The sequence below is a fragment of the Prescottella equi genome (assembly GCF_020171745.1).
In the GTDB taxonomy this organism is placed as follows: domain Bacteria; phylum Actinomycetota; class Actinomycetes; order Mycobacteriales; family Mycobacteriaceae; genus Prescottella; species Prescottella equi_A.
In genome coordinates this window covers 1-55,647 of the sequence record NZ_JAIVAH010000015.1, presented here as the reverse complement: position 1 = coordinate 55,647, position 55,647 = coordinate 1, and the positions used below count along the sequence as shown (strand labels likewise).

Genomic DNA, 55,647 nt, shown 5'->3' with positions numbered 1-55,647 from the left:
GACGCGCGCGACCGAAGAGGGACGCACGGCAGGCTCGGGGAAATCGAGCCGATCCGGGACTCGAGGGGTCGACCGGATGTCAGTGGCGACAGACCGCGCTCGCCTGCAGACAGTTGTCGACATAACGGCGACAGGTCAGCATGGCGTTCACAGCGGACGAGGTTACGCCTGCCGTCCATCCGTAATCCAATCGGATGCCCACCGGGTGGGAGTACAGGGAGAATGGGTAGCCGGGAGTCGAGCAACCATGTGGCCACCGGAGGTGGAATCGATGGACGAGCCCGAAGGCCTCGCCCGGACGACGACCCAACTCGCCACGACCGTCGTCGCGGCCGGCCTGATCGCGATCGGACTGCTCGGTTTCGTTCCGGGTGTCACGTCCGGCGTCGACGACATCGCGTGGGCCGGCCCCGGAACGGGCGCCCGCATGCTGGGTCTGATGGAGGTGTCGGTCCTGCACAACGTCGCGCACATCACCAGTGGGGTCATCGGGCTGGCGATGTCGCGCAAGCTGGCCACCGCGGAGATGTTCCTCATCGCCAGCGGCCTGGTCTCGGTCATGTTGGCCGTGTACGGACTGGTGATCCAGCCCGAGACGGCGTCGAACTTCATGTCGATCAACTACGCCTCGAGCTGGCTCCACCTCGTCGCCGGCGTCGTGCTGGTGTTCCTCGGTGTCGTGCTGCCGCGGCACGACGACGGTCCTACAAGTGCGACGTATCGTTGACCAGCCGGACCGACGAGCCGCCGTCCGGGTAGAACTCGGCGATGCTCAGCGACGCCAGATCCAGGTGCAACCGGAACAGCAGTGACGGCCCGACGTCGAGCGCCAGCTGTAGCAGCGTCTTGATCGGCGTCACGTGGGTCACGACCAGGATGTTGGCGCCCGCGTACGACGCCGTCAGGTCGTCCCGGGCCGCCTCGATCCGCGCCCGGACCTCGTCGAAGCTCTCGCCCTCCGGCGGGCGCACCGAGGTGTCCGAAAGCCAGCGGGTGTGCAGCTCGGGGTCGCGCTGCTGGGCTTCGGTGAACGTCAGCCCCTCCCACTTACCGAAGTCGGTCTCGGTCAGGCCGTCGTGGACGGTGACCGGCAGACCGAGCGCGTCGGCCGCGGCGGCGGCGGTCTCGCGGGCCCGGCCGAGCGGCGACGACACCACCGCGGCGATCGCACCCTTGTCGGCGAGACGCTGCGCCGCCGACTGCGCCTGAGCGCGCCCGAACGCGGTGAGCGGCGGGTTGCCTCGGCCCGAGTAGCGACGTTCGACGGACAGTTCGGTCTGGCCGTGCCGCAGCAGCAGCATGCGCGTGGGCGCGCCCATGGCGCCGGTCCAGCCGGGCGACGCCGTGGCGGCCGTCTCGGTGGCCGGTTCGGGCGCAGTCTCGGGTTCGGGTGCCGCGTCGGCCCCAGCGAACCCGGACGTCATGGCGTCCTCGCCGTCCATCGCCTCGTTGGCGAGGCGGTCGGCGTGCGAGTTCTCGGCCCGCGGGATCCACGTGTAGCTCACGTGCGCGAACCCGTCGGCCACGTCCCGCGCGCGCTGCGCGAGCGGAATCATGTCCGGGTGCTTGATCTTCCAGCGCCCCGACATCTGCTCGACCACGAGCTTGGAGTCCATCCGAACGTCCACCTCGTGCGCGCCGAGGTCCCGGGCGGCGGTCAGCCCCGCGATCAGTCCGCGGTACTCGGCGACATTGTTGGTGGCCACGCCGAGGAACTCGCGCCGTTCGGCGAGCACCCGGCCGCGGGCGGCGTCGAACACCACGGCGCCGTAGCCCGCCGGGCCGGGATTGCCGCGCGATCCGCCGTCGGCCTCGACGACGACCCGGTCAGAAGTCACAGACCGGATTCCTTGGTGCGCACCATGATTGCGCTGCACTCGGGGCACCGGACGACGACATCGGCGGGGGTCGCGGCGATGCGGGCCAGCTCGCCGCGGTCGATCTCGATGCGGCACGCGCCGCAGCGGCGGGCCTGCAGCAGCGCCGCACCGACACCGCGCTCGCTGCGCTGCTTCTCGTAGATCGCGAGGAGGTCGTCGGGGAACAGCCCGACCAGACCGGAGCGGTCGGTGTCGCAGCGTTCCTGGGCCTTGTCGAGATCGGCGACGGCGTCGTCGCGGCGGCGCTCGGCGTCGATCAGTTCGTCCTCGACCTGGGTCAGGCGCGCGCCCGCGTGGTCGTGGTCGGCCTGCGATGCCTCGCGGCGCTCCATCACCTCGAGCAGCTCGTCCTCGAGGACGCTCTGCCGACGCTCCAGGCTGCCGAGCTCGTGCTGCAGCTCGGACAGCTGCTTCGGGGCCAGCGTGCCACCCTCGAGCAGCTTGCGGTCCCGCGTCTCGCGCTGACGGACCGCGTCGACCTCACCCTCGAGCTTCTTGATGTCGCGGTCCAGATCGTCGAGCACGATCTCCACGGACACGGCAGCGTCCTTGCGAGAGAGTCGCTCGGCCTCGAGCCGCTCAACTTCCTGCTGCTCGGGCAGCGAGGAGCGACGGTGCGCGAGCCGTGCCAGCTCGGTGTCGACACCGGCGAGCTGGAGAAGCTTGGACTGCACTGAGGGATCGACGTTCACGCGTGGAAGCTCCTGCTGTGTTCTTGTTGGTCACGGTTCTCGATCGGGCCGAGATCAGGTGTCAACCGTACCCCCGACGGCGCGGTGCACCGACCACATCGGGCACCCCGCCGCGGCACGCGTCAGTGGCAGGCGACGGTCCACGGGTCGGTGCGCAGTTCGGTCACCCGCGTGTCCCATCCGTCGACGCTCCCGAACCGGGCGTCGAGCACGCTCTTGGCCTGGGCGCACCACGGCTGTTCGCTGGCCCAGTGCGCCACGTCGACGAGGGCCGGACCGCCCCGGCGCAGGTGCTCGTCGGCCGGGTGGTGCCGCAGGTCCGCGGTGACGTAGACGTCGGCGCCGAGGCCGGACACCGTGTCGAGCAGCGAGTCGCCCGACCCGCCGCACACCGCGACGGTGCGGACGACGCGATCGGGGTCGCCGGCTGCCCGCACGCCCCACTCGGTCCGGGGCAGCGCCGCGGCGACCCGCGCGGTGAACTCCCGCAGTGTCTGCGGCTCGGGCAGCTCGCCGATGCGGCCCAGCCCGCGGCTGCCCGGGAAGTCCGCGGTCTCGAACACGTCGAAGGCCGGTTCCTCGTACGGATGCGCGGCCCGCAGCGCCGCCAGGATCCGGGCCCGCGACCTGCGCGGCGCGATCACCTCGACGCGGTCCTCGCGCACCGCCTCCACCTCGCCGACCTCGCCGAGCGTGGGCGTCGCGCCCGGAAGCGGCCGAAACTGGCCGTCCCCGGTCACCGTCCAGCTGCATTCCCGGTAGTCGCCGAGCTCGCCGGCGCCGGCCGCGAACAGCGCGTCACGTACCCGAGCGGTGTCGGTGGTCGGCACCATCACCACCCACTTGTCGGTGACGGTGTCGGGGATCGGGATCAGCGGGCGGGTCGCGACCAGGCCCAGCGCACCGGCGAGCGCGTCGGAGACGCCGGGGTCGGCGCGATCGGCATTGGTGTGGGCGCTGTAGAGCGCGCAGCCACCGCGGATCAGCCGGTGCAGCAGCGCGCCCTTCGGGGTATGCGCGCCGACGGTGTCCACGCCGCGCAGCAGCAACGGGTGGTGCACCAGCAGCAGCTGGGCGCCGGTCGCGAGCGCCTCGTCCACGACCGCGGCGGTCGCGTCGACGGCGACAACCACCTTGCGCACCTCGTCGGCGGGATCGCCGGCCACCAGCCCCACCGAGTCCCACGACTCGGCCAGCGCCGGCGGGTAGGCCGCCTCGAGGGCGCCGATCACGTCGGCCAGGGTCGGGGCGGGCGGGGTTGCGGTCACAGGATCTCCCTCATCGTCACGATCAACTGTTCGGTCATCGCTCGCGGCCGGACCGCGATGCGCAGGAAGTCGGGGCCGAGCCCCGGGAAGGTGTCGCAGCGGCGCACCGCGACGCCCCGCTCCCGCAGGTGGGTGCGCATGCGGTCGCCGTCGGGCAGGTGCAGCAGCAGGAACGGTGCTGCGGCCGGGGTGTGCACCGCGATGCCGGCGTCCCGCAGCAGCGCGACTGCAATTTCGCGGTCGGCCGCGATCCGCAGCGACTTCTCCCCCGCCTCGGCGACGGCGGCGGGTTCGCTGCATGCGGTGATCGCCTCGAGTGGCAGGCTGCCGACCGGCCAGTGCGGGCGGCCGACGGTCAGCCGGTCCAGGACCTCGGGGTGGCCGAGGGCGTACCCGCAGCGCAGCCCGGCCAGCGCCCACGTCTTCGTCAGGCTGCGCAGCACCAGGACGTCGGGCAGGGAGTGTCCGGCGACCGATTCCGTCTCCCCCGGCACCGCGTCCATGAAGGCCTCGTCGACGACGAGGATCCGGCCCGGGCGGCGCAACGCCAGGACGTCGGCGGCGGGGTGCAGCACCGACGTCGGGTTGGTGGGGTTGCCGATCACGACCAGGTCGGCCGACTCGGGCACCGCCGACGGATCCAGCCGGTAGGGGGCGTCGAGGGTGACGTGCGTGACCGGGACACCCGCCTCACGGAGCGCGAGTTCGGGTTCGGTGAACGACGGGTGGATCAACGCGGCCTCGCGCGGCTCCAGCCGCGGCAGCATCGCGAACCCCTCCGCGCCGCCGGCGAGCGGCAGCACCTCCTCGGGTGCGCGTGCGTGCCGGGCCGCGACCTGTTCCCGTGCGCGTCGGTCGGCTGCCGCGGCCGGATACCGGCCCAGCCCGGTGAGCGCGTCGGCGAGTCGGCTCCGCAGCCACTCGGGCGGGCCGTCACCCTGCACGTTCACCGCGAAGTCGAGCAGTCCGGGATCGGCCTCGGCGTCGCCGTGGTGCCGCAAGCGCGCGAGCGCGTCGAGCGCCGTTCCCGAACCGAATTCCATAGCCGTCGAGCCTACGGCGCGAGCCGGTGCGCGCCGCCGCGGGCGTCTGAGCACAATGAACGGGTGACAACGTCCGCTTCGCCCCTCGCCCCCGTCCTGCTGTTCGACCTCGACGGCACCCTCACCGACTCCGCCCTCGGCATCCACAACGGCTTCCGGCACGCGCTGGCCGCGGTCGGCGCGCCGGCCCCCACCGCGGAGATGCTCGGGACGGTCATCGGACCGCCGCTGATGGATTCGATGCGCGGCATGGGCCTGGACGAGACCGCCACCGCGGCGGCGCTGGCCGCGTACTTCGAGCGCTACGACGCCGTCGGGTGGTCGGAGAACGAGGTGTACGACGGCGTCGAGGCGATGCTGACGATTGCGCGGGACAGCGGCGCGCGTCTCGCGGTCGCGACGTCCAAGACCGAGAAGTTCGCGATCCGGATCCTCGAGCACTTCGGTCTCGCCGGCTACTTCGAGGTGATCGGCGGGGCCAGCAGCGACGGGTCCCGCCGCGCCAAGGCGGACGTCATCGAGCACGTCCTCGGCGGGTTGGGTCTACCGGCGACGGTGGGCGGCACCACCGACGTCGTCATGATCGGCGACCGCGAGCACGACGTCCACGGCGCCGGGCACTGGGGCATCCCGACGGTGTTCGTCGAGTGGGGGTACGGCACCACCTCCGAAGCCGAAGGCGCCCGATGGACGGCACCGACGGTCGCCGATCTCACCCGGATCCTGACGCGGGCGGCGTCAGGATCTCACCCGGATCCTGACGCGGGCGGCGTGACATGAGCATGATTCACGTCACCTTCGTGTGCACCGGAAACATCTGCCGCTCACCGATGGCCGAACGCATCTTCGCCGAACACGTGCGCCGCGCAGGCCTGGACGACCGGGTCCGCGTCACCAGTGCGGGCACCCACGGGTACCACGTCGGCGACGGCGCGGACCCGCGCACCGACAAGGTTCTCGAGGCCGCCGGATACCCGACCGGGCACCGCGCCGCGCAGGTCGACGACGACCATCTGTCCGCCGACCTGGTGGTTCCGCTCGACAGCGGACACGACCGGATCCTCGCCCGCCTCGGGGTGCCCGACGAGAACCGCCGCCTGCTGCGCAGCTTCGATCCCGGCGCCGACGGCGATTCGGTGCCGGACCCGTACTACGGCGACCTCACCGATTTCGAACTCGTCCGCGACCAGATCGAGGCGGCCGTGCCGGGCCTGCTGGACTGGGTGCGCGAGAACTGACCTGCGCGCGAGCCAGTACCGTGGTACCCGTGCGTAGGCTGAGTTTTCTGCTGCGACCCGGCTGGCTGGCATTGGCTGCCGTCGTCGCCGGTTTCGCCTTCATGTGCTTCACCGTGCTCGCCCCGTGGCAGCTCGGCAAGAACACCCGGACCGAGGAGCGCAACGGGCTGCTCGAGCAGTCCCTCGACGCGGAGGCGGTGTCGATCGACACGCTGCTGGACGCGGGCGGCCCGGCCCAGAACGACGAGTGGCGCAAGGTCCTCGCGACCGGCACCTACGTCCCGGACAGCGACCTGTTGGTGCGGCTGCGCTCGGTCGAGGAGAAGCCCGCGTACGAGGTGCTGACGCCGCTGAAGATGTCCGACGGCGACACCCTGCTCGTCAACCGCGGCTACGTCCGCCCGGAACAGGGCACCCAGGCGCCGCCCATCCCGGCTCCCCCCACCGGCGAGGTGACGGTCGAGGGCCGGATCCGGATGTCGGAGGGCACCGTCCCCGGCAAGGAGCCGATCAACGAGGCCGGCACCCGCCAGGTGTACTACATCGACTCCGGCCAGATCGGACAGTTCATCGGTACCGATCTGGTCAACGGCTACCTCCAGTTGAACGACGCCCAGCCCGGCGGACTGGGCACGATCCCGCTGCCGCAGATCGACGCGGGGCCGTATCTCTCGTACGGCCTGCAGTGGCTGGCGTTCGGCATCATGGCGCCGCTGGGTCTCGCGTACTTCGTCCGCGCCGAACTGCGTGAGCGGCGCAAGGCGAAGCAGCGGGCGGCGGAGACTCCGGTCCCCGACGCCCCCGCGGTGCCCGACGTTTCCCGGGCCGCCCCGGAAGCAACTGAACCGGCACCCGCCGCGACGACGCCGGCCACCGACGACTTCCAGTTGCCGACCCGCCGCGGACTGCGCCGCAAGAACAAGACCGAGGACGCCCCGGTCACGGCCTCGGAGGCGAAGCTCGCCGACCGCTACGGCAAGCACCGCTGATCCGCGAGCTCGCGCGGCTGCACACGACCGAGCGGTAGCCGGTCACGGGCGTTCGCACTCGAACTCGCGGACGTCGATAGCCAGGATCCGCGTCACCATGTCGTCGCCCGGTCCGTCGCCACGGAAGGCGTCGAGCGCGGATCGCGTCGCCCACATTTCGAGAACGTTGATCCGGTCGAGCGCCAGTAAGTCGGCGCCGAGCGCGTACTCGATGCACCCGGGCGCCGATCGGGCCTGCGCCACGACATCCCGGCACGAGTCCAGGTAGGCCGACCGGTCCTCCGCCGCGACCGTCAGATGTCCCGCCACGATGATCATTGCTGCCTCCTCGCTGCAATCCTGCAGGGAAGGACCTCGACCGCGCCGAGGAATCATCGCAGCGGTGTCAGGCGCCCCGGGAGCGGCGTCGGCCCAGCGCCAGGGCGGCTGCAGCGGCCACCACCGCGGCCCCGGCCTGGACCGCCGACGACAGGCGCGCGGCCCGCTCGAGGTCCGCGACGACCGGCGCCGGACCCGAGCCGAGGGTGGGCCGCATCTCGACGCCGTGGGCGTACTCGGTCCGGCCGCCCAGTTGCACGCCCAGGGCGCCGGCCGCCGACGCCTCGGCCACGCCGGCGTTGGGACTCGGATGCGCGGACGCGTCCCGCCGCCACGCCTCCAACGCCGCGCGCGGCGAACCGCCGACGACGGGGGCCGCGGCGACGGTCAGCGCCCCGGCGAGGCGGGCCGGGGCCAGGTTGACGACGTCGTCCCAGCGCGCCGCCGCCCACCCGAACCGGTTGTACTTGTCGTTGCGGTAGCCGATCATCGCGTCCAGCGTGTTCGACGCCCGGTACGCGAGCAGGCCGGGCACCCCGGCGACCGAACCCCAGAACAGCGCACCGACGGTGGCGTCGGAGGTGTTCTCCGCGACGGATTCGAGGCTGGCGCGGGCCAGTCCGTCGGCGTCGAGGACGCTCGGATCCCGGCCGCACAGCGAAGGCAGCAGGGCGCGCGCGGATTCCAGATCACCGGCCTCGAGGTGCCGGGCCATCGTGCGACCGGTGTCCGCGAGTGAGGTTCCGCCCAGGACCGTCCACGTCGCCGCGGCGGTCACCGCGGTCTCCCCTACCCAACCGGCGCGCCTGCCGAGGCGCTCGGCGAGGACTCCGGCGGCGCCGGTCGCGCCCACCAGGATTGCGGTGTGCACGGCGCCCGAGAGCCTGCTGTCGGCGTAGGTGCGCTTCTCCAATGCCATTGCCGTGAGCCCGAATCCGGCAACCGGATGCAGACGCCGGGGATCGCCGAAGGCCCGATCGGCGACATACCCGAGGACGAGTCCGGCTGCGCGGGCAGTGGGCCGGGGACCTCGCCGAATTGAAGAAGACACGACGGTATTTCTATCAATCCGGTTTCCCGCCGCGGTCGCCGGTGTTCGGCTCGCGGACTCGCTACCGCTCGAACCCGCGCCGCATGTCGTCGACGATCCGCGGCCGGTCGAGGGTCGACGGTTCGAGATCGCGGCGGGGCCGGTCGAGGGGGAAGACCGCCGCCGCGGCGAGGGTCGCGTCGTCGAGGAACTTGCGGGGCGGCGCGGACGGCGAGAGCGCCAGGGCGGGAGCCGGTCCCGCCTGCGCGAGGACGTAGCCCCAGTCACCGAAGCTGGGCACGTAGGCGTGGTACGGCGTCACCCCGAGGCCCACCGATGCGACGGTCGACACGGTCCGCCAGTAGGCGTCGGGCGTCGAGTAGGGGCTGCCCGACTGCACCACCATCAGCCCACCGGGATTGAGTGCGGCCCCGACCAGTCCGTAGAACTCGGTGGAGTACAGCCGGCCCAGCGTCGGGGTGTCGGGGTCGGGCAGGTCGACGATCACCGCGTCGAACCCGTTTCCGTCCCGTTCGCGGAGCCACCGGAACGCGTCGGCGGTCACGACCTGCACCCGCTCGTCCTCGAGCGCGCCGCCGTTGAGGTCGCGCAGCTTGGTGTTCGCCAGGTCGAGTACAGCGGGATCGAGCTCCACCTGCACGATCTCGCGAACCCCGTCCTGCCGCAGCACCTCACGCGCCGCCAGACCGTCGCCGCCGCCGAGGATCAGCACGCGCTGCGGATCCCGTGCGAGCACCGGGTATACGAGCGCCTCGGTGTAGCGGTGCTCGTCGCGGCTCGAGAACTGCAGGTCGCCGTCCAGGTACAGCCGGACGTCGCCGGAGCGTTCGGTGACCACGATCTCCTGGTACTGCGAGCGCTGCGCGTACACGACCGGGTCCGGGTAGAGCCGCTGGCGCGACGTCGTCTCGATGTCCGACGCGCGCACCAGCAGCGTGCCGAGCAGCGCGGCGGCGATCAGCAGCGCCAGCATGGCCGCCGCCCGGGCCACCGGCTTCAGGTGTCCGCGCAGCAGGAACAGCGCCGCGACGGCCGCGGCCACCAGGTTCACCATGCCGGTGAGCGCGGTGCCGCGGATCAGCCCCGCCGCCGGCAGCAGCAGGAACGGCCACGCCAGTCCGCCGATGAGGGCGCCCGCGTAGTCGGCGGCGTTGAGGTTGGCGAGGACCTTGCCGGTGTCGGCAGCGTCGGTGTCCCGACCGGTCTGCAGCAGCGTCATGAGCAGCGGCACCTCGGCACCGACCAACATGCCGATCGCGGCGGTCGCCAGCACCAGCACCCACGTCGACGAGCCCAGGAACGTGAACGCGACGTACAGCGCCGCGGCGCTCACGCCGCCGACGAGGCCCAGCACCACCTCGACGGCGACGAACGACGGCGCCGCGCGCGTGAGCAGCGGCTTGGCCGCCAGCGCACCGAGACCGAGCGCCGCGACGAATCCGGCCACGATGAGCGACGTCTCGGTGATACCGCCGCCGGTCAGGCTCGCCGACAGCGTCAGCAGCGCCAGCTCGTACACGAGCCCACAGGCCGCGCACGCGGCGACGGCCGCGAGCAGCAGCACCCGCGACCGCCGCCCCAGCGCAGGAGCCGCCGACGGGGCCTCCGCCGACGCGGTGACCGTCACGACAGGGCGGCGGCGTTGACCAGGCCCACCGAGAACAGGGTCACCGCGACGGCCCACGCCGCCCCGCACATGCGGGGTTCGGCCACCAGCGCGACGAGCCGTCCCGGCAGCACCACGTTCATGATCGCCAGAGCGGCCGCCTGCAGCACCACACCGACGACGCCGTAGACCAGCGAATCGGCCAGCCCCTGTGCGAAGCCGTCGGAGCTGGTGAGGATCGCGGTGATCACGATGATGGCCAGCGCCAGGTGGTTGGCGCCGAGCAGCAGCGCCGCGTTGGGGTTCTTCTCCACGTACACCTGGTGACGGAGGTTGCCCGGGGTCAGGGCGTCGAGCATCGCGAATCCGGCCGTGAGCACGGCGATCCCGACGGCGAAGAACGCGAGGGTGGCGAGCACGCCCCCGACCATCGGCAGGAACTCGACGGTTCCGATCTCGGTGGCGGCGGCCAGGTTCGTCACGGTCATGTTCGCGCTCCCCGATAGGTCTGTGATGGAGGTCATTTCGCATCTCCGGATCCGCCGGAGGTGTTGCCCGCGGCCGGCGATCCGGGCGTGAATCCGGGCCCGAGATAGACGAAGTGCCCACCGCGGTAGCGGCCGTCGAGATCCTCGACGGAGATGTCACTGCCGCCGCCCGCGGCCGGGCCGACCGTGACGATGTCGTCGTTGTAACGCAGATATTCGTTGTTGCCGTCGGCCTTCCTCGCCGCCGGTTCGTCCTCGTCGACGATCCGGGTCACGGTCGTGCCCACCGGGTCCGGCGACCAGTAGTTGGTGATGTCGCCCTGCGCGCCACGGTGTTCGAAGTTCTCGGCGAGGTGGTCCCGCACGCTGCTGCTACCACAGCCCGCGGTGAGCAGGACGACGGCGCCGAGGATCGCGCCGGCCACGGCCCGCCTCACGGCCGCCACCGGCTCTCGGTCGCGACGACGGTGCCGCCCCCGACGCCGGGATACAGGTGCCAGGTCCGCCAATGCCACTGCCCCGCCTGCGCGGTCGCGGTCAGCGCGGTGAGCGCATCGCGATCGCCCGGGAACGCCCCGCACACCCAGCCCTCCCCCGACGACTGTTCCCGCAGCGCGGCCGCGCGGCGCCGGAACTCGTCCTCGGGCACCTGCTCGGTGCGCGAGACGAACCGATAGCCGTGCCGCTCTTCGACTTCCGGCAGTCGCCGGCCGCCGGAGCGCACGGCGTCGCAGGACACCTGCTCGGTGAGCACCCGCCCGTCCGCCTCGGCGACCACCACGTGCGACGCCCCCAGCACGCCCAGGGTCAGCGACCCTGCGAGGGCGTCGTGCAGGCGCAGTTCCGCGAGCGTGTCGGGCGCTGGGGCGTCGAGCACGAGGCCCAACGCATCCGCGGCGACGTCCGTCGGTTCGACCTCGAGGAGATGGACGCTCACTGCGGCGGACCGGCGTGGATCACGGTCAGCTCGCCGCGGGTGACGGCGCGTCCGGTCGAGACCTCCCACGACGACGTCCTCGCCCAGCGCTCGAACGCCAGCAGGCCGGTCTTGTCGGCGGTCTCGTAGTCGGCGTAGTCCATCGACCCGGTCGGGGCGGTGCCGGTGGTGCCCTCGGCGGTGAAACGGGCGGACCCGGACTCGATCTTCCGGTACACGCGATCGTCGAGGATCACGTCGCCGCCCGGTTCCAGGCCGGTCCCCTCACGACGCATCCACAGCGTCATCTCGAGGTCGCCCTCGTCGTCCTCGACGGTGAGCCAGCGGCGCCCGGTTGAGCCGTCCAGCAGGTGTTCGCGCCACTGGTAGCCCTCCTCGTCGAGCGTGATGGTCCCGCGGACGACGTGGTCGATGCCGGCGTACGTGATGATGTCGCCGACGCCGATCTTGTGCGGGTCGTAGACCTCCGGATAGTCGGCCAGCGGATCGACCCGCCGCGGCGTGGCCGCGGGCTTGGTGCGCAGGACGAACACGACGATCCCGGCGATGAGCACCAGGATCAGTAGTACGACAAGAAGAATCATCACACCCATTCGGACATTTCCCCCCATATTCGACGAGTTTCGGGGCCGACCCTACCTGCGCGCCGCGAACCCTTTCCAACCGTGAACTTCGGACAGCCTTGCATTGCTGGTCGCGCACGCACGACCGCAATACTCTTCGAGACGTGACCTCGCACAAGGAGTCGCCCGATCAAGCCGGTCCGGCCGGAATGCACGACGCGGAACCGCACCTCGGCTCGCTGTCGTCGCGGCTGAACTGGTTGCGGGCCGGTGTGCTGGGCGCCAACGACGGCATCGTCTCGGTCGCCGGCCTGGTCGTCGGTGTCGCGGCGGCCACCACCGACCGCGGGCCGATCCTCACCGCGGGCCTGGCCGGTCTCGCGGCCGGTGCGGTGTCGATGGCGCTCGGCGAGTACGTCTCGGTGAGCACCCAGCGCGACACCGAACGGGCGCTGCTGGCCAAGGAGAAGCTCGAGCTGTCGACCATCCCCGACGCCGAACTCGAGGAACTCGCGTCGCTGTACGAGGCGAAGGGGCTCTCCCCCGAGACGGCCCGGAAGGTGGCCGAGGAACTGACCGAGCACGACGCGTTCGCCGCGCACGCCGAGGCCGAACTGGGCATCGACCCGGACGAACTCACCAACCCGTGGCAGGCCGCCGGCGCCTCGGCGATCTCGTTCACCGTCGGGGCGATCCTGCCGATGCTCGCGATTCTGTTGCCCCCGGCCACCGCTCGTATCCCGGTCACGTTCGCGGCGGTGCTCATCGCGCTCGCGATCACGGGCAGCCTCAGCGCCCGGCTGGGCGGGGCGCGCCGGTCCCGCGCCGTGCTGCGGGTGGTGGCGGGCGGCGCGCTCGCGATGGTCGTGACCTACGGGATCGGGCAGCTACTCGGGGTCGCGGGCGTCTGACGCGGGTTCGCTCAGCAGCCATTCCTCGAACGCGTCGTTGCACAGGCATGCCGGCGACCGCCGCTCCCGCAGCACCGCGATCGCCCCCGCCGGATCCGCCTCGTCGGACAGCACCATCGCCCGCGCCGCCACGAGACTCGACCGGTTGAGCCCCACCTGGCAGTGGACCAGCACCGGCCCGGTCTCCCGGCACACGTTCACCCACGCCGCGAGCGCGTCCACCTGCTCGAACCCCTGCTCGGCGCTGTCGTACATCCGCACGTACATCTCGGAGTCGATGGTGTGCCGGATGTCGTACTGCTCCCACGGATACAGCGAGACGACATGCTTGACGAAGTTCGGCAGCACCAGCCCCTCCCGGCACCCGCCCTGCCACAGATTCGGCGCGACCTCACTGATGACCGGGACGTCGAACGGTAGGTGCTTGTGCGCGGTGATCCCGACCAGGTGCTGCCGCATCGGGTCCAGCTTGATGTCGATCGCTGTCGGATCGACGGTGGGGTCCGTCGCCATCTTCCGTCCGTTCGGTCGTGGTCCTTCCAGTATCGACTCGGCCGGGGCGGATTCGGAGCGAACACATGTGAAAAACCCCGCATCGCGCATTCGCGAGTGCGGGGTTTCGACGGTGGGCGCGGAGGGTTTCGAACCCCCGACCGCTGGTGTGTAAAACCAGAGCTCTACCACTGAGCTACACGCCCGAAATCCGGCGACATCACGTCGCCGGATTTGCATTCAGGACTTTAGCGCGGTGAGCGCTTTCTCCCAAGCTGCCTGGTCACGGGGTTCGCCGGGGCCGTTCATCTCGGCGAACCGGATGACGCCTTCCTTGTCGATCGCGAACGTGCCGCGGTTGGCGAATCCGAGTTTGTCGTTGAAGACGCCGTACGCCTCCGCGACGGCACCGTGGGGCCAGAAATCCGACAGCAGCGGGAACGTGTATCCCTGCTCGGCCGCCCAGATCTTGTGGGTCGGCGACGGGCCGACGGAGATCGCGAGGATCTCGGCGTCGTCGTTCTGGAACTTCGGGAGCTCGTCACGCACGCGGCACAACTCGCCCTGGCAGACACCGGTGAACGCCAGCGGGTAGAAGACCAGAAGAACGTTCTTCTTACCCCGGAAGTCCGACAGCGTGACTTCCTGGTTGTTCTGGTCCTTGAGCGTGAAATCGGGCGCGACGGCGCCCACCTCGAGAGGCATGCCTGATCCTAACGTCGGGTACGGCAGCACTTCCGCCACGACCAACGTACGCCGTGCGGAAGTGCCCGGAAGGGGTGCGGAAGGTCAGCGCTTGGGTGCGCGCGCCTTCGGCTGCACCAGCCGGCTACCGCTCCACATGCCGAGGTTCGCGGCCGAGGTCTGCGTCAGACCCGCGGTGGGCGCGGATTCGGCGATCTCGCTGGGCTCGACGTGCCCGGGCTGCCCGGTCTTGGGGGTGAGAACCCACACGAAGCCATCGTCCGAGAGCGGCCCGATGGCGTCCATCAGCGCGTCGACCAGATCACCGTCCCCGTCGCGCCACCACAGCAGCACGACGTCCATGACCTCGTCGGAGTCCTCGTCGACCATCTCCCCACCGATGGCCTCTTCCACCTCCGCGCGCAGCTCGTCGTCGGTGTCCTCGTCCCAGCCCAGTTCCTGAACCACCATGTCGGGGGTAATGCCAAGCTTCTGAGCGTAGTTCTGGGCGTCCGCCGCGGCGACCACGGTGGTGTCCTCCTCTGTTCGGTCGGTCGCAGGTCCCCGCGAAACCTCTCGCACGAGCCTGCAGACCTTCTGGTGACGATCGAGCGTCCGTCGATCAATAGGTGAAAGCGAACATGGTCGGAGGCTTTCGCGCAAGCCGACGACCCCGAAAACCTCGAGAAAGTCTGGCCGAATTCGCGAAAACCACCGCGAACTGGACGTTCTCCCGGCAAGTGTAGCCGCCGCGACGCGCCGGGTACCGGACAACAGGAGCGGGGGTGCCTCCCGAGTGCGGATGGGGAAAGATGAGGGCTGCGCCATATTCATATGGAATGTCGGACGGCCCTAACAAGGGCCGCCCGGATGGAGCGGACGCGACACCGCGCGTCCCACCACAATGAGGAGCACACCTTGTCAGACCTGATCCAGGGGCCCGCGTCTCAACCGAACGCCGACACACCGGGCGTGTCCGGAGCGGTCCAGCCACCTGCCGCGAACGCGCAGCCCGGAGCCGACGGCCGGGTCCGCGTCATCCGCGAGGGCGTGGCGTCCTACCTGCCGGACATCGATCCGGACGAGACCACCGAGTGGCTCGAATCGTTCGACGGTCTGCTGGACCGTTCGGGTTCCGCCCGTGCCCGCTACCTGATGCTGCGCCTGCTCGAGCGCGCCGGTGAGAAGCACGTGGCGATCCCCGCCCTCACGTCCACCGACTACGTGAACACGATTCCGACCGAGAACGAGCCGTGGTTCCCCGGCGACGAGGACGTCGAGCGTCGGTACCGCGCCTGGATCCGCTGGAACGCCGCGATCATGGTGCACCGCGCGCAGCGTCCCGGTGTCGGCGTCGGCGGCCACATCTCGACGTACGCGTCGTCCGCCGCGCTCTACGAGGTCGGCTTCAACCACTTCTTCCGCGGCAAGGATCATCCGGGCGGCGGCGACCACATCTTCGTGCAGGGTCACGCGTCGCCCGGCATCTACGCGCGCGCGTTCCTCGAGGGCCGGATTCCGGCCGAGCAGATGGACGGCTTCCGTCAGGAGGCCAGCCACGCCCAGTCGGGCGGCGGCCTGCCGTCCTACCCGCATCCGCGCCTGCTCCCGGACTTCTGGGAGTTCCCGACGGTGTCGATGGGCCTGGGCCCGATGAACGCCATCTACCAGGCCCGGTTCAACCACTACCTGAACGATCGCGGCGTCAAGGACACCTCGGATCAGCACGTGTGGGCGTTCCTCGGCGACGGCGAGATGGACGAGCCGGAGTCGCGCGGTCTCGCGCACGTCGCGGCCACCGAGGGCCTCGACAACCTGACGTTCGTCATCAACTGCAACCTGCAGCGTCTCGACGGCCCGGTCCGCGGCAACGGCAAGATCATCCAGGAGCTGGAGTCGTTCTTCCGCGGCGCCGGCTGGAACGTCATCAAGGTCGTGTGGGGCCGCGAGTGGGACTCGCTGCTGCACGCCGACAAGGACGGCGCTCTCGTCAACCTCATGAACGAGACCCCGGACGGCGACTTCCAGACGTACAAGGCCAACGACGGCGCGTTCGTCCGCGAGCACTTCTTCGGCCGCGACCCGCGCACCAAGGCCCTCGTCGCCGACATGAGCGACCAGGAGATCTGGAACCTCAAGCGCGGCGGCCACGACTACCGCAAGATCCACGCGGCGTACGCGGCGGCGATGGCGCACAAGGGCCAGCCGACGGTCATCCTGGCGCACACCATCAAGGGCTACACCCTCGGCAAGCACTTCGAGGGCCGCAACGCCACGCACCAGATGAAGAAGCTGACGCTCGACGACCTCAAGCGTTTCCGCGACATCCAGCGGATCCCGATCTCCGACGCGGAGCTCGAGAAGGATCCGTACCTGCCCCCGTACTACCACCCGGGCACGGATTCGCCGGAGATCCAGTACATGCTGCAGCGCCGCAAGGCGCTCGGTGGGTTCCTGCCGTCGCGCCGCACCGACGCCGCCCCGCTCCCGCAGCCCGCGGACAAGACCTACGACGTCGTGCGCAAGGGTTCGGGCAAGCAGGAGGTCGCGACGACGATGGCCGTCGTGCGCATCCTCAAGGAACTGTTGCGCGACAAGGAGATCGGCAAGCGGATCGTGCCCATCATCCCCGACGAGGCGCGCACGTTCGGTATGGATTCGTGGTTCCCGTCGCTGAAGATCTACAACCGCAACGGACAGCTGTACACGTCGGTCGACGCCGAACTGATGCTCGCCTACAAGGAGAGCTCGGTCGGCCAGATCCTCCACGAGGGCATCAACGAGGCCGGCTCGACGTCGTCGTTCACCGCGGTCGGCACGTCGTACGCCACGCACGGCGAGCCGATGATCCCGGTCTACATCTTCTACTCGATGTTCGGCTTCCAGCGGACCGGTGACGGCCTGTGGGCGGCGGCGGACCAGATGGCCCGCGGCTTCGTGCTCGGCGCCACCGCCGGTCGCACCACGCTCACCGGTGAGGGTCTGCAGCACGCCGACGGTCACTCGCTGCTGCTGGCGTCGACCAACCCGGCGGCGGTGTCGTACGACCCGTCGTTCTCGTACGAGATCGCGCACATCGTCAAGGACGGCCTGCGTCGCATGTACGGCGGCACCCCGGGTGTCGACGGCTTCGGTGGCGAGAACATCTTCTACTACCTGACCGTCTACAACGAGCCGTACCAGCAGCCCGCCGAGCCGGAGAACCTCGACGTCGACGGCCTGCTCAAGGGCATCTACCTGTACAAGCGGGCCGAGAACGCCGGTCCACGCGCCCAGATCCTCGTCTCCGGTGTCACCATGCCGGACGGCCTGCGCGCGCAGCAGCTGCTCGCCGACGAGTGGGGCGTGGCCGCGGACGTGTGGTCGGTGACGTCGTGGGGCGAGCTGCGCCGCGACGGCGTCGAGTGCGAGCGTGAGGCGCTGCACAACCCCGGTGCCGACGCTCCGACGCCGTACGTGACGAAGGCGCTCTCGCAGGCGCAGGGCCCGTTCGTCGCCGCCTCCGACTGGATGCGCGCGGTGCCGGACCAGATCCGCCAGTGGGTTCCCGGCTCGTACACGACGCTCGGCACCGACGGGTTCGGCTTCTCCGACACCCGCACCGCGGCACGACGGTTCTTCAACGTCGACGCCGAGTCGATCGTCGTCGCGGTGCTCTCCGCGCTGGCGAAGTCCGGCGAGGTCGACCGGTCGAAGGCCGTCGAGGCCGCCGCCCGGTACCGGATCGACGACGTGCTGGCCGCGCCGGTGTCGACGTCGGATCCCGGCGTCGCCTGAGTCGACCCGACGACGCGGCCTCCCGGCCGCTGAACGCGCCCGTCGCCGGCACGAGTGTCTCCGAGACCCCGTGCCGGCGGCGGGCGTAAGTTCCTTTCATGGCCGAGGATCAGCCCGAGACGTCGAACAGCTCGTCGGAGCCGCCCGCGCTGCACGAGGCGCCGGCCCCGGTGCCGGCGCGACGCGTCCGCTACCAGCCCCCGCCCCCCGCGGCAGGCGGCCGGCCCACCCGCGATTCGCTGCCGGATGCACTGCTGCGCCGGGTCAAGCAGTTCTCGGGACGGCTGTCCACCGAGGCGATCGCCTCACTGCAGGACCAGCTGCCGTTCTTCGCCGACCTCGACGCCGAACAGCGCGCGAGCGTCCAGATGATCGTCCAGAAGTCGGTGGTCAACTTCCTCGAGTGGCTCACCGACTCCGACAGCGACATCCGCTTCACCATCGACGCCTACCAGGTGATTCCGCAGGACCTCGCCCGCCGCCTGACGCTGCGCCAGACGGTCGACATGGTGCGCGTGGCGATGGAGTTCTTCGAGCAGCGGTTGCCCGCGCTCGCCCGCAACGACCGTCAGCTGGTGGCGCTCACCGAGGCGATCCTGCGGTACGGGCGTGAGCTGGGCTTCGCCGCCGCCTCCGTATATGCCAGCGCGGCCGAGTCCCGCGGCGCGTGGGACACCCGGCTCGAGGCCCTGGTCGTGGACGCGGTGGTGCGGGGCGACACCGGATCGGACCTGCAGTCCCGCGCCGCCACCCTCAACTGGGACGCCACCGCCCCCGCGACGGTCATCGTCGGCACGCCCCCGCCCGAGGAGAGCGTGTCGGTGATCGGCACCGTGCACAGCACCGCGCAGCGGCACGACCGCGCGGCGCTCGCGGTGATCCAGGGCGATCGCCTCGTCCTCGTCGTCAGCGGCGAACTGCACGGCAGCCGGGCGGCACGCGAGTTCATGGCCGAGCTGATGGGCAAGTTCTCCGGCGGCCCCGTCGTGATCGGGCCCACGACCCCGAGTCTGGGCGCAGCACACTTCAGCGCGGTCGAGGCACTGGCGGGGATGGAGGCCGTCGTCGGGTGGCGCGGGGCGCCGCGGCCCGTGTTCGCGGCGGAGTTGTTGCCCGAACGTGCCCTGCTCGGGGATACCGCGGCGGTCGTCGCTCTGAACGAGCGTTTGATCCACCCGCTCTCGGTCTCGGGAACCGCCCTCGCGGACACCCTCGACGCCTATCTGGACTCCGGCGGCGCCGTCGAGGCATGCGCCCGTCAGCTGTTTGTTCATCCAAATACGGTTCGGTACCGACTGAAGCGAATTTCAGAAATCACGGGGCGCGATCCCACGAATCCGCGCGACGCGTATGTGCTCCGCGTCGCAGCGACAGTCGGCCGACTTGCCCAAACGCGCGTTCAAACGTCGACTTCCGACACATCCGTCACAAATTTCCCAATCCGGAACGTGGGAACGTAACGCGAGAGCGCCCGATTTCGATAGCGGCCGCCGACGTGCATTTTTGTGGGAAACCTACAAAACACGTGTCCGGGTTTCATCCCCGACAACATCTCGCGCCGCGTCGCGAGGGTGTTCCCTGGAATGCGTGATTTCGTTGCTAGCCCCGGGTCAGGGCTCCCAGACACCCGGCATGCTCAGCCCCTGGCTGGACCTGCCGGGCGCGCACGATCGCGTGACACTGTGGTCGAAGGCTTCCGGCCTCGATCTCCTCCGGCTGGGCACCACCGCCACGGCCGAGGAGATCACCGATACCGCAGTCACTCAGCCGCTGGTCGTCGCCGCCGAGCTCCTCGCCTACGAGGAGCTCGAACGGCGCGGCCTGATTCCCGCCGACACGATCGCCGCCGGCCATTCCGTCGGCGAGCTCGCCGCGGCGGCAGTCGCCGGGGTGCTCTCGCCCGACGACGCCGTGACCCTCGCCGCGATCCGCGGCGCGGAGATGGCGAAGGCCTGTGCCCTCGAGCCCACCGGAATGTCGGCGGTTCTCGGCGGGGACGAGGATGCGGTGCTGTCCCGGCTCGAGGAACTCGACCTCACGCCGGCCAACCGCAACGCGGCCGGACAGATCGTTGCCGCCGGGCTACTCGAGGCTCTCGAGCAGCTCGCCGCGAATCCTCCGGAGAAGGCCCGTGTGCGGGCCCTCCCGGTCGCCGGGGCGTTCCACACCCGGTACATGGCGCCGGCGCAGGACGCCGTCGCCGCTGCGGCCGCACGGATCACCCCCGGTGATCCGACGCGGACGCTGCTGTCCAATTCGGACGGCGCGCCGGTCACGTCCGGCGCGGACGCCCTGACTAAGCTGGCCGCGCAGGTCACCCGACCTGTGCGCTGGGATCTGTGCACCGCAACGTTGCGGACCGCCCAGGTCACGGCCATCGCGGAACTTCCTCCGGCGGGCACCCTGATCGGGATCGCCAAGCGTGAGATGCGCGGCACCCCGACCGTGGCGCTCAAATCTCCCGGAGACATTTCCACCCTGACCGAACTCACCGAAATCGGTTAGCTCTGTGCGCGCACACGACGCGCGCACCGGTCCGGCCCCGGTCGGACCGAACACCGAGACACGAACATCGAACAAGAAGGGAGCCACCTAGTGGCCGCCAACCAGGAAGACATCATCGCCAACCTCGCCGAGATCATCGAAGAGGTCACCGGCATCGAGCCGTCCGAGGTCACCATCGAGAAGTCGTTCGTCGACGACCTCGACATCGACTCGCTGTCCATGGTCGAGATCGCGGTCCAGACCGAGGACAAGTACGGCGTGAAGATCCCGGACGAGGATCTGGCCAGCCTGCGCACCGTCGGCGATGTCGTCGCCTACATCCAGAAGGTCGAAGCCGAGGGTGGCGAGGCAGCGGACACCGTCAAGGCCAAGCTCGAGGCCGCCAAGAACGACGACGAGTGAGTCAACCGTGACTTCCGCTTCTGCCCGAGGGCGATTACCGAACATCGTCGTCACCAGCCTTGCGGCTACGACGTCGGTTGCCGGAGATGTGGATGGCACGTGGAAGGGCCTGCTGGCCGGTGAGAGCGGCATCGACGTTCTCCACGGCTCGTTCGTCGAGGAATTCGATCTCCCGGTGCGTTTCGGTGGCCAACTCAAGGTCCCGTTCGACGACGCACTGAGCCGGGTCGAGATTCGACGCATGAGCTTCGTGGAGCGACTCGCTCTCGTTCTCGGTCGACAGGTCTGGCAGAACGCCGGCAGCCCCGAGGTCGACAAGGATCGACTCGGGGTTGTCATCGGCACCGGGCTCGGCGGCGGCGAAGCTCTCGTCGACGCCGTCGACAGGCTGCGCGAGGGCGGATACCGCAAGGTGTCGCCGTTCGCGGTCCAGATGGTGATGCCGAACGGTCCGTCGGCCACCGTCGGACTCGAACTCGGCGCGCGCGCCGGTGTCATCACGCCGGTATCGGCGTGTTCGTCCGGGTCGGAGGCCATCGCGCATGCGTACCGCATGATCGCGTTGGGCGACGCGGACATCGTCGTCACGGGTGGTGTGGAGGGCGCCATCGGCGCTGTTCCGATCGCGAGCTTCGCCATGATGCGCGCGCTCAGCACCCGGAACGACGACCCGAAGGCGGCCTCGCGCCCCTTCGACAAGGACCGGGACGGGTTCGTCTTCGGTGAGGCCGGAGCCTTGATGATCCTCGAGACGGAGGAGCACGCGAAGGCACGCGGGGCGACGATCCACGCGCGCCTGCTGGGCGCCGGCATCACCTCGGACGGTTTCCACATCGTGGCACCCGATCCGGAAGGCACGGGCGCGGCACGCGCCATGACCCGGGCCATCGAGACCGCAGGTCTCACCAAGTCCGATATCAAGCACGTCAACGCACATGCGACCGCCACCCCGATCGGCGACATCGCCGAGAGCATCGCCATCAAGGCAGCGGTCGGCACGCATCCTGCGGTGTACGCGCCCAAGTCGGCCCTGGGCCACTCGATCGGCGCCGTCGGCGCCCTCGAGGCAGTGCTCACGGTCCTCAGCGTGCGGGAGGGCGTCATTCCTCCCACACTGAATGTGGACAACCAAGATCCGGAGATCGATCTCGACGTCGTAAAGGGTGAACCCCGCTACGGCGACATCGATTTCGCGATCAACAACTCGTTCGGTTTCGGTGGGCACAACGTCGCGCTCGCCTTCGGCCGGGCATAACCCAGCCGAACCTTGCTGGAACGCCAGGTGGGGACCCGTACCCGGGTCCCCACCCCCGAACTTTTGCCCCAGGTGGGCTTGCTCAGGAGGACATCATGACCGTCTTGGCTCCCGCGACGCAGTCTGAAGCATCGACCGATCCGCGTGATCCGCTCGCGCGTCTCGCCAAGTTGTTCGATGCCGGCACCGTCGCACCGCTACACGACCGCGACAAGTCCGGTGTGCTTGCCGCATCGGGCGAGATCGACGGTGTTCGCACCATCGCCTACTGCTCCGACGCCACCGTCATGGGCGGCGCGATGGGCGTCGAGGGCTGCAAGCACATCGTCGCCGCGATCGACACCGCGATCGCCGAGAAGGCCCCCGTCGTCGGACTGTGGCACTCCGGTGGCGCACGTCTCGCCGAGGGTGTCGAGGCCCTGCACGCCGTCGGACTCGTCTTCGAGGCGATGGTCCGCGCGTCCGGTCTCGTCCCGCAGATCTCCGTCGTGCTCGGCTTCGCCGCCGGCGGCGCCGCGTACGGCCCCGCACTGACCGACGTCGTGATCATGGCCCCCGAGGGCCGCGTGTTCGTCACCGGACCGGACGTCGTCAAGAGCGTGACCGGCGAGCAGGTCGACATGGCGACCCTCGGCGGACCCGACACCCACAGCAAGAAGTCCGGCGTCGCGCACATCGCCGCCCGCGACGAGGACGACGCCTACCACAGCGCTCGGCGCCTGGTGTCGATGTTCTGCGACCAGGGCCAGTTCGATCTCGCCGCCGCCGAGCGCGGTGACACGGACCTGCGCGCGCTCATGCCGGCGTCGGCCAAGCGCGCGTACGACGTGCGGCCGATCGTGCACGAGTTCCTCGACAACGTCGAGGGCGAGTCGAGCTTCGAGGAACTGCAGGGCAACTGGGCGCGCAGCATCGTCACCGGTCTGGGCCGCCTGGGCGGCCGCACCGTCGGCGTGATCGCGAACAACCCGCTGCGCCTCGGCGGCTGCCTCAATTCGGAGAGCGCCGAGAAGTCGGCTCGCTTCGTGCGTCTGTGCGACGCGTTCGGCATCCCGCTGGTCGTGATCGTCGACGTCCCCGGCTACCTGCCCGGCGTCGGCCAGGAGTGGGAGGGCGTCGTGCGCCGCGGCGCGAAGCTGCTGCACGCGTTCGCCGAGGCGACGGTTCCCCGCGTCACGCTGGTCACCCGGAAGATCTACGGCGGCGCCTACATCGCGATGAACTCGCGGGCACTCGGCGCGACCGCGGTCTACGCGTGGCCCGATTCCGAGGTGGCGGTCATGGGTGCCAAGGCCGCCGTCGGCATCCTGCACAAGCGCGCTCTCGCGGCCGCGCCCGATGAGGAGCGCGAGGCCCTGCACGATCGCCTCGCCGAGGAGCACGAGGCCATCGCCGGTGGTGTCGGCCGGGCCATCTCGATCGGCGTCGTCGACGAGACGATCGATCCCGCCAAGACGCGCAGCATGATCAGCCGCGCGCTCGCGGCGGCGCCCGCGAACCGTGGACAGCACAAGAACATCCCGCTGTGATCCGACTCGCGACCGCGTTCGATTGAACCGAGACCCCCTGCTCAGCAGGGGGTCTCGGTCTTTTTCACGCCTTTCCCGAAGGCCGTGTCGAGAATCCGCGTCCGGCTCCGTCCCTGTAGTGAATGCGACCACAATGGGTCGCGTCGCACCAGTACCGAGGAGACATCATGGCCAAGTACCTGCTGCTCAAGCACTACCGCGGCGCCCCGTCGGCAGTCAACGACGTCCCGATGGACCAGTGGACGCCCGACGAGGTCACCGCCCACATCAAGTACATGCAGGACTTCGCCGCCCGTCTGCAGAACACCGGCGAGTTCGTCGACGCCCAGGCGCTGGCGCCGGAGGGGCTCTGGGTCCGGTACGACGGCGAAGGTCGGCCGCCGGTCACCGACGGCCCGTACGCGGAGACCAAGGACCTCATCGCCGGCTGGATGGTGATCGACGTCGACAGCCACGAGCGTGCGCTCGAACTGGCCGGCGAGTTGTCGGCCGCACCCGGCGCGGGCGGGAAGCCGATCCACGAGTGGCTCGAAATGCGCCCGTTCCTGACCGAGCCGCCGACCATCACCGAGTGACCACTCCGATGGACGAGACCCTGATCCGGAGTCTCACCCCGAGTGTGCTCGGCATCCTCGTCCGCCGCGGAGCCGACTTCGCGGCGGCCGAGGATGCCCTGCAGGACGCACTGGCCGAGGCGGTCCGTGTCTGGCCGGAGGACCCGCCGCGAGACCCGAAGGGCTGGTTGGTCACCGTGGCGTGGCGCCGGTTCCTCGACGCGACCAGGGCCGACGCGGCCCGGCGCCGACGGGAGGCTCTGACGGAGGAGGAGCCGACGCAAGATCCGGCGCCGACGGTGGACGACACACTCCAGCTCTACTTCCTGTGCGCGCACCCGTCGCTGACGCCGGCGTCCGCAGTGGCGCTCACGTTGCGCGCCGTCGGCGGGTTGACCACACGCCAAATCGCCGCAGCCTACCTGGTGCCGGAGGCAACGATGGCGCAGCGGATCAGTCGCGCCAAGCGCACGGTCTCCGGTGTGCGGTTCGACCGCCCCGGCGATGTCGCCACGGTTCTCCGGGTCCTCTATCTGGTGTTCAACGAGGGCTATTCGGGCGACGTCGACCTCGCCGCCGAAGCCATCCGGCTGACCCGGCAGCTCGCAGCCGCCATCGACCACCCCGAGGTGGCCGGGCTGCTCGCACTCATGCTGTTGCACCACTCACGGCGCGCCGCCCGGACCACATCCGACGGCGCGCTGGTGCCTCTCGCCGAGCAGGATCGCGGCCGGTGGGACACCGCCGCGATCGCCGAGGGCATCGCGATCCTGCAGGCGGCACTCGCCCGCGACCGGTTGGGCGAGTTCCAGGCCCAGGCGGCGATCGCGGCACTGCACGCCGACGCGCCAACGGCGGCGGACACGGACTGGGTGCAGATCGTCGAGTGGTACGACGAACTCGTCCGGCTGGCCGACAGCCCGGTCGCGCTGCTCAACCGCGCGGTGGCGGTCGGCGAGGCGGACGGGCCGCGCGCCGGCCTGGCCGCGCTCGAGGCAGTGCCCGACTCGGTGCCCCGACACTCCGCCGTGGCCGCGTACCTCCACGAGCGCGCCGGCGATTCGATCACGGCGGCAAGGCTTTACGTCGAAGCAGCGCAACTCGCATCCAACCTCGCCGAGCGCGATCACCTCACCCGCCAGGCCGCTCGACTCAACTCCGGAAGGGATCGCTGAGCTGGCCGCGACCCACGGGACGCCATCGACGAAGACTGGGCCCAATCTCAGACTCGGACCACGAGGAATCAACCAGTGAAGGCGAAAACTACAGCACTGCAATTCTTTTCGATACCGACTCCCGCGATCGCTCTTCGAGGGGGCGGTGCTGCCCCACAAAGGGATCGACACACCGAACTGCTACCTGGACGTCGCTAGCCGACGTCGCGGCGCAGCCACGTCACCTCAGCACCCTCACCACCGCTGCGATACGACTCGAGTACCTCGTCCCACGCCGTGCCGAGCGCATGCCCGAGGGCACCGGCGAGGTCGACGCCCTCCGCGAGCAGCGATCGCAGGCGCATCTCCCCCACCACCACGTCCCCGCACGCACTCGTCGCGCCGTGCCACAGGCCGAGTCCGGGAACATGGCTGTACCGCTCGCCGTCGACGCCCTCGCTCGGATTCTCGGTCACCTCGAAGTAGAGCAACGGCCACGCCCGCAGTGCCGCGGCGACCCGGGACGCGGTGCCCACCGGTCCGATCCAGTCGCAGGTTGCCCGCAGTGTGCCGGCGGCGGCCGGCTGCGCGGTCCACTTCAGGTTGGGACGGGCATCGAGGATCGAGGTGAGCGCCCACTCGACATGCGGGCACAGCGCGGCGGGCGACGCGTGGACGTAGACCACTCCGGCCGTCGCATCCGCGAACTGGTTCAACGAGCGCACTGCAACACCTCCAGCTTCGACGAGGGACGTCTTCCCCAACGACCTCGGCCGATACATGGAGCTGGATGCGCCGCAACGGGACACACCGTCGACCAGTGTGCCCTGTGATACCACTGTTACGCCAGTGGTAGCTGTAAATTGATCTACCCGCGACCGCGGAGTTCGGCGACCACGGCGTCACCGAGGTCGGTCCACAGCGGCTTGGCCCAGTCCCCGAACGCCCGGTCCGTGAGGACCACGCAGGCCGCACCCAGGGCCGGATCGACCCACAGGAACGTCCCGGACTGCCCGAAGTGACCGTAGGTCGCGGGCGAGTTGCCGGTGCCGGTCCAGTGCGGCGACTTGCCGTTCTTGATCTCGAAGCCCAGCCCCCAGTCGTTGGGCCGCTGCGGGCCGTAGCCGGGCAGCAGGCCCGCCAGGCCCGGGAACTGCACGGTGGTGGCCTCCGCCAGAGTCTGCGGGGAGACCAGCGTGGGTGCGAGCAGTTCGGTGGCGAACCGGGTCAGGTCGTCGGCACTGGCCTGCGCACCGTGCCCCGCCGGCCCGACGAGCGCCGCCGTCGCCATCCCCAGCGGCTCGAACACGGCGTCGGTCACGTACTCCGCGAAGGGAATCGAGGTCTCGGCCTCGACGAAGTCCGCGAGCACCTCGAAGCCCGCGCTCGAGTAGATGCGCTTGACCCCCGGCTCCGCCTGCACCCGCTGGTCACCGAAGGCGAGACCCGACGCGTGCGCGAGCAGGTGCCGCACCGTGGCGCCGGGCGGGCCGGCGGGCTGGTCCAGCTCCACCGCGCCCTCCTCGACGGCGACGAGAGTGGCGTACGCGCACAGCAGCTTCGTCACCGACGCGAGCGGATACACCCGTTGCCGATCGCCGAAATGCGCAACGCCTCGGCTGCCGTCGATGACGGCAGCCGAGGCGTTGTCCACCGGCCATTGCCCGATCCGATCGAGAGTCTGCACCCGATCAGACTACGAGGGCGGCTGGGTCAGGCGTTCACCAGTCCGCTTCGGTGTAGCGGATGACACCGCGGATGTTCTTGTTGTCGAGCATGTCCTGGTAACCCTCGTTGACCTGCTCGAGCGAGTAGGTGTTGGTCACCATGTCCTCGAGGTTGAGCAGACCGGCCCGGTACAGGTTGAGCAGGTTCGGGATGTCGACGCGGGCGTTGCACCCACCGAAGATGTTGCCCTTGAGGTCCTTCTGCAGCATCGACATCAGGAACGTGTTGAGCCGGACGTCCATGTCGGCCATGTGCCCCATTGCGGTGACGACGCAGCGGCCGTTCTTCGCCGTGAGCGTCATGGCGGGATCGATGTACTCGCCCTTCATCTCACCCACGGTGATGATCGTCTTCTGGCACATGCGGCCCCACGTGATCTCCATGATCGGGCCGATCGCCTCCTCCATCGACGGGAAGGCGTGCGTGGCACCGAACTTGAGCGCCTGCTCCCGCTTGAAGGACGACGGGTCGATCGCGAACACGTGGCGGGCACCCGACGCAACGGCGCCCTGCAGCGCACTCATGCCCACGCCGCCCACGCCGATGATGGCGACCGACTCACCCGGCTTGACCTCCGCGATGTGCGTCGCCGAGCCCCAACCGGTCGGGACACCGCAGCCGACGAGGGCCGCGAGCTCGAACGGAATGTCCTTCTCGATCTTCACGACGGAGGACTCGTGCACGGTCATGTAGGGCGCGAACGTGCCGAGCAGACACATCGGGATGACGTTCTCGCCACGCGCCTGGATGCGGTAGGTGCCGTCGGCGATGGCCTGACCGCTGAGCAGCCCCATGCCGAGATCACACAGGTTCGAATGACCCTCCGAACACGACGGACAGCGTCCACACGCCGGGATGAACGAGAGGACGACATGGTCGCCGACCTCGACACCGGTGACACCCTCGCCGACCTTGACGATCACGCCGGAGCCCTCGTGGCCACCCATCGCGGGGTAGGACGGCATCGGCGTCGCACCGGTCACGATGTGGTGGTCGGAGTGGCACATGCCGGCAGCTTCCATACGGATCTGCACCTCGCCGGCGACCGGGTCACCGAGCTCGATCTCCTCGACCGACCACTTCTCATTGACACCCCACAGCAGCGCGCCCTTGGTCTTCATTGCTTCCGCCCTTCGATACCGACTACCAATGGCTGTGACGATAGCCACAAATCTTTCAAATTGAAACATGTTCTAGGTGGCGAGTAGTCAAACCACCCGTTGAGCGGGAGATTTACATCGCTCACGCCGGTGTAACGCGTACCCGCGAGTCGGTCGATCGACCAGTTCTGCGTCGCCCGGACACCACGACAGGGCACCGCCGCGGGTCACACCAGGGCACGCAACGCCGCGTACTCCTTCGCCATCAGATCCATGTAGTGGTCGATGTCCGGCATCATCCCGGTGTCGCAGGACACCGACAGGGTCAGAGCGTTCCCGATCGAGGTGGCGACGTGCCCGACGCCGCGGCCGTCCAGCACCTCCGCGAAGCTGACGGTCGTGTGCACCGGGACTCCGAGGAACTCGAGGTCTGCGGCGCCGCGAGGGACGTTGCTCACGATGGTGTTGGGATGCGGCATCGCGCTCGAGCCCTCAGCAGGGCGGTCGGCCGAGGACGTTGCGAACAATCGGAGCATCGGGGCCGGAACGGAGTTGAGGAACGCCATCTGGAGCGGCCCGGATCGTGCGCCCCGTTCGCGCTCGTGCCTCGCCGATCGGGCGATCGCCGCGAGCCGTGCTCGCGGGTCGTCGACGTCGGTGTGCATGCTGACGATCATGGACACGATCCGGTTTCCCACGGGAGGCCCGCCGGCGCGGAGCGACAGGGGGACGTGCGCGGCCAACGAGGAGTCGGGAAGCTCTCCCTTCTCGATGAGGTAGCACCGCTGCGCCCCGGCTACGATCGCGACGACGACGTCATTGATCGTGTACTCCCCCAGGGCTTTGGCCGTGAATTTGACCTCGGAGACCGTGAGATTGAGGAACCGGTGCGCTCGTCCCCCGTCCGCACGGTCGTTGAGGCGAGTGCGCGGCCAGGAAGCCGACGGCAACGGGACATCGCGCACGCGGCGAGCGTCCAGCCGCTGCCGGACGGTCGCCCGACCCATTCCCGCCAGCAGCCCGGGTAGGCGGGCCGGCGCGGATATCCACCACGGCACACTCGGCCCGAATTGCCATTGCGCCGTGGCACGTTCACCGAAAAGTGATCGCAGGACATGCACGAATCCGAGCCCGTCGGTGACGGAATGGTGGACGTGCAGCGCGACGACAGTGGCCCGGTCAGGGAAACCGTCGACGCCCGTGACGCCGGTGAATACCGACACAGTCCACGGCGGCACATCCCGACGCAGTCCGTCCGCGGTCGTGCGCACCAGCCTCTCCCCCAACGCAGCCCATCCCGAGTCGGCGTGCCGCTCGACCGAGACGTGCCGCGTGATGTCCACCTCGGTGCGCACCCATCGTGGGTGGTCGAGGAAGCCCGGGACGCGGACCAGCCGGTGGGTCAGGATCGGCGAGCGATCCAGCCGTGCGGCGATCCACCGCTCAACCTCCGCCTGTCCGATGTCACCGCGGTCCTCGAACACCAGCGCGCCGACCATCGTCGGCCGGTTCCACAGGTAGAAGAGGGTATCGGCGGTCGACAGCCGTGCAGGAGCCGTGTCTGTCATCCCGAAACCGTAACGCGGCCTGCGCAGGAACGGGTGGCAGCCGTTCGGCATCGTCACCAATGGGACGACGATGCCGAACGGTCCACGATGGATCTGTCAGCTACCCGACGGACCCGTCGACGCGCCCAGCGAGCTGGTCTCGACGGACCCGCCCGAGGATCCGAGCGAACCGTTGTCGCCGTCGTCGACCGGCTCCCCGTTCTCGTAGCCGGCGAACGCGAAGTGGTCGCTGCCCGATGTGCAGTACAGGAACGCACCGGCATCGAATGCCGCGCGCGGACCGACGCTGGGGTCGCCCAGATTGACCGTCGTCGTGTAGGTCGCGCCGGCATTGATGTTGAACTTGGGGATGTCGGCCGCGTGCCCCGCAAGCCTCGATTCCCCTTGCGCAGCGCGGATCTCGTCGCGGGCCGCGAACGCCTCACCGAACAGGCTGCCCAGCTGGCCGCCGGGCAGGAAACCCTCGACGCTGCCCGTCGACACGGTGTTCGTCGATCCCCCGAGACCGGTGAGCTTGATCGTGATGTTCCCCGGCTGCCGGTTGAGCTGGTTGCGGTAGTAGTCCATCGCCTGCGCGACGATGGCGGCCTCCGTGACGTCACCGCTGGCGGCGTTCCCGTTCGGGCCGCCACACACGAAGTTGCGGGCGCCGGTGTTCTCGACGGCAACCGTGACCTGCGAACCGTCCTCGCTGGTCGTCACAGTGATACCCAGGTCGTCGACCCCGGTGACGACCACGTTTCCGGTGTCGTCGGCACCGGGAATGACGTTGTAGGCACTCGCCACTCCCGTTCCAGCGAGAATCGTGGCGATCCCGGTCGCGCCCACGATCGCGGCCGCGCCCGTGCGTGAAATTCGGTACATGATGACTCCTGAATGTCGATGCGGGTAAGGGCCGGCGCTCAGCTCGTGGAACCGGTCGTCAGACTGCCGAGGGAGCCTTCTCCCCCGGACGACTCGGGCGCGGCAGGAATCTCGCCGTTCTGGTCGGCCGCGAAGACGTAGTCCTTGTTGGTCACCCGGTCGGTGCAGTAGAACAACGCTGCCGCATCGAATTCGGACCGCACGCCGGTCGCCGGCGTCGACAGCTTGGAGGTCCAGTTCGCCGTCGCCCCTGCCGCCACGTTGGTCATCGGAGCGATCGTGCCGAAATGGCCGGCGATCCTCGCCTGGTCGGTGAGCGACCGCAGATCCGTCGTGTCACTGATGACCTGGCCGAAGCTGCCGGTGTAGTCGAAGAGACTGCCCATCGGAACCGTCACGGTCGCATTGCCGGTGGAGTTCTGCAGGTCGCCCGGCGGCACGGCGATGTTGTGACGGTAGTAGTCGAAGGCCAGCCCGACGATGGACGCCTCGGTGACCACATTGTTGAAGTTCTCCCCGTTGGCGCCCGGGACGCGACAGTTCATCGCGTTGCCGGAATTGTTCGTGACGGTGCCGGTGACATTGCCGGTGGCGAGGTCGACCGAGGTCAGCGCGACGGTGACCTTGTCACTGTCGGTGATCACAACCTTCCCTGCACCGTCGTCACCGGGGAGCTGCCCGGCCGTCACGAAATCCACCGCACCGGCGATACCTCCCGCCGAAATCACCGCACCGGCACCTACGGCACCGGCGAACGCCACGGCACAAGCTCGTTTCCACGTTGATGACACAGATCTCTCCTGACACTGAGTCTCTGACTGAACTGCGAGCGCGTACGGGTCGGAATGCCCCACCTTGGTGCCGGCTTTCCAAGCGCGATCCGGGATTTCGGCCGCGCGTCGCATCTCCCGTCGCCCCGACCGGAATGTGATACAGGTCATGTATGTGAGGAGAATGTTGCATAGCCGAAACATTGATGAGGCGCTATTTGCACGATTCGCGGACGAGTCCCGCTGGATTCACCCTCGATCTCAACCGCTATCCATCGCGCCACGGACATCGGTCCCGCAGCACTTCAGTTTGTGCAAGGATTCCGGTGCCGACGGCCGAATGCCTTTGGCGCAGTTCGCCGCACCCCACAGGAGGCAACAGTGACCGCGTACCCGATCGATCGGCGCGTTCTCCTGGCAAGCGCCCCGAACTTCCGCGACCTCGGTGGGATCGAGGTTGGCGACGGCAGCGTGCGCGCGGGCGCACTGTTCCGGTCGGCGACGCTCGCGAAGCTCGACGACGACGATCTCATCGCCTTCTCAGGCCTCGGCGTCACTACCGTGTACGACCTGCGGACCGCCGCCGAACGCGACGGCGCCCTCGATCACCTCCCCGACACCGCGCGCACCGTCTGGCTCGACGTCCTCGCCGACAACGCCCACAACGCAGCGGCCACAGGACTACTCATGACGGACCCCGTTGCGTACGCCGAGACGATCACCGATGGACGCGGAATCGCGCAGATGGAGGAGGCGAACCGTAACTTCGTCAGCCTTCCTTCGGCGCTCGCCGCATACCGCGCGTTCTACCTCGACCTCATCGATGACAATCGCACCAGCTCTGCCCTTTTCCACTGCACCACCGGCAAGGATCGCACCGGTTGGGCCGCAACCTCGTTCCTGCTCCTCCTCGGCGCCGCCGAGGGAGATGTCCGCGCCGACTACCTCGAAACGAACACCGATCTCGCACCCATGACCGATCCGATCCTCGCCTTTGCCGCGAGCAAGGGCGTCGATCCGGAGCTGATCCGACCTCTCCTCGGCGTCCGTGAAAGCTACTTCGATGCCGCGCTCGACGAGATGCGCACGCGCTTCGGCACCATCGACGGCTATGCACGGGACGGGCTCGGCCTGACCGCCGGGCAACTCGTCACTTTGCGCGAGCGATTCACGCAACCTGTGTGAACCCGCCGGAGCGGATTCACACCAAGAGAGGCGAAGTTGAACAGGAGAGCCGGCACCGTTCTGGGGTTCGCGCTGTTGATCCTCGGCGCACTGGGGACACTCGGATCGATCTTCTTCTACCCGCTGGTCGGTCTGCTCCTCGGCGCTTTCGCGTCCGTGCTCACCCTCCTGTTCGTGGTGGTCGGGGTGCTCGGCGCCATCCTCGTCGGCTGGAGCGAGAACCAGCCTCGCTGAGCCACCGGCGGGAGCCACGCCGCCAGGACTGTCGGCGTCCTCTGCTATCCATGGGAACCATGCGAACAAACCTGTCGGTTGGTGCAGCGACTACCACCCCGTTTCCGGACGGCAGGTCGGACGAGGCGATGCGGGCCTCGGCCGACGACGGGCGCTGACCGATGGCGCGGCGATCGACCTCCGGTTCCAAGGGATCGTTCTGGGCGATCTTCGGCGTGCTGTTCGTGCTCGGCCTGATCATCAAGTACTGGTGGGTGATCGTCTCCGTCCTCGCCGTGGTGGCGCTCGGCTACGGCGGCGTCAAATGGCTGGAGCGTCACCAGGTTCGAAAGGCCGCGGCGGCGAGGGAGCGTGCGGAGATCGCGGCCCGCGCCGACTACGAACACCAGCAGTATCTCGCCGGTGAACCCACCGGGCTGTACGGGCAGTATCCGCCACCCCAGTTGTAGGTCCGGCCGCTCCCCTGTTTCACGCGACCCACATGAAGGCGGTAGTCAGCACGCCGATGCACGCCAGCACACCGAGCCCCCACGCCCGGACGCCGCGGCCGAAAGACCACACGACAACTCCGACGACGAGGCCTAGTGCCGAGGTGGCGATGACGCGCCCCCACAACCGCGCATCGTCGGCACGGTCGAGACTCGTACTCGACGGCGGCTCACCGAAGAACGACGCCTCGGAAATGAGGATGGCGTACACGAGCCAGAGCGGCACGACCACCAACCCGACGAGGCCTACACCCCAGGCGATCGCGCGTGCCACTCGATCACCCGGCGGGCGCGAAGGGGTCGGTAGCGGCCGCGATCCGCTCGGATGCGTTCACCAGCACGGCTTCACCGTGGCCGAAGCCGGCGATCCCGGCCCCCGTCGCGGCGATCGCGGCCAGAGAGCGGCTCGCCGACTCCCGGTCCGTGTTGAACACACCGAGAATGACGTCGCCGTTGAACTCGGCCACCGCGTCGCCTGTCAGGACGGCATCGACTGCCGGCAGGTACAGAGCGATGCTCCCCGGCGTGTGGCCGGGAGCGCCGATGACCCGAGCACCGCCGGCGAACTCCAGGATTTCGCCGTCATTCACTTCGCGATCGACACGGCACGGCGGACCGTGGGAGGGCTCGTCGGACTCCGCGTGGATCGTCTTCTCGGGATCGGTGAGGACGGGCAGCGGACCTCGCCGCGCACCCGACACGTACGGGGCGTCGTCGGCACCCGCGATGATCTCGACGGACGCCCAAGTCGCGATCTCCGCTGCCGACCCGGTGTGATCTTCGTGGAAGTGCGTGAGCACGATCCTCCGCACATCGGCGCGGGTGCGGCCCAGCGCTGACAGTGCCGCCGAGATCAGTTCCGCGCTGTCCGGCCAGCCGGTGTCGATCAGCGTCACGCCGTCGCTGTCGAGCCAGAGATAGCAGTTCAACAGGTGCGCCGGCCCCGTCGGGACCCGAAGGCGGTACAGGCAAGGGGCCAGTTGCTGAAGGTCGGGACTGGACATGCCGCCACGGTATGCGAGTTCCCGAGAAACGTCTGCGGGTTTCATTCTCGGCGAACATGTTTCGCACCGGTCTGCAGGCACGCACATCTCGACGGTGGCATCGACGCCGACCTTCCGATGAGATGCCGCCCGCCGAAACAGGTATTCGAACAGGTAGAAGTGCGGTGGCCCACGCCACACCCCGACGGTCAGGCTGGACCGGTACCGATCAGCCGAACCCGGGAGAGTGACTCATGATGCGTCGCGGGCGGAAGACACTCATCACCCTGGACAGCGGCGTCTGGCAGTTCGGCCGACTCGTCGGACCCGGCTGCCGGGAGTCGGGTGTGCGCGTCCAACTCGCCCCGAATCCCGCGAAGGGCAAGGCGACGTTCGTCGTCGCTGCCCCGAACAGCGGGATCGGCTTCGCATTGTGACGAGCAGACCATGATGTGCTTCGGGCTTCGCTTCGGCACCGAAGACAGCTGGCTGCTCCGATCCTCCCGCGCACTGGCTGGGGCCCGGTCCGGACCGGCGCCGGTGGGATCGGTGATCGCTGTTCGTCCTGTGCACCGCGGACTGCAGCCCTGGGATCACGCGCCCCGCACGATCGCGATCATCGCCCTCGACAGTGGTGTGTGGTGCTACGCCTGGATCGTCGGAGGGAACGGCGTCCGGGGTGCGCGGGCCAGACTCCTCGGTCACGCGCCGGGCGAGAAGTACCCCACGTTCGCGACTCATCCGGGCCGCTGAGGGGCCTGCGTGGGGCGGGCGGGGCTCGAACCCGCGACCAATGGATTATGAGTCCACGGCTCTAACCGACTGAGCTACCGCCCCGTACCGCGGCGTGTGTCGCCGACCGCCGAATGTTACCGCCCACGCAGCGCCACGCACCGGTCTGGGGTGCCGTGTGTCGCAGCCCGGGGCGCACTGTCGGTGCCTGCGAGCAGACTGACCGGCGAACACCCGAGCAACAAGCTCGGACGAACGCCGAAGGACCACGATGACCCATTGGACCGCCCGACCGATCTGCGCATTCGACTTGGAAACAACTGGCCGAGACCCGCTCTCGGCGAGAATTGTCACCGCATGCGTGGTCACTGTCGACGACGGTGTGACCCGGACACGGAACTGGATCGTCGACCCTGGCGTCGAGATTCCGGCGGGGGCGGCCGCGATTCACGGCATCTCCACAGCCCAGGCACGCGAGCACGGCCAGGAGTACGCCTCGGGGTACCGGGCGATCCGTAAGGCACTCACGGATGCGTGGGCGGACGGCTACGTCGTCGTCGCCTTCAACGCCGCCTACGACCTCACCGTGCTGGACGCCGAGGGCCGTCGGCTGGGGTGGCCGCCGCTGTCGGACTACGGACTCGTGGTGGACCCTTATGTCATCGATCGCGAGATGGATCGCCGTCGGCGCGGCAAGCGCACCCTGGGCGCGCTGTGCGAGCACTACGGGGTCGCGCTGGCGTCCGCGCACGAGGCCGAGTCCGATGCCCTGGCCGCGGCGGAGCTGGCCCGGATCCTGCCACAGCGGTTCCCCGATCTCGGAGTCCTCGACGACGTGATGACCAGTCAGGCGGCGTGGCACGCCGAGCGCCAGCGCGACCTCGTCGAGTATCTGCTGAGCGAGGGACGCGACGCGTCCGACGTCGACGGCCAGTGGCCGATCCGCCTCGCGGCGTGACCTCCCTCATCGGGGCCACAAACGACTGAAGGCCCCTCACCCGTTAGGGTGAGGGGCCTTCGGTCGGGCTCCCCCGGCTGGACTCGAACCAGCAACCGTTCGATTAACAGTCGAATGCTCTGCCAATTGAGCTACAGGGGATTGTCCTGCTCGGCGCTGCCCTTTCCGGCGGCGCCTGAGAAACTGTAGCCCATACCCCTACCCAAGTACCAAATCGCCTGAACAGCGACCGATCAGGCAGGATGTACGCAGGCACTTCGACGGGAGGAATCCGGAAATGTTGCGGTTGTTGGTAGGCGTCGCTGCGGGCTACGTACTGGGGACCCGGGCCGGCCGGGCCCGGTACGAACAGATCAGTAAGGCAGCCAAGGCCGTGGCGACCAGCCCTGCCACCAAGAAGGCGATCGAGGTGGGTCGGCAGAAGCTCTCGGACTCCCTCAGCACACAGCCCAGGCTCGAACCGATGAAGCCGATCGACGAGCAGACGACGATCCTGGTCCCGCAGGACCAACTGCGCCGAAGCTAGGCCGACGCCGGGATCCTCCGCCGCTCGCGGACCGACCGTCCGTCGGCCGGAGGATCCCGACGCCGGGCAACGCCCCTAGGGTCAGGACCGGTCGCAACTCGTGCAGCGCAACAGCACGGAGCGCCCCCGATTCCTTTCGATCCCATTCGGCCGCAGAAGAATTCGCGATTCCATCGGTATCACCACCGACAGAGCTTTCGAGTCCGGCGGCGACGTCGGCGGCACCGATCACCCGTCCCCGAGCCGGCATTCGATCGTCTGCATCTGCAGGAATTCTTCCAGGCCCGCGGTCCCCCACTCCCGCCCGAGGCCGCTGTCCTTGTATCCACCCATTGCCGAGTGCGGTGAGATTCCACCCGCCCCGCCATTGACCTTGACCAGTCCGGTCCGCAGGCGTGTCGCGATGTCGTAGGCCCGCTTGGGATCCCGCGCCCGAACCGCACCACCCAGCCCGTACCGGGAATCGTTCGCGATCCGGATCGCTTCCTCGTCGTCATCGAACGGGATGATCACGCCCACCGGGCCGAAAAACTCTTCCCGGGCGATCGTCATGCTGTTGTCGACATCGATGAACAGGGTCGGTTCGACGAAGAACCCCTTGGCAAGTCCCGCGGGCCGTGAACCGCCGTACGCCAGGGTCGCCCCTTCCGCGATGCCCGTGGCGATCAGATGCTCCACCTTCGCCCGCTGCTCGCCACTGATCAGCGGACCCATCGTGATCGCGGGATCGGCAGGGTCCCCCACTTTCACCTTCTCGAGTTCGGCGACGACCAGGGCGATCAGCTCAGCTTCCCTCGACCTGTGCACCAGGGTCCGAGTCAGCAGTGAGCACCCCTGACCGGCATGCGCGGTGATGCCCGCCAGCACGCTGGGCAGGGCCTTGGAGAGGTCCGCGTCGTCGCAGATGATGTGGGCGGACTTCCCACCGAGCTCCAGGACCACCTTCGTCAGGGCCGGGGCCGCCTGCGCGTAGACCTGGCGCCCCACCGCATCGGAGCCGGTGAAGCTGACGATGTCGATCAGGGGGCTGCTGGTGAGCGCCTTGGCCGCGGGTACGTCACCGGTGACGACGTTGAGGACACCATCTGGCAATCCAGCCTCTTCGGCGATCTCGGCAACCACGAACGCTTCCAGCGGGGTGGTGGGAGCGGGCTTGAGGACGGTAGTGCAGCCGGCCGCGAGCGCTGCCGCAAGCTTCATGACATTGATGAAGAAGGGGAAGTTGTATGCGGTGATGATGGCCGCGACACCGAACGGCTCCCGACGCGTCAACCCCTGACTGAATGCGCCGGCCAGATGCGTGGGCAGCGTGGGCTGCTCGAACGGGTACTGGACGAGCACACGCTCGGCCATGTCACGCAGGTGGTCGATTGCGGGCCTGATCTGAATGTTCTCCGCGATGTGCCGGGCCGCACCGGCTTCCGCGATGTTGAGCTCCACGAGTTCGTCGAATCGACGTTCCATGATGTCGGCCATGGCGCTCAGCACCTTCGCCCGCTCCCGGACCGGCGTTCGGGGCCAGGGCCCGTGGTCGAAAGCGCGCCGCGCCGCAGCGATCGCGCGCTCGATGTCCGCCGTGGACGCCTGGGCCACGCGCCCGATGACCTGCTCCGTCGCAGGGTTGATCACTTCGACGATATCGGTCGTTTCGCTCTCGATCCAACGCCCGTCGACGAACAACTGATAGTCCAGGTCGGTCATGAACCCTCCCATTCGAATGTGCCTGACTTGCAAGCGATGTGAGATACCTTACAGTCTGCAACAATCGTTTGTTTTAGGAGACCTCGGATGCGTCTCGAAGGAAAATCAGTTAGGACATCCACGCGGTGACCGCGCAGCAGTGGCAGACGACGTTCGACGTGAACGTGATGGGCACCTTCTTCGCGTGTAAGCACGCGATCCCGGCCCTGCGCGCCAACGGTGGTGGATCGATCGTCGTGACATCGTCCGCAACCGCGATCGCCAGCGCCCGCGACCTCGCGCCGTACGTCGCATCCAAAGGCGCCGTCACGCCCTCGTCCGCGCGCTGGCGGTCGATCTCGGGCGGCACGGGATCCGAGTGAACGCCATCTGCCCGCTGCACGGGATGTCGGCAACCTTCTACAACTCGGCAGCGAGCCCCGCGGTGGGCCGGTCGGCCGAGAAGTCCCGGGAGTGGGATCCCGAGTCGACAGGCATGCCCCTGAAGCTGCGGCGGCCACCGACCCTGCGCGACAACGCGAATGCAGCGCTCTTCTTCGCGTCGAGTGAATCGGAGTACATCAGTGGCGTCTGCATGCCTACCGCCGACGGAGGCATTCTCGCCGGCTTCTATCGCGATCGTGGCCCCGCCTAGGTGTATGAGGCCATGACGTTGGTGACGCCGTCCGTGACGCGGGCTGCTGGGGGCTGACCGCCGACGGCGCCGTGGGGCCGGTGGTAGTTGTAGTGGACGTTCCACACGGCCAAGGCGTCAGAGCGTTGCTTCTCGGATGTCCGGGTGCGGGCATGGAGGAACTCTTCGGCGATGATCCGGTGTATCTCTCGATCGTGCCGTTGTGGCGCGGCGTGTAGGGCGTGATCCGTTGGTGGCGTGATCCGAGAAGTGCACGGGCGAAAGCGTCGGCGCGGTAGCAGGCGCCGTTGTCGGTGACGACCCGCTCGATCCGTGTGATTCCGTGGGCCGCGAACCAGACTCGTGCCCGGTGAAGGAAGGCGACCGCTGTGGCGGCCTTCTCATCGTCGAGTGCTTCGGTGTAGGCGAGGCGGGTGTGTCCATCTATGGCGGAGTGGAGGTAGACGTAGCCGCCGCGTTCGGTCTTTCGTTTGCGCCGGCCGACGTCTTCCGCGGCGGGGCTGCCGCGCCCGTGAGCTCGCCAGCCGCCGCCATCGGGGATTCGCCCGACCTTCTTCACGTCGATGTGGACCGTGTGGCCGGGGCGGCGGGCGATGATTTTGCGTGGTTCCCGGTTGGCTTCGCCACTGGGGTCGATGAACCGACGGCGGTTCAGGCCTAACGCGGCAAGGTGCCGCGACACTGTCCGGCGACTGATAACGATGCCTTCGACCTGTAGCTCGAAGGCGATCCTGGCGGCCGACCACTTGTATGTGCGGCGTAGATCCTCGATCCTGACGATGACCGCGGTGTCGGTGGCGGTGGGCTGGTGGTGTGGCGTTGAGGACTGGTCGAGTAGGCCGAGTTCGCCATGACGCCGGTAGCGGTTGACCCACTTCGAGGCACAGGCGCGAGAAATCCCCATCTCCTCCGCGACGTGCGCGATTGGGCGGTTCTGGCAGCGTTGCACCAGACGCCGACGACCCTCAACTGATAGCGGTGCGTTGCTATGCGTCATTTCAGCACTCACCCGAATCAGATTCGGGCTCTGCCGCGTTGTCCGAAGGTGGTGCGTCGGCGACGGCATTGAGTGCGTCGAGGATTGTCTCTTCCTCGAACGCGAAGTGTTCGCGCAGTCGGGCAACCAGGTTGTGAAGCTTGACATGCAGCTCACGCGGATCACTTACTCCTGGCGTGTACCCCTCGAGCAGGTCACGGATAGAGGCGTTGATCTCGGCTACCACGACATGCTCGGCACGGAGTTGCTCCAGTGTCGGCGCGAGTGCGGGAAACGCCTCCGCCACCATCGGGAACGCGCCGAAGTCCTCGCCCATGTGGTGTCGTTCGAGCGCTCCGCAGAACGCCACGCAACGCTCACGCATTTGGGCATGGAGCGTTCGTGGCGGCAGCGTCACCGGTGTGGTGGTGTCTGCCGTTGCGATGAGCGTGTCGACCTGCGCGAGGACGAGATCCATTTCCGCGGAAAGCCATTGGTGTACTTCCTTCAGGAAGTCTCCCATCCCGCGCACTCGGTCGAGCCCATCGCGAGCGGGGAGGGGCTGGATCTCTACCAGCGGGATCACGCGGGATGTCATCTGCTGGTAGTCGCCGTAGCCGGGATGCCTGCACGCCACCTCGTTCCAGAAGCGATCGCGAACCGCACCGGATAGTACGGACGCGATCGCCGGGTAGGTGTCCGGACCGACCTCGACGGTCACCACGGGATGCGCCCGAAGATTGTGCAGCCACGCTGGATTACGGTCCGCACCGCCAGCAGAAGCGACAACCACGCGTCTGCCGTCGATGTCCACGTAGCCCAGCGGAGCGGTGCGACGGCGCCGGGTCCGTGCACCCACAGTGGTAAGCAGAAGCAGGGACGAGCCCTGGAACGGGCCACCAACGATGCCTGCGCTCGCGCGGAACTCATCGATGATGTGTTGCTGAAAGTCGTTGGCAGGTGGGGGTGAATCGAGTTCGTGCATTCGAAGTTCCTTTATCCGCTCGCGCTGGACTCCGCACCGCCAAGCCTCGCGACCGCACGTGAAATCTGGCTGTCGCGAGTTGGCTGGCGCATACCAGCAACAAAAGGCAGGGTGACAGCGCCGTCAAACTTCCTCAGCGGACAAAAGTAGGCCTGAGGCATCGATCTCGCGCGGCGGATGTCTGACTCCTCGTCCGCCCTCTAACTCGGACAAACTGCATACGGCAGGGACACGAACACCCGGGTCAGCATCTTGCCATCGAGAGCCGGACCAGATCAAGAAATGTCAACAACGTCATGTCCCGCAACACCGGTCACCCCCGACCCCTACCTGTCCACTGCAGACGCCGCATCAGCGGCAGAGGAGAAGGAATCAGCGTTCTACGACGTAAAAACTGTTGGGCCGCAGTCGCAGCGGCCACCGCAACCGGTTTGCTACTGACGAGCTGCGCGCCGGCGACAGCTCCGAGGAAGGGGCGGCCCTCAGCGCCGCGACATTCGCCGACCTGCGAGAAGGCGTGATCAACGTGGCACCGGCGACCGATCCAGTGGACGGCGGCGAGCTCACCTTCGGCGCGTATTCCGAGCCGCGATCGCTCGATCCTGCGAAGGCGATCGCCGCGGTGACTACCGGCGGGGTCGAGATGCTCAAGGGGATGTACACCAGCACCGAGATGGACGCGCTGCTTGCGGAGTTCCAGCAGGAACCCGATCTCACAGCCAAGCGGAACACCGTCGACCGAATCCAGCAGCAGATCAACAGGGACGTGCCGTTCCTCGTCTACGGTCCGTTTGCGGAGTTCGTCGTGTGGAACGACGACGTGCACGGCGTCCTCGGCAGTTCGAACTCGATGATCCTACTGAGTGGGGCCTGGAAGGACTGACCTACGAACTCTGGCCTACTCCCGGCCGACCGGCGGCACCAGACGTCAGGCGATGCCCTCGCCGCTGGTGTCGCCGATCGCCTGATCGAGCAGACTGCGGCGGTACTGCTCGAGCGCGACGAGATCGCCGAGCAGGGAATGGAACTCGTCGGAGTCGGTGGTCGGCGAGACGCGCTGCAGCTTCGACTTCAGTTCGGCCACCTGCTCACCCACCCACACCTCCTGCAGGCGCGCGAGCACGCCCCGGATGTATCGCGGGGCGATGTCGTCGTCGGTGGGCAGCGGATCGACTGCGAGTTCCATCACGATCGAGTGCACGGTGCCCTCGCCCGCGGCCCGGCCGACCGCGTCCACCCACTCGGCGCCGCCGAGTCCGGCACTCGTGCCGCCCGCGGCGGCCACCGCCTCGCGGACCGCAGCGTAGGCGGGATGGGTGAACGACTCGGGCGGCAGCGAGTCGAAGATGGTGCCCGCGATCGCGGGATACTGCAGCGCCGCCTTGAGGGCGTCGCGCTGCGGCCACAGCGCCGGGTCGTTGGGCCGCGGCCGCGCGATCCCGGGGGCCGGCGCAGCGAACGCCTCGATCTGGGCGGTGTCGACGGGGCGACGCTTCGCGGCGGTGGCAGTTCCCCCACCCCGGGCGAACTTGCGAGCCTCGTCGCGCACCCGACGCCGGACGGCGGGGATGTCGTCCCAGCCCACCCAGCCGGACAGCTGGACGGCATACCCGTCACGCAGGGTCGATTCCTTGATCCGGGCCACCACCGGGACGGTGCGGCGCAGGGCTTCGACCCGCCCCTCCGCGGTATCCAGATCATGTTCGGCCAGAAGCGATTTGACGACGAACTCGAACATCGGGGTTCGGCGGGCGACGAGGTCGCGGACCGCGGCGTCGCCCGACTGCTGCCGCAGTTCGCACGGGTCCATCCCGTCGGGGGCGATCGCGACGAACGTCTGCCCCGCCATCTTCTGGTCGCCCTCGAACGCCTTCATCGCGGCCGCCTGGCCGGCGGCGTCGCCGTCGAAGGTGTAGATGATCTCGCCACGGAAGTAGCTGTCGTCCATCAGGAGTCGGCGCAGCATCGCGAGATGCTCGTCACCGAACGCCGTGCCGCACGACGCGACCGCGGTCTTCACCCCGGCCAGGTGCATCGCCATCACGTCGGTGTAGCCCTCCACGACCACCGCCTGATGCCCCTTCGCGATGTCGCGCTTGGCCAGGTCGAGACCGAACAGCACGTTCGACTTCTTGTACAGAATCGTCTCGGGCGTGTTGACGTACTTGCCGGGCATGGTGTCGTCGTCGAACAGCTTGCGGGCACCGAAACCGATGACGTCCCCGGCGAGGTTGCGGATCGGCCACAGCAGCCGCCGATGGAACCGGTCGATCGGACCGCGGCGCCCTTCCTTGGACAGGCCCGCGGCCTCGAGTTCCTTGGCCTCGAATCCCTTCGCCATCAGGTGCTTGGTGAGCGTGTCCCAGCCGTCGGGTGCGTAGCCGCAGCCGAACTGGGCCGCCGCGGCGGCGTCGAAATTCCGTTCGGTGAGATAGTCGCGGGCGGCCTGCGCGTCGGGCTCCTTCAGCCGGGCCGCGTAGAACTCCTGCGCGGCGGCGTTGGCCGCGACCAGCCGGGCCCGCGTGCCGCGGTCGCGCTGCACCGACGGGCCGCCGCCCTCGTAGGAGATCTGGTAGCCCATCCGGTCCGCGAGCTGCTCGACGGCCTCGACGAAGCTGACGTGCTCGATCTTCTGCAGGAACGAATAGACGTCACCGCCCTCACCGCAGCCGAAGCAGTGGAAGTGCCCGTGATTGGGCCGGACGTGGAATGACGGCGACTTTTCGTCATGGAAGGGACACAGCCCCTTCATCGAGTCACCGCCCGCGCGCTTGAGCGAGACGTACTCGCCGACGACGTCCTCGATCCGGGTGCGCTCGCGAACGGCCGCGATGTCTCTGTCAGGAATTCGGCCGGCCACCACGACAGTCTAGGCGCTCCGCGCCCGCTGCCTACCCCCAGCTGGCCTGGGCCCCGAGGCTCTGCTTGTCGATCCGCTCGAGCCGGCTCTCGGTGCACGACGCGATCTGGTCCACCACCACCCGCACCCGGGCCGCGTCGTCGGCGGCCCGTTCCCAGGCGGGGAGGAACAGCGGATCGAGACCGGCGGGCGCGGTGCGCAGCAGCCATTCGGCGACGCGGTGGATCCGGTCCCGCTGCCGGCCCTGATGTTTGAGGTGCCCGGCGTCGGACATCACGTAGTACAGGGCGACGGTCTTGAGCAGCACCACCTCGGCCGCGACGATCGGCGGGACCTCCAGGTCGGCCCGATACCGCGCGAGCGGTCCGGGACCGGTGACCGCGCGGGTGCCGGCGACCGCCGCCGACGCGAATCGCCCCACCAGTTCGCTGGTGAGATTCTTCAGCGCGACCGCACTCGTCAGCGTGCCGTCGTAGCTGCCGATCGCCGCCACCACCGGCAACCGCGACAACCGCTCCGCAGCCTCTACCAGTTCGTCGACGGCGGGCCCCGGGAACCGCGCGGCCCCCAGTTCGGCGAGCGCCCGGACCTCCGCGGCGTCGGCGAGCGCCCGCAGGTCGATGCGTCCGGCGATGACGCCGTCCTCGACGTCGTGCACCGAGTACGCGACGTCGTCGGCCCAGTCCATCACCTGCGCCTCGAGGCACTTGCGGCCTTCGGGGGCGCCGTCGCGGACCCACGCGAGGATTTCCGCGTCGTCGTCGTACGCACCGAACTTGGCGCCGGGCCGCGGGCGGGTCCACGGGTACTTGATCGCGGCGTCCAGCGACGCCCGCGTCAGGTTGAGGCCCACACTCCGACCCTCGGGGTCGAGCACCTTCGGCTCGAGACTGGTGAGGATGCGCAGGTTCTGGGCGTTGCCCTCGAAGCCGCCGCACACCGCCGCGACCTCGTCGAGCGCCTTCTCCCCGTTGTGCCCGTACGGCGGGTGGCCGATGTCGTGCGCCAGCCCGGCCAGGTCGACGAGGTCGGGGTCCAGGCCGAGGCCGTCGGCGATGCCGCGGCCGATCTGAGCCACCTCGATCGAGTGGGTGAGGCGGGTGCGTGGGGTGTCGCCGTCCCGCGGCCCGACCACCTGGGTCTTGTCCGCGAGCCGGCGCAGCGCGGCGGAGTGCTGCACCCGGGCCCGGTCACGGGAGAAGGGGCTGCGGTGTTGCGCCGCCGCGACGCCCCCGGAGCCGGACGTCAGATCGGCCGTCTTGGGCGCCTCGGTGACACGGCGCTGCAGATCGTGCGGGGTGTACGCCGCACGGGTCGCGGATTCGGTCATTGACCCGCCGTGTACCCGAAGTCGGCCGAGAAGTGCGTCAGCTGATACCACAGCAGAGCGCCTGTCTCCCTGACAATTCCGTGCAGCTGCGACTCTCGGGTCATGACCGCGGGACCCTGCCGCGTGGGCGCCGTCCAGGCGTCCAGACCAGCATCCCGCGCCATCGTGCGGGTACGCAGCGAGTGCCAGGGGTCGCTCACGAGGACCGCGGAGTGCATCCCGCGCGCGCCCATCTCCCTGCTGACCGCCTCGACGCTCAGCAGGGTGTCCGACCCCTCCTCGACCGCGACGATCGCGCCACCCGGCACGCCCTCGTCCATGAGGTAGTTCCGGCCGGACGCGGCCTCGGTGTACTCGTCGCCCTCCTGCTTGCCGCCGACCGTGACGATCGTGGCGGCCACACCCTGCTCGTAGAGCTTGTGGGCCTGGTCGAGCCGGGCCTCGAACACCGACGACGGCGTGCCGTCGTACTGCGCGGCCCCGAGCACGACGATCGCGTCGGCCGGGGTGGTGTCGGTGACCCGGGCCACCTGCCACACCCGCAGCGCCGTCCCCCCGACCAGCACCAGACCGATCAGAACGGCGCCGAGCACCACCCGGGTCATCCAACGGGCGACCCCGGACCCGAAGGACCGGCGCGGGGCAGGGCGCGTCGACATCTCCGGCGGGTCGTAGCTGGGCGCGGTACTCACTCCCTGATTCTGCCAGTCGGTCACCGGGGCCGCCGATGACGACGCGCCACAGCGGATAGATTCGTCGCATGGCCCAGGCTCTGTCGCGTCCCCTCCCCCTCCCCCGCCGCCGTGTCGCCCGTCGGCCCGCTGCCGCCGCTGTCGCCGCGCTGTTCGCCCTCCTCGCTCTCGTGTTCGCGCCCGCGACCGCGACGGCGGAGGCGCCGCTGCGGCTGCCGGACCACATCACCGATACCGCCGGCGTCCTCGATGCCGGCCAGCGCGCCGACGTCCAGGACGCCCTCGACTCCCTGTACGACGAGCACAAGGTCAGCCTCTGGGTGGTCTACACCGCGGACTTCGACGGCCTGTCCCCCGAGGCGTGGACCGAACAGACCGCGAAGCTGAGCGGACTCGGCAACAAGGACGCGCTGCTCGCCGTCGCGACGACCGACCGGGACTACTGGTTCGACGTCCCGGCCGCGCTGTCCGAGGTCACCGATTCCGAGCTCCAGTCGATCTACGAGGGCTCGGTGCAACCGGCTCTCCGCGAGCAGGATTGGGCGGGCGCGGCGATCGCTGCCGCGGGCGGCTTGGGTGATGCGATGACCCCGACCCGCACGTCGCTGAAGGTCCTCGGTGTCGGGATCGGCGTCGTCGTCCTGGCCGGCGCCGGCGTCTACCTGTACTCGCGCAAGAAGCGCGGCGACCGTCTCGAAGCGTCGGTCGCCCAGGCACGCCAGGTGGATCCGACCGACGCGAACGCGCTGTCGGCGCTGCCGATTCCGGCGCTCGACGCCCTGGCGAAGGACGAGTTGGTGGAGATGGACAACGCGATCCGCACCAGCGAGGAGGAGCTGAACCTGGCCGTCGGCGAGTTCGGCGCGGACGCGACGGCCCCGTTCACCGCGGCGTACGACCAGGCCCGGGCGACACTCGCGTCCGCGTTCACGATCCGTCAGCGCCTCGACGACGACATCCCCGAGACGCCCGAACAGCAGCGGCAGATGCTCGTCGAACTCATCACGACCTGCGAGCGCGCCGACCGCGAACTCAATGCCCGTGTCACCGAGTTCGATTCGATGCGCGACCTGCTGCTCGACGCCCCCGCCCGGCTCGACGCCCTCACGCAGGCCGTGGTCGGTCTCACCGTGCGCATCCCGGCCGCCGAATCCACCCTCGCCGCGCTCGCCGGCCAGTTCCCGGCGTCGGTGCTCGCGGCAGTGCACGAGAACCCGGCCATGGCACGTGAGCGAATCTCGTTCGCGGAGCAGAACATCGAGGCGGGGCGCAAGGCAACCGCCCTCCCGGCGGGCAAGCAGGGTCCGGCGGTGATCGCGATCCGGGCCGCCGAAGGTGCGCTCGACCAAGCCCGTCAGCTCCTCGACGCCGTCGATCGGGCCGACACCGACATCCGGCACGCCATCGCGACCCTGCCCGCGGCGATGGCCGACGTGCAGGAGGGCATCACGGCCGCCGGAGCGCTCGCCAAGACGGGCGGCCCGCAGCTCGCGGAGGCCAAGACCGCCGCGGAGGCCGCGCTCCAGAACGCGCAGGCCGCCCAGGACACCGACCCGCTGGGCAGTTTCACCAAGGTCGTCGAGGCCGACGCCCGCCTCGACGCGGTCCTGGCGCAGGCACAGGAGGCGGACCGGCAGGCCGAGCGGGCACGAGCGCGTCTCGACCAGGACCTCACGGCCGCGAAGTCCCAGGTGACGGCGGCCGCCGACTTCATCTCCACCCGGCGCGGCGCCGTCGGGGCGGAGGCCCGCACCCGGCTGTCCGAGGCGCAGCGGCATCTCGAGGCGGCGCAGCAGCTCGCCGACTCCGATCCGTCCAAGGCGCTGCAGCACGCGCAGACCGCGACCGAACTGGCGTCGCGCGCGCTGTGGGCCGCGCAGGCGGATGTCAACCGCTACCAGGACAACCAGCGCCCACCGAGCGGCGGGGTCTCGGGTGGTGGCGGCAACGCGGCCGGCGCGATCCTCGGCGGCATCCTCATCGACAGCATGCTGCGCGGCGGATTCGGCGGCCGCGGCGGCAACTGGGGTGGGCGCGGAGGCGGCGGCTGGGGCGGACCCGGCCCGGGATCGTTCGGCGGACCGAGCAGTTCGGGTCGCATCGGCCGGGGCGGCGGCGGCCGCTTCTAGGCCCAGCCCTTCAGCCCCCTGAAACGCCGAATGTCACATGCGTTCAGTCGAACTGAACGCATGTGACATTCGGCTGGAGAACCTAGGAACCGATCAGACGCTGGGCGAGGTAGCCCTCCACCTGATCGAGGGCGACGCGCTCCTGCGCCATGGTGTCGCGCTCACGGATCGTGACTGCGTGGTCCTCGAGGGTGTCGAAGTCGACCGTGATGCAGAACGGCGTGCCGATCTCGTCCTGGCGACGGTAGCGGCGGCCGATGGCGCCGGCGTCGTCGAACTCGATGTTCCAGTGCTGACGCAGCGTCGTCGCGAGATCCTTCGCCTTGGGCGAGAGGTCGGCGTTGCGGCTGAGCGGCAGCACCGCGGCCTTGACCGGCGCGAGACGACGGTCCAGCTTGAGCACGGTGCGGGTGTCGACGCCGCCCTTGGCGTTGGGCGCCTCGTCCTCGGTGTACGCGTCGACCAGGAAGGCCATCAGCGAACGGGTGAGGCCGGCCGCGGGCTCGATGACGAACGGCGTGTAGCGCTCACCGGAGGTCTGGTCGAAGTAGCTCAGGTCGGTACCCGACGCCTTGGCGTGCGTCGCGAGGTCGTAGTCGGTGCGGTTGGCGATGCCCTCGAGCTCGCCCCACTCGCTGCCCTGGAACTGGAAGCGGTACTCGATGTCGACGGTGCGCTTCGAGTAGTGCGACAGCTTCTCCTGCGCGTGCTCGTACAGGCGCAGGTTGTCCTTGTTGATGCCGAGGCCGGTGTACCAGTCCATCCGGTAGTCGATCCAGTACTGGTGCCACTCTTCGTCCTCGCCCGGCTTGACGAAGAACTCCATCTCCATCTGCTCGAACTCGCGGGTGCGGAAGATGAAGTTGCCGGGCGTGATCTCGTTGCGGAAGCTCTTGCCGATCTGGCCGATGCCGAACGGCGGCTTCTTGCGCGACGTGGTGAGCACGTTCGCGAAGTTCACGAAGATGCCCTGTGCGGTCTCGGGACGCAGGTAGTGCAGGCCGGTCTCGCTGTCGACCGGGCCGAGGTACGTCTTGAGCAGGCCGGAGAACGCCTTGGGCTCGGTCCACTGGCCCTTGGTGCCGCAATCCGGGCACACGATCTCGGTCATCGCCACGGCGTCGGGGTTGTCGAGCTTGTGCTTCTCGGCGTACGCCTCCTGCAGGTGGTCCTGCCGGTGCCGCTTGTGGCAGTTGAGGCACTCGACGAGCGGGTCGGTGAACACCTCGACGTGGCCCGACGCCTCCCACACCGCGCGGGGCAGGATCACCGACGAGTCGAGGCCGACGACGTCCTCGCGGCTGGTGACCATGTTGCGCCACCACTGCTTCTTGATGTTCTCCTTCAGTTCCACGCCGAGCGGACCGTAGTCCCAGGCCGACTTGGTACCGCCGTAGATCTCACCGCAGGGGTAGACGAGGCCACGGCGCTTGGCGAGGTTGGCGACGGTATCGATCTTGGACTTGGGTGCCACTTGGCTGCTCTCCATCTGGGTAATAGATGCGTGGTTCACGTGCGGATTTCGCTCGTCCAGCCTATCGGTAGCGACGACGGTGTCCCACGCGCCCGGTTGACATGCATATTCGTGCATATCAAAATGGAATTGATTTGCAATAAGGTGGCATGTCCGGGCCCGTTGGGTGCCCGTCCGATCGCATGGGAGGAGGCACACGTGAGTGTCGCCGACGCGGGCCACCTGCACCCCGGAACCGCCGATCACGGCGCGTGCTCCGAGACGGCTCCGGCCGCGCTGCCACCCAAGGAGACGCTGACCGCTGCGGGCGAGATCCTGCGCGCCCTCGCCGCGCCGGTCCGCATCGCGATCGTGCTGCAGTTGCGCGAATCACAGCGCTGCGTCCACGAACTCGTCGCCGCGCTCGGTGTCACGCAGCCGCTGATCAGTCAGCACCTGCGGGTGCTCAAGGCCGCCGGTGTCGTGCACGGCGAGCGCAACGGACGTGAAGTGATGTATCGACTCGTCGACGACCACCTCGCCCACATCGTCGTCGACGCCGTCGCCCACGCGGAGGAAGCATGACCGAGAACGTGACCGACCAGCCCGGACGGGCCGTCGTCGGGGTCCGATCGACGAAGCAGCGCAGCGCCATCTCCGCGCTGCTCGACGAGATCACCGAGTTCCGCTCCGCCCAGGAACTGCACGACGAGCTGCGCCGACGCGGCCAGGGCATCGGGCTCACCACCGTGTACCGGACGCTGCAGACCCTCGCCGAGGCCGGCACCGTCGACGTGCTGCGCACCGACACCGGCGAGTCGGTGTACCGCCGTTGTTCGTCCGGTCACCACCATCACCTCGTGTGCCGCGCCTGCGGGTTCACCGTCGAGGTGGACGGGCCGGCCGTCGAGCAGTGGTCACAGACCATCGCCGACAGCAACGGCTTCACCGACGTCAGCCACACGGTCGAGATCTTCGGCACCTGCCGGGACTGCGCGCAGGCGCGGTAGAGCAGATACAGCGCGCAGTAGCCGAGAAGAATCCCTTCCGGACCGGTAATCGTTTTGTACAGAACCTCGAGGTGTGTACAAAACCGAGTTCCCCCGGACAGTCACCCGCGAGCGAGTTCCTACGCGAGCAATCCCCGGCGCGCGTCCTCGATGCCCGACAGCACGAGCAGCAGCATCGTCGCGAGCGGCGCGTCGGTGAGCCCCGTGGCCGGGAAGGTGTAGCGCAGCACGACATCCGCGAGATTGCCGCGGGTGATCACGCTGATCGACCCGAACTGCGCCTGCGCGTTCCGCTCGGCCACCCGCTTGTACAGCGCCGGCTTGAGCGTCCGGTCCCACGCCAGCACCCCGGTCAGCGACAGCACGTCGAGGCCGTCGGCGAGGGTGACCGCCCGCAGCGAGCACAGCGCGCCGCCGTACTCGAACCGCAGCGAACCGTCGTCGTCGGAGCCGACGGCGACGAAGCCCGCGAGCGCCGATCGGGCCCGCTCCTGCAGCGCCTCTGCCGCGTCCACGGCGCTCACCGGTACTTCACGCCGCCGAAGCGGCGATCCCGGGAGGCGTACTCGACGCACGCCGCCCACAGATCCCGGCGGTCGAAGTCGGGAAAGAGCTTCTCCTGGAACACCATTTCGGCGTACGCGGCCTGCCAGATCAGGAAGTTCGACGTCCGCTGCTCGCCGGACGGGCGCAGGAACAGGTCGACGTCGGGCATGTCCGGCTCGTCGAGGTACTTCGCGAACGTGGACTCGGAGATCTTCTCGGGGTCGATCTCCCCCGCGGCAGCACGGCGCGCGATTTCCCGGGCCGCATCGGCGATCTCGGCACGCCCGCCGTAGTTGACGCACATCGTCAACGTCATGACGGTGTTGTCCTTGGTGAGTTCCTCGGCGATCTCGAGTTCCTTGATGACGCTGCGCCACAGTCGCGGTCGACGGCCGGCCCACCGCACCCGCACACCCATCTCGTGCATCTCGTCGCGGCGGCGGCGGATGACGTCCCGGTTGAAGCCCATGAGGAACTTCACCTCGTCGGGGCTGCGCTTCCAGTTCTCGGTCGAGAACGCGTACGCGGACAGCCACTTCACGCCGATCTCGATGCATCCCTCGAGCGTGTCCATCAGGACCGCCTCGCCGCGCTCGTGACCCGCGGTCCGGGGCAGGCCGCGATCCTGCGCCCACCGGCCGTTGCCGTCCATGACGAGTGCAACGTGGTTGGGGATCAACTCGGGCTGCAGAATCGGCGGACGGGCACCCGAGGGGTGCGGGGAGGGAGGGCGGATCTCCCGGTCAGGCTGAGCTTGCGGTTCGCGTCGTCGAATCACGCTCTCCATCCTGCCTGACCGCCTCGCCCTCACCGACCGCCGCATGGGGCCGGTGGCGCTCGATCAGGGGCAGCGTGCGCAACTGCCGTTCGAGGTGCCACTGCAGGTGCGCGGCGATGAGCCCGCTGGCCTGGCCGCGCATGGCCGGCGTCGACATCTCGGTGTCCTGCCACTGCCCGTGTGCGAGCGCGTCCATGAGATCGAGCACACCGGGCGACGGCGTGGCGGCGCCGGGCGGTCGGCAGTGCACGCACACCGCGCCACCGGCAGCGACATGGAAGGCGCGATGCGGACCGGGTGCCGCGCACCGCGCGCAATCGGTCAGGGCCGGCGCCCAGCCTGCGTAGCCCATCGCCCGCAGCAGGTAGGCGTCGAGGATCAGTTCGACGGGCCGGGTCTGCTCGCCCACCGCACGCAGCGCGCCGACCGTGAGACTGTGCAGCCGCGGGACCGGCGCCTTCTCCTCACCGGCCAGCCGCTCGGCGGTCTCGAGAATCGCGCAGGCGGTGGTGTAGCGGCCGTAGTCGTCGACGATGTCGGCCCCGAACGCGTCGACGGTGCTCACCTGGGTGACGACGTCGAGGCTGCGGCCGGGATGCAACTGCACGTCGATGTGCGCGAACGGCTCGAGCCGGGCGCCGAACTTCGACTTGGTGCGGCGCACGCCCTTGGCGACCGCACGGACCAGGCCGTGCTGCCGGGTCAGCAGGGTCACGATGCGGTCGGCCTCGCCCAGCTTGTGCTGGCGCAACACCACCGCATAGTCCCGGTACAACCTCACCTGCCCAGTCTCCCACGTGGCACCGACGCTCCCCGACAGGCGCGTCCACCGAAACCACCTCGCGAAAAACTGCAACACGTTACTGTTCGTTCGAACGAACAGAATGCGCCAAGGGGGCGGCAATGAGCACTGAACAGCAGGAACAGGGCGTGGAACAGTATGCGCCCGGGCTCGAGGAGCAGGCGGCTGCCCTCGCGGCGGGCCGCACCTCGTCGGTCGCTGCGGTGACCGCCGCACTGGACCGGATCGAAGCGAGCCAGCCCACCCTCAACGCCTTCCGGATCGTCCGCCGCGCCGCCGCGCTCGCCGAGGCCGCCGAGGCCGACCGCCGCCTGGCCGCCGGCGAGCGACTCCCCCTCCTCGGCGTCCCGATCGCGGTCAAGGACGACGTCGACGTCACCGGCGAACCCACCGCATTCGGCTGCCCCGGCGACTTCCCGGCCAAGATCGCCGACTCCGAGGTGGTGCGGCGCCTGCGCGACGCCGGCGCGGTGATCGTCGGCAAGACCAACAGCCCCGAACTCGGCCAGTGGCCCTTCACCGGTGGTGACGCGTTCGGCCACACCCGCAACCCGTGGGGCCGCGATCGCACTCCCGGCGGATCGTCCGGCGGGAGCGCCGCCGCCGTAGCGGCCGGCCTGGTGTCCGCGGCCATCGGGTCCGACGGCGCCGGGTCGGTGCGTATTCCGGCGGCGTGGACGCATCTGGTCGGCATCAAGCCGCAGCGCGGCCGCATCTCGACGTGGCCCGAGGCCGAGTCGTTCCACGGCATCACCGTCAACGGCCCGCTGGCCCGCACGGTCGCCGACGCGGCGCTGCTGTTCGACGTCGTCGCCGGCAACCACGACGGCGACCTGCACAAGCCGCCGCCGGTGACGGTGCGCGACGCGGTCGGACGCGACCCGGGGCGCCTGCGGATCGCACTGTCGCTACGCATCCCGTTCACCGCGACCCCGACGGCGCTGCATCCGCAGATCCGGGCCGCGATGGGACGCACCGCGCACGCCATGCGCCGCCTCGGTCACGACGTCGTCGTCGACGACCCCGAGTACGGGATCCTGTTGGGCCTCAACTTCCTTCCCCGCTCGCTCGCCGGGATCGACGTGTGGCTCGATCGGCTGCCCGACCCGGCACTGGTCGACGCGCGCACCCGCGCCAACGCCCGCACCGGACGGCTGCTGGCCGGGTGGCCGCTGCGCGCCGCGCGGGCCGCCGAACCCCGGATGCGCCGCCGGATCGGCGCGATCTTCGACGACTACGACGTCGTCCTCGCGCCCACCACCGCCACGCCCCCGCCCCGTGTCGACGCGATGGACGGGATCAGCGGTGTCGAGACCGACAAGGTGATCACCGCGGCCTGCCCGTACACCTGGCCGTGGAACATCCTCGGCTGGCCCAGCGTCAACGTCCCCGCCGGCTTCACCACCGACGGGCTGCCGATCGGCGTGCAGCTGATGGGCCACGACAACACCGAGCCACTGCTGGTTTCACTTGCCGCGCAACTCGAATCCGTCGGCCGGTGGCACGAGCACCGACCCGATCGGTGGTGGTGACCGATGGGAGCGACAACGATCCGTGACCGCATTCTGGCGGCTGCACTGCACATCGTCGGCACCGAAGGCGTCCCGGCGCTGACGAACCGACGCATCGCCGCCGAAGCGGACGTGGCACTGGGCTCGATCACTTACCACTTCGCGACGCAGTCGGAGCTGCTGCACGCCGCACTGACCGGGTTCGTGGCCGAGGAAACCACCCGGCTGCGTGAGATCGCGGAAAGCTACCGGGAGAACGGGCTCAGTCTCGAGGACGCCGCGGCGATCACCGAGCAGGTCGCGCAGGATCTCGGGTTCTCTGCCGAGCAGATCGCGCCGTTCGAGCTCTACATCCAGGCCGGCCGCGACCCGGCGCTCCGTGATGCCGCGACGGCATGCTTCGCGGCCTACGACGAGCTGACCACGACGATCCTGACCGCGCTCGGCGTCCCGAACCCGGAGTCACTCGCACCGACGCTGGTCGCGGCCATCGCAGGTCTGCAGCTGCGACGCCTCGCCACCGGAGACAGCGGACAGGAGATCTCGGTGGCGGTGCTCCAGCTCATCCGCGGTGCCTTCCTCCCGACATCGTGACGCGGGATCAGTCGGATTCGGGCTCGAGGACCATCACCGGGATCCGTCGGCCCGTCAGTCGTTTCTCGTACTCCGCCCACCCCGGGTAGTAGTCGAGCGCGAGCCGCCACAGCCGCGCGCGCTCGTCCCCCTCCGCTTCACGCGCGCGGATCCGCTGCGCCGGTCCACCGGCGACCGTCATCGAGGCGCTCGGATGGGCGCGCAGGTTGGCGTACCACGCCGGGTGATGCGCCTGCCCGTAGTTGGACGCGATCACCACGATCTGATCTCCGTCCGGGAGCCCCAGGAGCGGAACCGTACGCGGCAGGCCGCTTCTCGCGCCCTCGGTCGTGAGCATCACGATCGGCCAGCCCAGCGCCAGACTCGTCAGGGTGCGCCGTCCGCCACTGAGCCGGAACACCAGTCGGTCGAGGTGTCGCTGTGTCGGGGCGAGGATCCGGCCCGACGTCGCCGACGCACCCTGCCGGATCAGCAGCCGCCGCACCGGGTACGCGTCACGGAACCGTCCGCCCTTCGCCACCGCCGCCTCACCTCGCCCCGAGCCGGTCGGCGCCCCGCCACAGCTGCGGATGACGCGGGCCCGTGCGCCGCGCCAGCACCAGGAACACCAGCGCGATCAGGGGCAGCAGGAAGTCGGTGGGAAGCGCCCACACGTTCATCGGTTCGGTGTTGCCGTGCGCGGCCCACTGCATGATGTGCCCGATGCCGTCGCCCCAGAAGGAGACGAGCAGGACGAACACCGCCGCGCTCATCCACCCACCCCGATTGGCCTTCCACGCACACGCGACTCCGGCCGCGCCGATCGCGATGTCCGCCCAGCCGACCTCCCACTGGAACATCGACTGCGTGTAGCCGATGCCGTCGGCGATGTCGTCCGAGGTCGGCCCGATGTGGCCGATACCGCCGAACACGGTCCACGCGCCGCCGCCGACGATCGCCCACAACGCGATCAGTTCGTACATCCGCCTCGGGGTGCGCCGCTCCGGATGCCGGTCGAGCGCGATGTGCACGGCGGCGCCGAGGATCAGCACACCCCACTGGATCAGGAAGAACCCCATGACATCACCTTCTCGATCCGAGAGGTCTGTACAGGTCGATCGTCGCACGCTCCGGGGCACCGTCGCGCCGAAAACGGTCGTGGGGGGGGGGGGGGGGGGGGGGGGGGGGGGGGGGG

59 protein-coding genes, 3 tRNA genes and 2 pseudogenes are annotated in these 55,647 nt (G+C 69.1%); 27 read left to right on the top strand and 37 right to left on the bottom strand.

Annotated elements, in window-relative coordinates:
* The first annotated feature begins 271 nt into the window (after positions 1–271).
* The gene (locus tag LCL87_RS13210) at positions 272–727 is read left to right on the top strand and encodes a DUF4383 domain-containing protein (RefSeq protein WP_225020282.1); all 456 of its coding nucleotides are present in this window, start codon (positions 272–274) and stop codon (positions 725–727) included.
* Here the strand turns inward: LCL87_RS13210 and LCL87_RS13205 are convergent.
* The 4 genes from LCL87_RS13205 to cobC form a co-directional block, all read right to left on the bottom strand.
* Entirely contained in the window at positions 705–1,838 is a 1,134-nt protein-coding gene (locus LCL87_RS13205; RefSeq protein ID WP_225020280.1) for a bifunctional RNase H/acid phosphatase, read from the bottom strand. The two genes, LCL87_RS13210 and LCL87_RS13205, sit on opposite strands and share 23 nt — an antisense overlap.
* A complete protein-coding gene (locus LCL87_RS13200) occupies positions 1,835–2,572 on the bottom strand; it encodes a CT398-like coiled coil hairpin domain-containing protein (protein WP_225020278.1) in 738 nt (245 codons plus the stop codon). Before LCL87_RS13200 ends, LCL87_RS13205 begins: the two co-directional genes overlap by 4 nt.
* Before the next feature lie 122 nt (positions 2,573–2,694).
* A complete protein-coding gene (locus LCL87_RS13195; RefSeq protein WP_225020277.1) occupies positions 2,695–3,840 on the bottom strand; it encodes a Nif3-like dinuclear metal center hexameric protein in 1,146 nt (381 codons plus the stop codon).
* Positions 3,837–4,883, bottom strand: coding sequence for an Rv2231c family histidinol phosphate aminotransferase CobC (gene cobC, locus LCL87_RS13190; protein WP_225020275.1), 1,047 nt, complete (start codon positions 4,881–4,883; stop codon positions 3,837–3,839). The genes LCL87_RS13195 and cobC overlap by 4 nt, the downstream gene beginning before the upstream one ends.
* Before the next feature lie 63 nt (positions 4,884–4,946).
* Between cobC and LCL87_RS13185 the strand changes: the two genes are divergently transcribed.
* Genes LCL87_RS13185 through LCL87_RS13175 form a run of 3 tightly spaced genes read left to right on the top strand, consistent with a single transcriptional unit; the run spans position 4,947 to position 7,110 of the window.
* Positions 4,947–5,663, top strand: a complete 717-nt coding sequence (locus LCL87_RS13185; protein ID WP_225020273.1) for an HAD hydrolase-like protein — start codon at positions 4,947–4,949, stop codon at positions 5,661–5,663.
* Positions 5,664–5,665: 2 nt separating this feature from the next.
* Positions 5,666–6,121, top strand: a complete 456-nt coding sequence (locus LCL87_RS13180) for a low molecular weight protein-tyrosine-phosphatase (protein WP_510850758.1) — start codon at positions 5,666–5,668, stop codon at positions 6,119–6,121.
* Between the two features lie 29 nt (positions 6,122–6,150).
* Entirely contained in the window at positions 6,151–7,110 is a 960-nt protein-coding gene (locus tag LCL87_RS13175) for an SURF1 family cytochrome oxidase biogenesis protein (protein WP_225020269.1), read from the top strand.
* A gap of 42 nt (positions 7,111–7,152) precedes the next feature.
* Here LCL87_RS13175 and LCL87_RS13170 read toward each other — a convergent pair whose 3' ends face one another.
* The 7 genes from LCL87_RS13170 to LCL87_RS13140 all read right to left on the bottom strand — a co-directional run bounded on the left by LCL87_RS13170 (position 7,153) and on the right by LCL87_RS13140 (position 12,103).
* Positions 7,153–7,428, bottom strand: a complete 276-nt coding sequence (locus tag LCL87_RS13170; protein ID WP_225020268.1) for an antibiotic biosynthesis monooxygenase family protein — start codon at positions 7,426–7,428, stop codon at positions 7,153–7,155.
* 67 nt (positions 7,429–7,495) lie between these two features.
* Complete coding sequence (locus LCL87_RS13165; RefSeq protein ID WP_225020266.1) at positions 7,496–8,479, bottom strand: cobalamin biosynthesis protein; 984 nt, start codon at positions 8,477–8,479, stop codon at positions 7,496–7,498.
* Positions 8,480–8,540: 61 nt separating this feature from the next.
* Positions 8,541–10,106: a polyamine aminopropyltransferase gene (locus LCL87_RS13160; RefSeq protein WP_225020264.1), complete on the bottom strand. Its 1,566-nt coding sequence runs from the start codon at positions 10,104–10,106 to the stop codon at positions 8,541–8,543.
* Positions 10,103–10,573: a DUF350 domain-containing protein gene (locus LCL87_RS13155; protein WP_225020262.1), complete on the bottom strand. Its 471-nt coding sequence runs from the start codon at positions 10,571–10,573 to the stop codon at positions 10,103–10,105. The genes LCL87_RS13160 and LCL87_RS13155 overlap by 4 nt, the downstream gene beginning before the upstream one ends.
* Positions 10,574–10,605: 32 nt before the next feature.
* Positions 10,606–11,019, bottom strand: coding sequence for a DUF4247 domain-containing protein (locus LCL87_RS13150; RefSeq protein ID WP_510850757.1), 414 nt, complete (start codon positions 11,017–11,019; stop codon positions 10,606–10,608).
* Complete coding sequence (locus tag LCL87_RS13145) at positions 11,007–11,510, bottom strand: DUF2617 family protein (protein WP_225020260.1); 504 nt, start codon at positions 11,508–11,510, stop codon at positions 11,007–11,009. Before LCL87_RS13145 ends, LCL87_RS13150 begins: the two co-directional genes overlap by 13 nt.
* On the bottom strand, positions 11,507–12,103 hold the full coding sequence (locus LCL87_RS13140; protein WP_225020258.1) for a DUF4178 domain-containing protein: 597 nt from the start codon (positions 12,101–12,103) through the stop codon (positions 11,507–11,509). The genes LCL87_RS13145 and LCL87_RS13140 overlap by 4 nt, the downstream gene beginning before the upstream one ends.
* Before the next feature lie 179 nt (positions 12,104–12,282).
* On the opposite strand from LCL87_RS13140, the gene LCL87_RS13135 reads away from it, so the two are divergent.
* Complete coding sequence (locus LCL87_RS13135) at positions 12,283–12,984, top strand: VIT1/CCC1 transporter family protein (protein WP_225020296.1); 702 nt, start codon at positions 12,283–12,285, stop codon at positions 12,982–12,984.
* On the opposite strand, the gene LCL87_RS13130 is transcribed toward LCL87_RS13135, so the two are convergent.
* The 4 genes from LCL87_RS13130 to LCL87_RS13115 form a co-directional block, all read right to left on the bottom strand.
* Positions 12,961–13,497, bottom strand: coding sequence for a dual specificity protein phosphatase family protein (locus LCL87_RS13130; protein ID WP_225020256.1), 537 nt, complete (start codon positions 13,495–13,497; stop codon positions 12,961–12,963). The two genes, LCL87_RS13135 and LCL87_RS13130, sit on opposite strands and share 24 nt — an antisense overlap.
* Positions 13,498–13,610: 113 nt before the next feature.
* Positions 13,611–13,682, bottom strand: a tRNA-Val gene (locus tag LCL87_RS13125).
* Positions 13,683–13,716: 34 nt separating this feature from the next.
* Complete coding sequence (locus tag LCL87_RS13120) at positions 13,717–14,181, bottom strand: peroxiredoxin (protein ID WP_225020255.1); 465 nt, start codon at positions 14,179–14,181, stop codon at positions 13,717–13,719.
* An 84-nt stretch (positions 14,182–14,265) separates the two neighbouring features.
* The gene (locus LCL87_RS13115; RefSeq protein WP_225020253.1) at positions 14,266–14,688 is read right to left on the bottom strand and encodes a DUF3052 domain-containing protein; all 423 of its coding nucleotides are present in this window, start codon (positions 14,686–14,688) and stop codon (positions 14,266–14,268) included.
* Positions 14,689–15,078: 390 nt separating this feature from the next.
* On the opposite strand from LCL87_RS13115, the gene aceE reads away from it, so the two are divergent.
* The 8 genes from aceE (at position 15,079) to LCL87_RS13075 (ending at position 25,357) form a co-directional block, all read left to right on the top strand.
* Positions 15,079–17,937 (top strand): pyruvate dehydrogenase (acetyl-transferring), homodimeric type, encoded by a 2,859-nt coding sequence (aceE, locus tag LCL87_RS13110; protein WP_225020250.1) that lies wholly within the window; start codon positions 15,079–15,081, stop codon positions 17,935–17,937.
* A gap of 98 nt (positions 17,938–18,035) precedes the next feature.
* The gene (locus tag LCL87_RS13105) at positions 18,036–19,397 is read left to right on the top strand and encodes a helix-turn-helix domain-containing protein (protein ID WP_225020248.1); all 1,362 of its coding nucleotides are present in this window, start codon (positions 18,036–18,038) and stop codon (positions 19,395–19,397) included.
* Positions 19,398–19,524: 127 nt separating this feature from the next.
* On the top strand, positions 19,525–20,442 hold the full coding sequence (locus LCL87_RS13100; RefSeq protein WP_225020246.1) for an ACP S-malonyltransferase: 918 nt from the start codon (positions 19,525–19,527) through the stop codon (positions 20,440–20,442).
* A 90-nt stretch (positions 20,443–20,532) separates the two neighbouring features.
* Complete coding sequence (acpM, locus tag LCL87_RS13095; RefSeq protein ID WP_225020244.1) at positions 20,533–20,844, top strand: meromycolate extension acyl carrier protein AcpM; 312 nt, start codon at positions 20,533–20,535, stop codon at positions 20,842–20,844.
* 7 nt (positions 20,845–20,851) lie between these two features.
* Positions 20,852–22,099: a KasA/KasB family beta-ketoacyl-ACP synthase gene (locus LCL87_RS13090; RefSeq protein WP_225020243.1), complete on the top strand. Its 1,248-nt coding sequence runs from the start codon at positions 20,852–20,854 to the stop codon at positions 22,097–22,099.
* A 95-nt stretch (positions 22,100–22,194) separates the two neighbouring features.
* Positions 22,195–23,628, top strand: a complete 1,434-nt coding sequence (locus tag LCL87_RS13085; protein ID WP_225020240.1) for an acyl-CoA carboxylase subunit beta — start codon at positions 22,195–22,197, stop codon at positions 23,626–23,628.
* Positions 23,629–23,795: 167 nt separating this feature from the next.
* Complete coding sequence (locus LCL87_RS13080) at positions 23,796–24,203, top strand: YciI family protein (RefSeq protein ID WP_225020238.1); 408 nt, start codon at positions 23,796–23,798, stop codon at positions 24,201–24,203.
* A gap of 8 nt (positions 24,204–24,211) precedes the next feature.
* Positions 24,212–25,357 (top strand): DUF6596 domain-containing protein, encoded by a 1,146-nt coding sequence (locus LCL87_RS13075; RefSeq protein ID WP_225020295.1) that lies wholly within the window; start codon positions 24,212–24,214, stop codon positions 25,355–25,357.
* A gap of 194 nt (positions 25,358–25,551) precedes the next feature.
* Here LCL87_RS13075 and LCL87_RS13070 read toward each other — a convergent pair whose 3' ends face one another.
* The 6 genes from LCL87_RS13070 to LCL87_RS13045 form a co-directional block, all read right to left on the bottom strand.
* Positions 25,552–26,061 (bottom strand): DUF3145 domain-containing protein, encoded by a 510-nt coding sequence (locus LCL87_RS13070; RefSeq protein ID WP_225020236.1) that lies wholly within the window; start codon positions 26,059–26,061, stop codon positions 25,552–25,554.
* A gap of 143 nt (positions 26,062–26,204) precedes the next feature.
* Positions 26,205–27,023 carry a serine hydrolase domain-containing protein gene (locus LCL87_RS13065; RefSeq protein ID WP_225020234.1) on the bottom strand — a complete coding sequence of 273 codons (819 nt, stop codon included), beginning with the start codon at positions 27,021–27,023 and terminating at the stop codon, positions 26,205–26,207.
* Between the two features lie 34 nt (positions 27,024–27,057).
* A complete protein-coding gene (locus tag LCL87_RS13060; protein ID WP_225020232.1) occupies positions 27,058–28,185 on the bottom strand; it encodes an NDMA-dependent alcohol dehydrogenase in 1,128 nt (375 codons plus the stop codon).
* Between the two features lie 206 nt (positions 28,186–28,391).
* Positions 28,392–29,732, bottom strand: coding sequence for a WS/DGAT domain-containing protein (locus LCL87_RS13055; RefSeq protein ID WP_225020230.1), 1,341 nt, complete (start codon positions 29,730–29,732; stop codon positions 28,392–28,394).
* A 96-nt stretch (positions 29,733–29,828) separates the two neighbouring features.
* The gene (locus tag LCL87_RS13050; protein ID WP_225020228.1) at positions 29,829–30,596 is read right to left on the bottom strand and encodes a hypothetical protein; all 768 of its coding nucleotides are present in this window, start codon (positions 30,594–30,596) and stop codon (positions 29,829–29,831) included.
* Positions 30,597–30,634: 38 nt separating this feature from the next.
* Positions 30,635–31,324 (bottom strand): hypothetical protein, encoded by a 690-nt coding sequence (locus tag LCL87_RS13045; protein WP_225020226.1) that lies wholly within the window; start codon positions 31,322–31,324, stop codon positions 30,635–30,637.
* A gap of 423 nt (positions 31,325–31,747) precedes the next feature.
* Here LCL87_RS13045 and LCL87_RS13040 point away from each other — a divergent pair, with 423 nt between their 5' ends.
* From LCL87_RS13040 to LCL87_RS13030, 3 genes are all read left to right on the top strand, one after another.
* The gene (locus tag LCL87_RS13040; protein ID WP_225020224.1) at positions 31,748–32,551 is read left to right on the top strand and encodes a tyrosine-protein phosphatase; all 804 of its coding nucleotides are present in this window, start codon (positions 31,748–31,750) and stop codon (positions 32,549–32,551) included.
* Positions 32,552–32,587: 36 nt separating this feature from the next.
* Positions 32,588–32,785 carry a hypothetical protein gene (locus LCL87_RS13035; protein WP_225020222.1) on the top strand — a complete coding sequence of 66 codons (198 nt, stop codon included), beginning with the start codon at positions 32,588–32,590 and terminating at the stop codon, positions 32,783–32,785.
* Between the two features lie 161 nt (positions 32,786–32,946).
* On the top strand, positions 32,947–33,234 hold the full coding sequence (locus LCL87_RS13030; protein ID WP_225020220.1) for a hypothetical protein: 288 nt from the start codon (positions 32,947–32,949) through the stop codon (positions 33,232–33,234).
* A 19-nt stretch (positions 33,235–33,253) separates the two neighbouring features.
* On the opposite strand, the gene LCL87_RS13025 is transcribed toward LCL87_RS13030, so the two are convergent.
* Positions 33,254–33,547: a hypothetical protein gene (locus tag LCL87_RS13025; protein WP_225020218.1), complete on the bottom strand. Its 294-nt coding sequence runs from the start codon at positions 33,545–33,547 to the stop codon at positions 33,254–33,256.
* A 4-nt stretch (positions 33,548–33,551) separates the two neighbouring features.
* Positions 33,552–34,277, bottom strand: a complete 726-nt coding sequence (locus LCL87_RS13020; protein WP_225020216.1) for an MBL fold metallo-hydrolase — start codon at positions 34,275–34,277, stop codon at positions 33,552–33,554.
* 233 nt (positions 34,278–34,510) lie between these two features.
* On the opposite strand from LCL87_RS13020, the gene LCL87_RS13015 reads away from it, so the two are divergent.
* Together LCL87_RS13015 and LCL87_RS13010 are read left to right on the top strand one after the other, a co-directional pair.
* Positions 34,511–34,693, top strand: coding sequence for an enoyl-CoA hydratase (locus LCL87_RS13015; protein WP_225020214.1), 183 nt, complete (start codon positions 34,511–34,513; stop codon positions 34,691–34,693).
* Between the two features lie 112 nt (positions 34,694–34,805).
* Positions 34,806–35,009 carry a hypothetical protein gene (locus tag LCL87_RS13010; protein WP_225020212.1) on the top strand — a complete coding sequence of 68 codons (204 nt, stop codon included), beginning with the start codon at positions 34,806–34,808 and terminating at the stop codon, positions 35,007–35,009.
* 10 nt (positions 35,010–35,019) lie between these two features.
* On the opposite strand, the gene LCL87_RS13005 is transcribed toward LCL87_RS13010, so the two are convergent.
* A tRNA-Ile gene (locus LCL87_RS13005) sits at positions 35,020–35,093 on the bottom strand.
* A gap of 166 nt (positions 35,094–35,259) precedes the next feature.
* Here LCL87_RS13005 and LCL87_RS13000 point away from each other — a divergent pair.
* Positions 35,260–35,946 carry a 3'-5' exonuclease gene (locus tag LCL87_RS13000; protein WP_225020211.1) on the top strand — a complete coding sequence of 229 codons (687 nt, stop codon included), beginning with the start codon at positions 35,260–35,262 and terminating at the stop codon, positions 35,944–35,946.
* 68 nt (positions 35,947–36,014) lie between these two features.
* Here the strand turns inward: LCL87_RS13000 and LCL87_RS12995 are convergent.
* Positions 36,015–36,087, bottom strand: a tRNA-Asn gene (locus tag LCL87_RS12995).
* A 136-nt stretch (positions 36,088–36,223) separates the two neighbouring features.
* Between LCL87_RS12995 and LCL87_RS12990 the strand changes: the two genes are divergently transcribed.
* On the top strand, positions 36,224–36,472 hold the full coding sequence (locus LCL87_RS12990) for a hypothetical protein (RefSeq protein WP_225020210.1): 249 nt from the start codon (positions 36,224–36,226) through the stop codon (positions 36,470–36,472).
* Positions 36,473–36,700: 228 nt separating this feature from the next.
* On the opposite strand, the gene LCL87_RS12985 is transcribed toward LCL87_RS12990, so the two are convergent.
* Positions 36,701–38,173: an aldehyde dehydrogenase family protein gene (locus LCL87_RS12985; RefSeq protein WP_225020209.1), complete on the bottom strand. Its 1,473-nt coding sequence runs from the start codon at positions 38,171–38,173 to the stop codon at positions 36,701–36,703.
* Between the two features lie 125 nt (positions 38,174–38,298).
* On the opposite strand from LCL87_RS12985, the pseudogene LCL87_RS12980 reads away from it, so the two are divergent.
* Positions 38,299–38,807 (top strand): annotated as a pseudogene (locus LCL87_RS12980) (SDR family NAD(P)-dependent oxidoreductase).
* Here the strand turns inward: LCL87_RS12980 and LCL87_RS12975 are convergent.
* Both LCL87_RS12975 and LCL87_RS12970 read right to left on the bottom strand, forming a co-directional pair.
* A pseudogene (locus tag LCL87_RS12975) lies at positions 38,804–39,804 on the bottom strand (IS481 family transposase). The pseudogenes LCL87_RS12980 and LCL87_RS12975 sit on opposite strands and share 4 nt — an antisense overlap.
* Before the next feature lies 1 nt (position 39,805).
* Positions 39,806–40,768 carry a nitroreductase/quinone reductase family protein gene (locus LCL87_RS12970; RefSeq protein ID WP_225020208.1) on the bottom strand — a complete coding sequence of 321 codons (963 nt, stop codon included), beginning with the start codon at positions 40,766–40,768 and terminating at the stop codon, positions 39,806–39,808.
* Positions 40,769–41,285: 517 nt separating this feature from the next.
* Here LCL87_RS12970 and LCL87_RS12965 point away from each other — a divergent pair.
* Positions 41,286–41,651, top strand: coding sequence for a periplasmic substrate-binding domain-containing protein (locus tag LCL87_RS12965; RefSeq protein WP_225020207.1), 366 nt, complete (start codon positions 41,286–41,288; stop codon positions 41,649–41,651).
* Positions 41,652–41,696: 45 nt separating this feature from the next.
* On the opposite strand, the gene dnaG is transcribed toward LCL87_RS12965, so the two are convergent.
* From dnaG to LCL87_RS12950, 3 genes are read right to left on the bottom strand one after another with little or no spacing between them, the layout of a single operon-like run.
* A complete protein-coding gene (gene dnaG, locus LCL87_RS12960) occupies positions 41,697–43,628 on the bottom strand; it encodes a DNA primase (protein WP_225020206.1) in 1,932 nt (643 codons plus the stop codon).
* A 31-nt stretch (positions 43,629–43,659) separates the two neighbouring features.
* The gene (locus tag LCL87_RS12955) at positions 43,660–44,958 is read right to left on the bottom strand and encodes a deoxyguanosinetriphosphate triphosphohydrolase (protein ID WP_225020205.1); all 1,299 of its coding nucleotides are present in this window, start codon (positions 44,956–44,958) and stop codon (positions 43,660–43,662) included.
* Positions 44,955–45,650 carry a YdcF family protein gene (locus LCL87_RS12950; protein WP_225020204.1) on the bottom strand — a complete coding sequence of 232 codons (696 nt, stop codon included), beginning with the start codon at positions 45,648–45,650 and terminating at the stop codon, positions 44,955–44,957. Before LCL87_RS12950 ends, LCL87_RS12955 begins: the two co-directional genes overlap by 4 nt.
* A gap of 68 nt (positions 45,651–45,718) precedes the next feature.
* On the opposite strand from LCL87_RS12950, the gene LCL87_RS12945 reads away from it, so the two are divergent.
* A complete protein-coding gene (locus LCL87_RS12945) occupies positions 45,719–47,779 on the top strand; it encodes a TPM domain-containing protein (RefSeq protein WP_225020202.1) in 2,061 nt (686 codons plus the stop codon).
* A gap of 82 nt (positions 47,780–47,861) precedes the next feature.
* On the opposite strand, the gene LCL87_RS12940 is transcribed toward LCL87_RS12945, so the two are convergent.
* Positions 47,862–49,253: a glycine--tRNA ligase gene (locus tag LCL87_RS12940; RefSeq protein ID WP_225020200.1), complete on the bottom strand. Its 1,392-nt coding sequence runs from the start codon at positions 49,251–49,253 to the stop codon at positions 47,862–47,864.
* Between the two features lie 198 nt (positions 49,254–49,451).
* Between LCL87_RS12940 and LCL87_RS12935 the strand changes: the two genes are divergently transcribed.
* Together LCL87_RS12935 and LCL87_RS12930 are read left to right on the top strand one after the other, a co-directional pair.
* On the top strand, positions 49,452–49,817 hold the full coding sequence (locus LCL87_RS12935; RefSeq protein WP_225020198.1) for an ArsR/SmtB family transcription factor: 366 nt from the start codon (positions 49,452–49,454) through the stop codon (positions 49,815–49,817).
* Complete coding sequence (locus LCL87_RS12930) at positions 49,814–50,242, top strand: Fur family transcriptional regulator (protein WP_225020196.1); 429 nt, start codon at positions 49,814–49,816, stop codon at positions 50,240–50,242. The genes LCL87_RS12935 and LCL87_RS12930 overlap by 4 nt, the downstream gene beginning before the upstream one ends.
* A gap of 119 nt (positions 50,243–50,361) precedes the next feature.
* Here the strand turns inward: LCL87_RS12930 and LCL87_RS12925 are convergent, their stop codons facing one another.
* Genes LCL87_RS12925 through recO form a run of 3 tightly spaced genes read right to left on the bottom strand, consistent with a single transcriptional unit; the run spans position 50,362 to position 52,347 of the window.
* Entirely contained in the window at positions 50,362–50,766 is a 405-nt protein-coding gene (locus LCL87_RS12925) for a YbjN domain-containing protein (protein WP_225020194.1), read from the bottom strand.
* On the bottom strand, positions 50,763–51,575 hold the full coding sequence (locus tag LCL87_RS12920; protein ID WP_225020192.1) for an isoprenyl transferase: 813 nt from the start codon (positions 51,573–51,575) through the stop codon (positions 50,763–50,765). Before LCL87_RS12920 ends, LCL87_RS12925 begins: the two co-directional genes overlap by 4 nt.
* The gene (recO, locus tag LCL87_RS12915; protein ID WP_225020190.1) at positions 51,532–52,347 is read right to left on the bottom strand and encodes a DNA repair protein RecO; all 816 of its coding nucleotides are present in this window, start codon (positions 52,345–52,347) and stop codon (positions 51,532–51,534) included. The genes LCL87_RS12920 and recO overlap by 44 nt, the downstream gene beginning before the upstream one ends.
* A 122-nt stretch (positions 52,348–52,469) precedes the next feature.
* Between recO and LCL87_RS12910 the strand changes: the two genes are divergently transcribed.
* The gene (locus LCL87_RS12910; protein ID WP_225020187.1) at positions 52,470–53,900 is read left to right on the top strand and encodes an amidase; all 1,431 of its coding nucleotides are present in this window, start codon (positions 52,470–52,472) and stop codon (positions 53,898–53,900) included.
* 3 nt (positions 53,901–53,903) lie between these two features.
* Complete coding sequence (locus tag LCL87_RS12905; protein ID WP_225020185.1) at positions 53,904–54,473, top strand: TetR/AcrR family transcriptional regulator; 570 nt, start codon at positions 53,904–53,906, stop codon at positions 54,471–54,473.
* 7 nt (positions 54,474–54,480) lie between these two features.
* Here the strand turns inward: LCL87_RS12905 and LCL87_RS12900 are convergent, their stop codons facing one another.
* Together LCL87_RS12900 and LCL87_RS12895 are read right to left on the bottom strand one after the other, a co-directional pair.
* Positions 54,481–54,993, bottom strand: coding sequence for a nitroreductase/quinone reductase family protein (locus tag LCL87_RS12900; RefSeq protein WP_225020182.1), 513 nt, complete (start codon positions 54,991–54,993; stop codon positions 54,481–54,483).
* A 7-nt stretch (positions 54,994–55,000) separates the two neighbouring features.
* On the bottom strand, positions 55,001–55,531 hold the full coding sequence (locus LCL87_RS12895; protein WP_225020180.1) for a DUF6790 family protein: 531 nt from the start codon (positions 55,529–55,531) through the stop codon (positions 55,001–55,003).
* Between the last annotated feature and the right edge of the window lie 116 nt (positions 55,532–55,647).

What these genes read in the sequence shown, in the direction of transcription:
- LCL87_RS12930 (WP_225020196.1), top strand. Translation starts at nt 49,814, where the DNA reads ATGACCGAGAACGTGACCGACCAGCCCGGACGGGCCGTCGTCGGGGTC.
- LCL87_RS13140 (WP_225020258.1), bottom strand. Translation starts at nt 12,103, where the DNA reads ATGGGTGTGATGATTCTTCTTGTCGTACTACTGATCCTGGTGCTCATC.
- LCL87_RS12985 (WP_225020209.1), bottom strand. Translation starts at nt 38,173, where the DNA reads ATGACCGACCTGGACTATCAGTTGTTCGTCGACGGGCGTTGGATCGAG.
- cobC (WP_225020275.1), bottom strand. Translation starts at nt 4,883, where the DNA reads ATGGAATTCGGTTCGGGAACGGCGCTCGACGCGCTCGCGCGCTTGCGG.
- LCL87_RS13135 (WP_225020296.1), top strand. Translation starts at nt 12,283, where the DNA reads ATGCACGACGCGGAACCGCACCTCGGCTCGCTGTCGTCGCGGCTGAAC.
- LCL87_RS13055 (WP_225020230.1), bottom strand. Translation starts at nt 29,732, where the DNA reads ATGACAGACACGGCTCCTGCACGGCTGTCGACCGCCGATACCCTCTTC.
- LCL87_RS13120 (WP_225020255.1), bottom strand. Translation starts at nt 14,181, where the DNA reads ATGCCTCTCGAGGTGGGCGCCGTCGCGCCCGATTTCACGCTCAAGGAC.
- LCL87_RS12990 (WP_225020210.1), top strand. Translation starts at nt 36,224, where the DNA reads ATGTTGCGGTTGTTGGTAGGCGTCGCTGCGGGCTACGTACTGGGGACC.
- LCL87_RS13155 (WP_225020262.1), bottom strand. Translation starts at nt 10,573, where the DNA reads ATGACCGTGACGAACCTGGCCGCCGCCACCGAGATCGGAACCGTCGAG.
- LCL87_RS13020 (WP_225020216.1), bottom strand. Translation starts at nt 34,277, where the DNA reads ATGTCCAGTCCCGACCTTCAGCAACTGGCCCCTTGCCTGTACCGCCTT.
- LCL87_RS13015 (WP_225020214.1), top strand. Translation starts at nt 34,511, where the DNA reads ATGATGCGTCGCGGGCGGAAGACACTCATCACCCTGGACAGCGGCGTC.
- LCL87_RS13060 (WP_225020232.1), bottom strand. Translation starts at nt 28,185, where the DNA reads ATGAAGACCAAGGGCGCGCTGCTGTGGGGTGTCAATGAGAAGTGGTCG.
- LCL87_RS13180 (WP_510850758.1), top strand. Translation starts at nt 5,666, where the DNA reads ATGATTCACGTCACCTTCGTGTGCACCGGAAACATCTGCCGCTCACCG.
- LCL87_RS13080 (WP_225020238.1), top strand. Translation starts at nt 23,796, where the DNA reads ATGGCCAAGTACCTGCTGCTCAAGCACTACCGCGGCGCCCCGTCGGCA.
- LCL87_RS12910 (WP_225020187.1), top strand. Translation starts at nt 52,470, where the DNA reads ATGAGCACTGAACAGCAGGAACAGGGCGTGGAACAGTATGCGCCCGGG.
- LCL87_RS12895 (WP_225020180.1), bottom strand. Translation starts at nt 55,531, where the DNA reads ATGGGGTTCTTCCTGATCCAGTGGGGTGTGCTGATCCTCGGCGCCGCC.
- LCL87_RS12955 (WP_225020205.1), bottom strand. Translation starts at nt 44,958, where the DNA reads ATGACCGAATCCGCGACCCGTGCGGCGTACACCCCGCACGATCTGCAG.
- LCL87_RS12945 (WP_225020202.1), top strand. Translation starts at nt 45,719, where the DNA reads ATGGCCCAGGCTCTGTCGCGTCCCCTCCCCCTCCCCCGCCGCCGTGTC.
- LCL87_RS13075 (WP_225020295.1), top strand. Translation starts at nt 24,212, where the DNA reads ATGGACGAGACCCTGATCCGGAGTCTCACCCCGAGTGTGCTCGGCATC.
- LCL87_RS12920 (WP_225020192.1), bottom strand. Translation starts at nt 51,575, where the DNA reads ATGGAGAGCGTGATTCGACGACGCGAACCGCAAGCTCAGCCTGACCGG.
- LCL87_RS13000 (WP_225020211.1), top strand. Translation starts at nt 35,260, where the DNA reads ATGACCCATTGGACCGCCCGACCGATCTGCGCATTCGACTTGGAAACA.
- LCL87_RS13050 (WP_225020228.1), bottom strand. Translation starts at nt 30,596, where the DNA reads ATGTACCGAATTTCACGCACGGGCGCGGCCGCGATCGTGGGCGCGACC.
- LCL87_RS13030 (WP_225020220.1), top strand. Translation starts at nt 32,947, where the DNA reads ATGGCGCGGCGATCGACCTCCGGTTCCAAGGGATCGTTCTGGGCGATC.
- LCL87_RS13085 (WP_225020240.1), top strand. Translation starts at nt 22,195, where the DNA reads ATGACCGTCTTGGCTCCCGCGACGCAGTCTGAAGCATCGACCGATCCG.
- LCL87_RS12905 (WP_225020185.1), top strand. Translation starts at nt 53,904, where the DNA reads ATGGGAGCGACAACGATCCGTGACCGCATTCTGGCGGCTGCACTGCAC.
- LCL87_RS13130 (WP_225020256.1), bottom strand. Translation starts at nt 13,497, where the DNA reads ATGGCGACGGACCCCACCGTCGATCCGACAGCGATCGACATCAAGCTG.
- LCL87_RS12970 (WP_225020208.1), bottom strand. Translation starts at nt 40,768, where the DNA reads ATGCACGAACTCGATTCACCCCCACCTGCCAACGACTTTCAGCAACAC.
- LCL87_RS13210 (WP_225020282.1), top strand. Translation starts at nt 272, where the DNA reads ATGGACGAGCCCGAAGGCCTCGCCCGGACGACGACCCAACTCGCCACG.
- LCL87_RS13170 (WP_225020268.1), bottom strand. Translation starts at nt 7,428, where the DNA reads ATGATCATCGTGGCGGGACATCTGACGGTCGCGGCGGAGGACCGGTCG.
- LCL87_RS13105 (WP_225020248.1), top strand. Translation starts at nt 18,036, where the DNA reads ATGGCCGAGGATCAGCCCGAGACGTCGAACAGCTCGTCGGAGCCGCCC.